Source organism: Rhizobium sp. YIM 134829, from assembly GCF_046546455.1.
Genome location: NZ_JBKHKI010000003.1, coordinates 111,407 through 167,140 on the forward strand (window position 1 = coordinate 111,407; position 55,734 = coordinate 167,140).

The window sequence follows — 55,734 nt, forward strand, 5'->3', positions numbered from 1 at the left end:
GACTCTGCTGGCACCTCCTGGCTCGACACCGGCAAGCGGGCCTGGTCGGCCGATCTTTTGGCGGCGACGGGGCTCGAGGAGCGGCAGATGCCGCAGCTGGTGGAGGGCACGGCGCCGGCCGGTCAGCTCAAGGCATCGCTCGCCGCCGAATGGGGCATGGGCGAGGGGGTCATCGTGGCCGGCGGCGCCGGTGACAATGCGGCCTCGGCCTGTGGCATGGGCACGATTGGCGAGGGCCAGGCCTTCGTCTCCCTCGGCACTTCCGGCGTGCTCTTTGCCGCCAATGCCCGCTATCTGCCCAATCCGGAAAGCGCGGTCCATGCCTTCTGCCATGCGCTGCCCGACACCTGGCACCAGATGGGGGTCATCCTCTCCGCCACCGATGCGCTGAACTGGCATGCCGGGGTGACCGGCCGCAGCGCCGCGGAACTGACCTCCGAGCTTGGCGAGGCCCTGAAGGCGCCGAGCGGCGTCACCTTCCTTCCCTACCTCTCCGGCGAGCGCACGCCGCACAATGATGCGGCGATCCGCGGCGTCTTTGCGGGGCTCGGCCATGAGAGCAGCCGCGTGGTCCTGACCCAGGCTGTACTCGAAGGCGTCAGTTTCGCGATCCGCGACAGTCTCGAAGCGTTGAAGACAGCGGGAACCGAGCTCAGGCGCGTCACCGCCATCGGTGGCGGATCGCGCTCGCGCTATTGGCTCGCCTCCATCGCCACCGCGCTCGATATTCCCGTCGATCTTCCGGCCGATGGCGACTTCGGCGCGGCGTTCGGCGCAGCACGGCTCGGCCTCGTCGCGGCGACAGGGGCGGACCCGCTCTCAGTCTTCACCGCGCCGCGCACCGCCGCCACCATCGAGCCCGATCGCGCGCTGACCAGCGCCTATGAAGACGCCTACCAACGCTACCGCCGCCTCTACCCCGCCGTCCGCACGGCGATGGCCGGCTGACCCCATTATCCAACGACAACAGCATCACAATGAGGACACACCCATGAGCACCGGCTTTTTCGGCGACATCCAGAAGATCGGCTTTGAAGGGCCGGACAGCACCAATCCGCTCGCCTTCCGTCACTACAATCCCGACGAGATCGTGCTCGGCAAGCGGATGGAAGACCATCTGCGTTTCGCCGTCGCCTATTGGCACACCTTCGTCTGGCCGGGCGGTGATCCCTTCGGCGGCCAGACCTTTGAGCGTCCCTGGTTCAAGGACACGATGGATGCCGCCAAGCTGAAGGCCGACGTCGCCTTCGAATTCTTCTCGCTGCTCGGCGTTCCCTATTACTGCTTCCACGATGCCGACGTGCGGCCGGAGGGTGCTGGCTTCAAGGAAAACACCCGGAACCTGAACGAGATTGTCGACCACTTCGCCGGCAAGCAGGCGGAGACCGGCGTGAAGCTGCTCTGGGGCACGGCAAACCTCTTCTCGCATCGCCGCTATATGTCCGGCGCGGCCACCAATCCCGATCCGGACGTCTTTGCCTTTGCCGCGGCGACCGTGAAGACCTGCATGGACGCGACCGTCAAGCTCGGCGGCGAGAACTACGTGCTCTGGGGCGGCCGTGAAGGCTACGAGACGCTGCTCAACACCAATCTGAAGCAGGAGCTCGACCAGCTCGGCCGCTTCGTCAACATGGTGGTCGAGTACAAGCACAAGATCGGCTTCAAGGGCGCGATCCTGATCGAGCCGAAGCCGCAGGAGCCGACCAAGCACCAGTACGACTACGACGTCGCCACCGTCTACGGCTTCCTCAAGTCCTACGGGCTCGAAAACGAGGTGAAGGTCAATATCGAGCAGGGTCACGCGATCCTAGCCGGTCATTCCTTCGAGCATGAGCTGGCGCTTGCCAATGCGCTCGGCATCTTCGGCTCGATCGACATGAACCGCAACGATTACCAGTCGGGCTGGGATACCGACCAGTTCCCCAACAATGTTCCGGAAATGGCGCTCGCCTATTACCATGTCCTGGCCGGCGGTGGCTTTACGACAGGCGGCACCAACTTCGACGCCAAGCTGCGCCGCCAGTCGCTCGATCCGCAGGATCTGCTGATCGGTCATATCGGCGGCATGGATTGCTGCGCCCGCGGCCTGAAGGCAGCGGCCCGCATGATCGAGGACAAGGCGCTCTCCGGCCCGCTCGACGAGCGCTATGCTGGCTGGAAGTCGGCCGAAGGTCAGAAGCGCCTGACCTCGCTGTCGCTCGAAGAGCTGGCGGCCCATGTCGAGGCGACCGACCTCAATCCGCAGCCGAAATCCGGCCGACAGGAACTGCTCGAGAACATCGTCAATCGCTACGTTTGATCGACTGGCTTCGTCAGGTGGCGGCTCCTGCTGCCGCCTGACGCTGGTTTGTCGGCTCGGGGTCTTCCCGAGGCGGCTTGGGCATCCCTAGATTTACTAGTTGCATTCCTCAGAAAGCATTCAGTTACGTGCGTAGATGCTTTCTTTCAACTTTAATTAAGTCGGATGTGTCATTTCTTGGTCGAGACGGCGCCGGACCGGCATGGGGGCATGCACGGCGGTTGATAGCCTCTCGGTCAGGAGTCCGTAATGACCTCATCTATCGCCACAACTGCATCGCAGAGTCTGTCGGAACGTCTGGATTTCATCGGCATCGGCCAAGTTGATCGGGATGCGCTGCGCGAGGCGCGTCCGGTGATCGCTGCCTCGCTCGACGAGGCCCTGAATGCCTTCTATGCCAAGGCGACGCGCAATCCGCAGACCGCACGCTTCTTCTCCAGCAAGACCCATGCCGACGGCGCCAAGGCCCGCCAGGTCAAGCATTGGGAACGGCTTGCCGAAGGCAAGTTCGACCAGGACTATGTCTCGGCCGTCACGGCTATCGGCATGACGCATGCGCGTCTCGGCCTGGAGCCGCGCTGGTATATTGGCGGTTACGCGCTGATCCTCGAAGGCATCATCCATGCCGTCGTCGACAAGCATCTCTCCGGCCGGTTCCAGAGCAAGAAGCGGCGGCAGCTCGGCACGGAACTCAGCGCCGTCGCCAAGGCCGCCTTGCTCGACATGGACTTTGCCATCAGCGTCTATCTGAGCGTCCTGCAGGAGGAGCGCAAGCTCGCCGAGGACCAGCGCGCGGCGCTCGCCGCCGAACAGGTGGCAGCACTCGACGCTCTGGAGCGGGCCCTGAAACTCCTGTCCGCCGGCGATCTCACCGCCTCGGTCGCAGCCGATCTTTCCGCGCAGTTCGCGCCGATGCGCGATCATTTCAACTCGGCCGTCTCGACGCTCGATGGGACGATTGCGGCGATCGTCGGCGCAGCCGAACAGACGGCGGGCAATGCGGCCGAGCTCTCCAAGGCCACCGACGACGCAGCGCGGCGAACGGAGAAGCAGGCGGCCGCACTCGAGGAGACCGCCGCCGCACTCGAGGAACTGTCGACGACTGCGAAGACATCCGCCGCCCGGACGGAGGAGGCGCGTCGCATCGTCGCCACCGCCACCACCGAAGCGCAGCGTTCGGGCGAAGTGGTGCGTGAGGCGATCAACGCGATGAGTGCGATCGAGGACTCCTCGCGGAAGATTACGCAAATCATCAGCGTGATCGACCAGATCTCCTTCCAGACCAACCTCCTGGCGCTCAATGCCGGGGTGGAGGCGGCGCGGGCCGGGGAAGCTGGCAAGGGCTTTGCCGTCGTGGCGCAGGAGGTCCGGGACCTCGCACAAAAGTCGGCCGAAGCGGCGCGCGAGATCAAGGCGCTGATCGACAAGTCCTTCGCCGACGTGCTGACCGGCGTCTCGCTCGTCAACCGCACCGGCGAGGCGCTGAAGGTCATCGGCGATCAGGTCGTTTCGATCAATAGCCAGATCGACGCCATTGCCGGCTCGGCCAAGGAGCAGGCCACCGGCCTGGCCGAGATCAACAGCGCCGTCAACAATATGGATCAGATTACCCAGCAGACGGCCGCGATGGTGGAGGAGACCAATGCCGCGACGCAGGAGCTGCTGCGCATCAGTGAGACGATGCGTCAACTGACCGGAGGCTTCGTCGTCTCGGCGCGGCACGGCCAGCAAAATCGTCATAGGTCTCGGGCTGCTTAAATAATTGATCCCTCAGGAAAGACGACGTCTAACGTCATCGTGAAGGCCGCGTTTCTGCTTTACGTACCTCATCGTTTCGGCTAGCTTCCCTTCCGGAGGAGACCACAGCTTGACGAAACCATCAGCCCGAACGGCTGAGGCGCTGACCCATGTCGGCGCCTTCGGCTATGCCCGCTCGCCCGCCCGCGCCAGCTTTGCCGGCCGGTCTGCGGGAGCCTGGCAATGAGCGTCAACGCAGCTTCCGCTGGCGCGCCACTGCTGCGCGCCCAGGGCCTGTCCAAGAGCTTCGGCATGGTCGAGGTGCTGAAGGGTATCGACCTGACCGTCGAGGCGGGTGAGGTCCATGCGATCATCGGGGAAAACGGCGCCGGTAAGTCGACGCTGATGAAGATCCTTGCCGGCAACCATCAGCCGACCCGCGGCACGATCGAGATCGATGGCACGCCCGTCACCTTCTCCGGTCCTGTCGATGCCGAGCAGAAGGGCATCGTCCTCGTTCACCAGGAAATCCTGCTCGCCCCCGATCTGACCGTGGCGCAGAATGTTTATCTCGGCCGGGAGATCGGCCGCGGCCTCACTTTGGACGATCGGGCCATGAATGAGGGTGCCCGCGCTGCCATCCGCGCGCTCGGCGCCCATCTGGATCCGAAGGCGATCGTCGGCCGGCTCTCGATCGCCCAGCGCCAGCTGGTGCAGATCGCCCGTGTTCTGCTTGTGCCGCATCGCCTCGTCATCTTCGACGAGCCGACGGCGTCCTTGACTCCGCATGAGACGGCGGCGCTCCTGCAACTCATCCGCGATATCCGCGCCCGTGGCGTTGCCGTCCTCTATATTTCCCACCGCCTGCCGGAGGTGAAGGAGATCGCCGATCGGGTGACGGTGCTGCGCGATGGCCGGCTCGTTGCCTCCCATCCCGGCGAGACGCTGGAGCCGGCCGACATGGCGCGGCTGATGGTCGGGCGGGATGTGGCCAAGCTCTATCCGGATCGTCATGAAACCGCATCGCGCGAGACCGTGCTGGAGGTTTCCGACCTGACCGTTCCCGGCTATGCGCGCCATGCCTCCTTCGCGCTCCGCAAGGGCGAGATCCTGGGTTTTGCCGGGCTGATCGGCGCCGGGCGCACGGAGTTGATGGAGGGCATGGTCGGTCTTCGGCCGGCCAAGGGCACGATCCTGATGGGCGGGCGGCCGGTGCGATTTGCCGATGTTAAGGCCAGTCTCAGGGCCGGCATCGTTTACCTGAGCGAGGACCGCAAGGGCAAGGGACTGCTGCTCACCAAGGACCTGCGGGTCAATCTGACACTGGCCGCGCTCGGCCGCTTCTCCCGCGGTGGGCAGGTGGACCGCAAGCGCGAGGACGAGGCGCTCGATACCGCCATCCGCGATTTCGACATCCGCACCCGGCGCAAGGATCTGCTGGCCGGGCAGCTTTCGGGCGGCAACCAGCAGAAGCTGCTGCTCGCCAAGATGATGATGCTCGAGCCGCAGATCGTCATCATCGACGAGCCGACGCGTGGCATCGACATCGGCACCAAGGAACAGATCTACGCCTTCATTGCGAAACTGGCCGCGGAAGGGCGCTCGATCATCGTCGTCTCCTCTGAAATGCCCGAGCTCATCGGCATTTGCGATCGGATCCTGGTCATGCGCAACGGCGAAATCGCCGGCGAACTGACCGGTGCCGCCATGACGGAGAACGAGATCGTCGTGCTCGCCACCGGCGTTTCGGAACAGGCCGCTTTGAGGACCGCATCATGACCAATCTCGCCGCCGAGGGGCCGAAGCCGACACGCTCGCTGAAAGACCTCGATCTCGCCGCCGTTGCGCCCTTCATCGCGCTGGCGCTGCTTCTGGTACTCGGCGCCTTCGCGCATCCGAATTTCCTGAGCATCGACAACATGACGAACGTCATCACGCGCTCGGCCTTCATCGCCGTCATCGCGGTCGGTGCCACCTTCGTCATCACCTCGGGCGGGCTCGATCTGTCCGTCGGTGCCATGGTCGCCTTCGTGGCGAGCATCATGATCCTGTTCCTCAACTCGGGCCTTGGCGGCAGTCCGGCGCTCACGCTGACCATTGGCGTGCTGCTGGCGATCCTCGTCGGTGCCGGGTGCGGGCTGGCGAACGGCCTTGTCACGACGCTCGGGCGGATCGAGCCCTTCATCGCCACGCTCGGCGCCATGGGCATCTATCGCGGCCTGACGACCTGGCTGTCCCAGGGCGGCGCCATCACGCTGCGCGACCCGGCAGTCCAGTCACTCTATCGCCCCGCCTATTTTGGCAACATTTTCGGCGTGCCCGTTCCGATCCTCGTCATCCTCGTCACCGCCGCCATCGGCGCCTTCCTGCTCTACCGCACGCGTTATGGCCGCCATGTGGTCGCCGTCGGGTCGAACGAGGATGTGGCGCGCTATTCGGGCATCCATGTCAACCGGGTGCGGACACTCGCCTATGTCATCCAGGGTTTGTGCGTGGCGATCGCCGTGCTGATCTATGTGCCGCGCCTCGGCTCCACCTCGGCCACGACCGGCATCCTGTGGGAGCTGCAGGCGATCACCGCCGTCGTCGTCGGCGGCACCGCGCTGCGGGGCGGGGTCGGACGCATCTGGGGCACGATCTGCGGCGCCTTCATCCTGGAGATCGTCGGCAACATCATGCTGCTCTCGAACTTCGTCAGCGAATATCTGCTGAGCGCCATCCAGGGCGCCATCATCATCATCGCCATGCTCGTCCAGCGTTCGCTGATGCGGAAGGGCTAGGGAACACGAATAAGGGTTGGCAGGGCACCCCGGCAAAAGGCCGAGAGACCCTTCATGATAATGGGAGGAGAAACCATGAAGACGACCATCTTGGGACTGGCGCTCGCGGCGCTGATGTCCGCCACCGCTTTTGCACAGGAGACGAAGACGATCGGCGTCTCGATTCCGGCAGCCGACCATGGCTGGACCTCCGGCGTGGTCTTCCATGCCGAGCGTGTCGCCAAGCTGCTGATGGCCGAACATCCGGGCTTGAACGTCATCGTCAAGACCTCGCCGGATGCCGCAAGCCAGGCCAATGCCGTGCAGGACCTTTCGGTGCAGGGCATCGACGCCCTCGTCATCCTGCCGTCCGACCCGGATCCGCTGGTCAACGCCATCAAGGAAGTCAAGGACAAGAACAAGTTCGTGACGATCGTCGACCGCGCGCCGAGCGTGAACGACAATTCGATCCGCGATCTCTATGTCGCCGGCAACAATCCGGCACTTGGCGAAGTCGCCGGCAAGTACATCGCCGAGAAGACGCCGAACGCCGAAGTCGTCGTCATCCGCGGCCTGCCGATCCCGATCGACCAGCAGCGCCAGGACGGCTTTGACAAGGGCATCGCCGGCTCGGGCGTCAAGGTTCTGGACCGCCAATACGGCAACTGGAACCGCGACGACGCCTTCAAGGTCATGCAGGACTACCTGACCAAGTACCAGAAGATCGACGTAGTCTGGTGCCAGGACGACGACATGGCTGTCGGCGTGCTGCAGGCGATCGAACAGGCCGGCCGCAAGGACATTCAGTATGTCGTGGCCGGCGCCGGCTCGAAGGACATGATCAAGCGTGTCATGGATGGCGACAAGATGATCCCGGTCGACGTGCTCTATCCGCCGGCCATGGTTGGCACGGCGATGGAACTGACCGCCTCGGCGCTCTACGACCAGGTTCCCGTCAGTGGCACCTACACGCTCGATGCGACCCTGGTGACCCCGGACAACGCCAAGAACTTCTACTTCCCCGACTCGCCGTTCTGAACCTCAAGTCTATCAGGGCCGCCCGCGAACAATCGTGGGCGGCTTTTCAATGTGCAGATCCGACCCGCACGAACGGTTGCGCCTTTGTAAGCGGGCGTCTAGTGTCCGGGCGCAGCTGCAACGTTACAGAACGATCTTCAACCGCTTGATTGCGGCTTGGGTCGAATACGCCGGGAACCCAAGTCGTGGACCGGCATCGAACGGAGGAGACGACAGATGAAGACCATCAAGGGCCCGGGCCTGTTTCTCGCGCAATTCGCCGGCGATGCCGCCCCCTTCAACTCGTGGGACTCAATCACCAAATGGGCCGCCGATTGCGGCTATGTCGGCGTACAAGTGCCCACCTGGGACTCGCGGCTGATCGACCTCAAACAGGCGGCGACGTCGAAGACCTATTGTGATGAACTCGCGGGCAAGGCCCGCGACAATGGCGTCGTCATCACCGAGCTTTCCACGCATCTGCAGGGCCAGCTGGTCGCGGTCCATCCGGCCTATAATGAGGGCTTCGATGGCTTTGCCGCACCGCAGGTGCGCGGCAATCCGCAAGCGCGGCAGGAATGGGCGGTCGAGCAGGTCAAGTTGGCGTTGACGGCGTCGAAGAATCTCGGCCTCAACGCCATGGCGAGCTTCTCCGGCGCGCTCGCCTGGCCCTTCCTCTATCCCTGGCCGCAGCGGCCTGCCGGCCTGGTGGAAACCGCCTTCGACGAACTTGCCCGCCGCTGGCGGCCGATCCTCGACCATGCGGAGGAAAATGGCGTCGATGTCTGCTACGAGATCCATCCCGGCGAGGATCTCCATGACGGGATCACCTACGAGATGTTTCTGGAGCGCACCGGCAACCATGCCCGCGCCTGCATGCTTTATGACCCCTCGCATTACATCCTGCAGTGCCTCGACTATCTGGAGAATCTCGACATCTACAAGGACCGGATCCGCATGTTCCACGTCAAGGATGCGGAGTTCAACCCGACTGGCCGCCAGGGCGTCTATGGCGGCTTCCAGAGCTGGGTGAACCGGGCGGGGCGCTTCCGGTCGCCGGGCGACGGGCAGGTGGATTTCGGCGCGGTCTTCTCCAAGCTGACCGCCAATGATTTCGACGGCTGGGCGGTGGTGGAATGGGAGTGCGCGCTCAAGCATCCGGAAGATGGTGCGGTCGAGGGCGCGGACTTCGTCAAGCATCACATCATCCGCGTCACCGAGAAGGCCTTCGACGATTTCGCCGGCGGCGGCACCGACGAGGCGGCCAATCGGCGGATGCTGGGGATTTCCTGAGCAGCATGAACGATGACTGGGCTGCACCCTTGCCGAACGGGGGCGCAAGCCGCTAGGCCGGCAGCAGGGGCTGCGGCCGGGTGAAGATTGGAACAAGGGAGAGCAGGATGGCAATCGAAGGCAAGGCGGACGGAATCAAGCTGGGGCGCATCCGGCTCGGCATGGTGGGCGGCGGCGCTGGCGCCTTCATCGGTGCTGTCCACCGCATGGCGGCGCGGCTTGACGATCGCTTCACGCTGGTGGCCGGCGCTTTGTCCTCGACGCCGGAAAAGGCGCAGGCCTCGGGCCGCGATCTCGGCCTCGACCCCGCGCGGATCTATTCCGACTATCGCCAGATGGCGATCCGCGAGGCCAAGCTGAAGGACGGGATCGAGGCGGTGGCGATCGTCACCCCGAATCACGTGCATTTCGAAGCGGCGCGCGAATTCCTGAAGCGCGGCATCCATGTGATCTGCGACAAGCCGCTGACCTCGACCTTGAGCGACGCCCGCAAGCTGCAAGCGCTGGCGGCAGAAAGCGATGCGCTCTTCATCCTCACCCACAACTATACCGGCTATCCGATGGTGCGCCAGGCCCGCGCCATGGTCGAACGCGGCGACATCGGCACGGTGCGTCTGGTGCAGATCGAATATCCGCAGGACTGGCTGACCGATGCGGTCGAAAAGTCGGGCTCCAAGCAGGCGGAATGGCGCACCGATCCGGCCCGCTCGGGTGCCGGCGGCTCCACCGGCGACATCGGCACGCATGGCTATAATCTCGGCGCCTTCGTGTCCGGCCTCGAACTGGACGAACTCGCCGCCGATCTCGACAGTTTCGTCGAGGGCCGGGCGCTGGACGACAATGCCCATGTCCTGCTGCGCTTCAAGGAGAAGGACGGCGTGCGTGCCAAGGGTATGCTCTGGTGCAGCCAGGTGGCGCCGGGCCATGAAAACGGCCTGCAGGTGCGCGTCTATGGCACCAAGGGCGGGTTGGAGTGGACCCAGAAGGATCCAAACTATCTCTGGTTTACCCGCCATGGCGAGCCCAAGCAGCTGATCACGCGCATGGGCGCCGGAGCGCTGGCCGAAGCCAATCGCGTCTCGCGCATCCCGCCTGGGCACCCGGAAGGCTATCTCGAAGGCTTCGCCAATATTTATACCGAGGCGGCCGAGGCCATTCGGGCCAAGCAGTCCGGTGCGGCGCTCGACCCGGCCGTGATCTATCCAACCGTCGACGATGGCATGAAGGGGATGATCTTCGTCGATGCCTGCGTTCGCTCTTCGAAGAAGAATGGCGCTTGGGTGAAGGTTTAAACTGCGGAAGCAACTTGACCGATAAACCGAATCACCTAAAGTAGTAATGCCTGAAGGTGTTCGGGTTAATGGTTCATGACGAGCCGGTCTGCGTCTGGGGGCAACCAGACGCAGATCCCGCCTCGTCCAGTGGCACCTTGCCTTGACCCCATCGATCCGCGCGCTTATCCTGATTTAGCGCTTGACGATGTGATGCTCCGTCAACCCGTCGCTGCCGGCGGATCGTGAGGCCAGAGCAAGGTGGCCCGATGCATCCTCATCCACTTTTAGCCGACCTTTCCCGCCGCATCGACCATGCCGCGATGTCGGGGGATGGCTGGGGCAGCGTCTGTGCGGCGATCGCGGAGTTCTTCCCCGGAGCGGGCGCCATGCTCTTCCATGAGGATCCTGTGGCCGACAGGGTCAGCGGGGTCGTGACGGCAGGTCTCGATCCAGCTGCGGTGCAGCAGTTTCAGAGGGATTTCGCGCACCGCAACCCCTGGGGCGCGGTCTGGCAGGCGACGCCGGAGGCGTGCAGTTCGATTTCGGAACGGGACTTTCCTGTGCGCCTTCTCAAGCGCTCGGCTTTTTACGCCGATTTCCTCCGCCGCTATCCCGAGCTGCATGCCGCCGCGGGGATCAAGATCAGCGGCAGCGTCGACAGCCGGGTACGCCTCGCCATCCATTATCCGCTGCGTCAGGCCGAAGCCTATGATCCGCAATTGCACATGCTCCTGACGCGTCTCATCCGCCCCTTTGCCACTGCGCTGTTCGAGCTTCACACGCGCCAGCAGCGGCTCGATCATCAGGCTGCCGGGCTGGTGCTGACCGGCCAGGCGGCGGAGATCGCGCTGACCGTGGACGACCGGATGACGGTCCTCGACTGCACGGCACCTGCCGAGCGCGCGCTCTCTGGCGGGCTTCTGTTCGGGTCCCGCCGCGGTCATCTGGTTTTCAACGATTCGCGCGCGCAGGCGCGGATCGAGCGGGCAATCCACGCGCTCTCACAGGCATCGAGCCTCGCCTCCGAAACGCTGTTCGTCGATGGCGAGGGTGAACGCTGGCGCATCGCGCTTGCGCGCCTGCCGGCTTTGCAGATCTCCGGCCTGTGGCCGGCGCGCCCGCAGGTGCTCGTCCAATGTCGGCCGCTCCATACTGTAGCGGCTGAGGGCCTTGATCCTGCGGTGCTGAAAGAGCTCTTCCGCTTGACTCCGGCCGAACAGCGCCTCTGCCGGCAACTCGCCCAGGGCGGTTCGGTGCAGGATGCGGCCGTCACGCTCGGCCTGGCGACCGAGACCGCGCGGCACCGGCTGAAGACGATCTTTCGCAAGACGGGGACCCATCGCCAGGCCGAACTTCTCCTTCTCCTGCGCAGCCTATAGCCTTGCACGGCCCCGCCCTTCCTGCCCTCGACCATTACCAATTTCGCATTGACTTTTCCCTCTCTCCCTTTACTGCAACGTTACAGTTCCCTCGAACAAGGACCCGCCGCCATGACAGACCGCATGCCCGATTCCGCGCTTCTCGCAGCCCGTTTCCCCGGAGACTTCCTGTTCGGCGTCGCCACAGCCGCCTTCCAGATCGAGGGTGCGTCAAAGGCGGATGGACGTAAGCCGTCGATCTGGGATGCCTTTGCGAACATGCCGGGTCGTGTCTTCGGCCGGCACAATGGTGATGTCGCCTGTGATCACTACAATCGGCTGGATCAGGATCTCGATCTCATCGCCTCGCTGGGCGTCCAGGCCTACCGCTTCTCCATCGCCTGGCCGCGCATCTACCCGGATGGAACCGGGCCGATCAATGAGAAGGGGCTCGACTTCTACGACCGGCTGGTGGACGGGCTGAAAGCCCGCGGCATCAAGGCCTTCGCCACCCTCTACCACTGGGACCTGCCGCTGACGCTGGCCGGCGACGGTGGCTGGACCGCACGCTCGACCGCCTTCGCGTTCGAGCGCTATGCGCGCACGGCGATCGCGCGGCTCGGCGACCGGCTCGATTCGGTGGCGACCTTCAACGAGCCCTGGTGCTCCGTCTGGCTCAGCCATCTCTACGGCATTCATGCGCCGGGCGAACGCAGCATGGATGCGGCTCTCCACGCGCTGCACACCACCATGCTCGCCCATGGGCTCGGCGTCGCCGCCATCCGCGAGGAGCGGCCGCAATTGCCGGTCGGGATCGTCATCAATCCCACCCACATTTACCCGGGCAGCGACAGCGAGGCCGATCGGGCCGCGGGCGAACGCGCCTTCGATTTCCACAACGGCGTCTTCTTCGGGCCGATCTTCAAAGGCGCCTATCCCGAGTCCTTCCTGTCCGCGCTCGGCAACCGGATGCCGCCGATCGAGGATGGGGATCTCGCGCTCATCAGCCAGAAGCTCGACTGGTGGGGCCTCAATTACTACACGCCCTTGCGCGTCGCCGACGATCCGACCCCAGGCGCCGAGTTCCCGGCGACGAAGCCTGCACCCTTCGTCAACCCGGAGACCACCGATATCGGCTGGGAAATCTATCCCCAGGCGCTCGGCGATCTGATCCGCACCTTGAACGCCCGTTACGCACTGCCGGACTGCTACATCACCGAGAACGGTGCCGCCTACAATATGGGCGTGGAGAATGGCGTAGTGGATGACCAGCCGCGGCTCGACTATATCGCCGAGCACCTGTCGGTCACCGCCGATCTCATCGCCGAAGGTTATCCGATGCGCGGCTATTTTGCCTGGAGCCTGATGGACAATTTCGAATGGGCGGAGGGCTATCGGATGCGCTTCGGCATCGTCCATGTCGACTATGAGACGCAGGAGCGAACCATCAAGAAGAGCGGGCATTGGTACAAGGCGCTGGCCAGCCAGTTTCCGAAAGGCAATCACCAGCCCGAATGAGGCTGGCGCCGCAAGGTCTTTCGCGTTAGCATCCGCTCATTCAGCACGGGTCTTCTGGCGGGCAGGGGTGGCGCATGGCACGATTCCGCATTCCGGTTGACATGCGAGCGCCGCTTTCGGGCGACGTCTCGCAGACGATCAATCCGTGGACCTGGATCTTCTCGCCGCACAATTCGAGCTTCAGCCTCTTCTCGATCGATATCGGGCCCTCCGGGGACCCGGAGGTCGAGGCGGAGGTGCTCGACAGCGTGGCGAGCTATGGCCGCCAGATCGGCCGGTTGCAGGATGTGGTGGCGGTGCTTCTCGCCCGTCTCGAAGCCGGGGAAGAGCTGAAGGGCAAGGACCTTGCCGCTGCGGAAGATTTCAAGGCACTGCTGCGCGACATCGATAAGGTCAAGATCCGGCGCCGACGCGGCTGAAAGGAGCACTGCTCTGCCTGTCTCGTGGCGCTTTCGAGCGCGCGGCCGATCATGCCTGTGCGGAAGGCGGTCGCCGCCGCTGCCGCGTCACCCGCCGAGCACACGCTGCCGGGGCTTTTAGAAAGCGCGCGGTCGGACCGGCTTCCACATGCGGGACAGGCTCTAGCAATGTCATTCTCGTCGTATTAGAATGCTCTTATGAGCATTTCCGGCGTCCTGGGGGCACTGCAGATGGGAGACCATGTCATGCGAATCCGTCCTGCCGGGTCCTGGCGCCCACCCATCCTTCGCACGCGCCTCTTCGGCTTCATGCTTCTCGCCTATGGCATATCCTGGTCGCTCTGGTTGCTCCAGGATATGCTGGAGACAAGCTTTTCCGACAATCCCTGGCTCGGCATGCTGCATCTCCTGGGCAGTCTCGGCCCTGCGGCGGCCGGGCTTTGCGCGGCCTGTTCATCCAGCGGTCCGCGAGCCTTACGCCGGCTTTTGGCGCGCAGCCTCGACTGGCGTGCAGGGGGAGGTCTGCGGGCGCTGCTCTGGCATGGCGCGGCTTGGCTCGGGCCGTTTCTACTCCTCTTCCTGGCGCAGGTGCTCGCGCAGCAAGCCGGCGCAAACGTTCTGCCCGGGACGCTGGCGGTAAGTCCGGAATTCCCGGGCCTGCCGCCTTGGATCTACGGTCTGGCCGTGCTGGTTTTCTATGGTTTCGGAGAGGAGATCGGCTGGCGTGGCTTCGCCCTGCCGCTTCTGCAGAGCCGCTTGCACCCTGTTTCCGCCACGCTCATCCTGTCGGTGATCTGGGCGGTCTGGCACTGGCCGCTCTTCCTGTTCTCGCCAGGGCTGACGGCGCTCGATGCAGTCGGCATTGCCGGCTGGTTTGCGAGCCTCGTCACCGGCGCCTTCCTCTTGACCCTTCTGTTCAACGGCACCGGCGGCAGCGTCTTTCTCGCTGCCGTCTTTCATGCGGCCATGGATATCGCCTTCGTCGGTCCGCCGGAGGTGGCGATGCGGGTGGGGTTTCTCACGGTCCTGGCGGGTGTGATCGCGCTGGCGATCCTGATCGTGAACGGCCGCCGCTGGGCGGTCCAGGATCCGGTCGAGGACTGACGGTGCACCAGCGTTGGCCATGCACCCGGCGTTTGATTGGTTCCAGCCATGCCGAAGCGAACGACCGTGCGCGACCTAGCGCCCGCCTATGAAACTGCCTCTGGGGCGCGGGTGGGGCGGCGGAAGATGGTGACGCCGTTGACCTCGTGCTCCACCGCCGTCCATCCCCGCGCTTCGTAGAAGGGCGCGACGTCCGCCGTCGCATGCAGATGCAGCGCCGGGGCATAAGCCGCGGCGCGGGTCAGCGATTCGTGGATCAGCCGGGCGCCGATGCCGCGGGCGCGCGCGTCCGGCTCCACCCAGAGCGAGGCGAGCCATGGCCAGATGGCGGGGCGGACGGGCAGGTCGTCATCGATGACCGAGACGGTCCCCAGGAAGGCGTCGCCGTCATGCGCCACCAGCGTGAAGGGGATGCCCGGACCGTTCAGATTGCAGGCGAGGTCGCGCTTGAGCTCCTCGAAGGTAAAGCCTTCCGACTCGGACCAGGCGGCCCAGATGCGGTGCGTCACGACGGCGCCGAATTCCGGCACCGCGCCGAGCGGGGAAATCACGATCGACCCCATGCCCGTTCAGCTTCCGAGATGCCGGGTTCCGCGGGCGCGGGCGAGTTGCATCTGGTGCTGTCTCTGGCGATAGCGCCGGCGGTCTTCCTCGCTGCGACTGTCATGGCAATGGACGCAGGCAACGCCCTCCTCATGCAGCGGCGAAGCGCGATCCTCGGCCGTCAGCGGCTGCCGGCAGGCATGGCAGAGACTGTGCTCGCCCTCGGCCAGGCCATGGGTTACCGACACGCGATCGTCGAAGACGAAGCAGGCGCCGTCCCAGAGGCTCTCCTCGGCCGGGGTCTCCTCCAGATATTTGAGAATGCCGCCCTTGAGGTGGTAGACCTCGTCGAAGCCCTGGCTCTTCATGAAGGCGGTGGCCTTCTCGCAGCGGATGCCGCCGGTGCAGTACATGGCGATCTTCGGCTTGTTGTGCAGGCCGGGATGGGCCTTTACCCAATCGGGAAACTCGCGAAACGTCTTGGTCTTCGGATCCACCGCGCCGCGGAAGGTACCGATCGCCGTCTCGTAGTCGTTGCGCGTGTCGATGACGATCGTATCGGGATCGGAGATCAGCGCATTCCAGTCCTTCGGCTCGACATAGGTGCCGACCGAGCGGGTGGGGTCGATGTCCTCGACCCCCATGGTGACGATCTCCTTCTTCAGCCGCACCTTCATGCGCAGGAAGGGCATGACGGAGGCCCGGCTTTCCTTATGCGTCAGATCCCCGAATTCCGGCTGCGACCGCAACAGGGCGAGCACGGCGCGGATCCCCGCATCGGACCCGGCGATCGTGCCGTTGATGCCTTCATGGGCGAGCAGCAGCGTGCCCTTCACGCCTTCGGCCTCGCAGGCCTCCTGCAGAGGCTGCCGGAATTCGGCAGCCCGCGCGAAGGGCGTGAAGTGGTAAAGGGCTGCCACCAGAAACGGCGCGGTTTCCGGAGCCAAGGTCGTGGCGCTGTCTGTCATGCCCGTCAAATACAGGCTTCGCCGCCGCCATGCAACGCCCTCGCGGCAGGGGTGGCCCACCGCTTGGCGCCCGGTCAGTCCGCGCCTCGTCAGCCAGCGTTCGGCACGAAGGCGCGCAGCCGGTGGCCGTCCGGGTCGGCGCCGCAGAGCGTATAGCCGAAATCCGCCTGCTCCGGCGCCTGCAGGATCGGGATCCCCTTTTCCTGCCAGTCGGCATGGCAGGCATCGACCGCCGCACGATCCGGCAGAACGAAGGTCAGCTCCGCGATGCCCGGTGCGCCGGTCGCCGCCGGCTTGATGGTCTGCGACGACCACAGCCCCAGCTTGGTAGCCTCGTTGAGGGCAAAGAGCGAGAAGGTTGAGGCGCGGTCGATCGCCGCCCGGCCGAGCAGGCGCTCGTAGAAGTCGGCGCTTGCGAGCGGGTCGCGGACGGTGAGGATGATGAATTGAGCGTTCATGGCTGGTCTCCTGTGTTGGCCGGAGACGATCTAGCCGACCATGCTGCCAGATTGTGTCAGCATGATCAGGTGCGGCTCAGACCCTGGTCCCGCTTCCACTCGGCAAGCAGCAGGTCGGGGCCGCGCGGGCTGCGTTCTTCGGTCAGCGCGAGGGTGGCGATGCGATCGACGCGGAAGTGACGATGGCCCTTGCGCAGTTCGCACCAGGCGATCAGCACCCGCACATCCTCGAAATAGCCGAGCGCGAAGGGCCAGACCCGGCGTTCGGTCGTGGCGCCGGCCTGGTCGCGATAGGTGAGATCGACCTTCAGCCCGGCGCGGATCGCCGCGCGCAGCGGCGTCAGGTCCGGCAAGCTCTGCTGGCCGGGCAGGGGGCGGGGCACCAGGAGCGCTGTCCGCTCGAGCTCGCGCCGCGTTTCCTCCGGCAGGACGGCGGCGATCTTGGCAAGTGCATGGCCGGCCGCTTCTTCGAGCGCCGGATCGGTGCGCGAGGCCACCCAGCGCATGCCAAGCACCAGCGCCTCGATCTCCCGCTCCTGCAGCATGATGGGCGGCAGCAGGAAGCCGGGCTTCAGCCGATAGCCGATGCCGGGTGCGCCTTCGATATCGGCGCCCTGGGCTTGCAGAGTGGCGATGTCGCGGTAGAGCGTGCGCAGGCTGACCGACAGCGCCTCCGCAAGGTTCCGCCCGGAAACAGGGCGGCGATGGGTGCGGAGAAGCTGGAGCAGATCGAGAAGGCGGGCCGAGCGGGACATGATCGGCAGCATAGGACCTTGTCGCGGAAAGAAAACCGGCTCGCGAGATCGATCAGGCGGCCGCCGCGCGAAGACGTCCGGCCGCCGTCGAGGCTCAGTAGGCCAGTTTCCACAGGCGCTCGATCCGCAGTGCTTCGCGCTTGGGGTCGAGCGCGTAGAGCGCCTCCGCCTTGATCAGCGCGCGGCGGCCCTCGGCGCCGATCTCCACCTCCAGCGCATGGCGCAGGATCACCTGATCGTCGGGCGAGAGGAGGGCCGGCTCGGCGATCAGCGTTTGCAGCAGCACCGCGAAGTCATGGAGCAGGCCGAGGCGGTCGATCAGCGCCTTGATCTGCTGCTCGCGCGCCTTGAGGGCGGCCGGCCAGAGCCGCATCAGGAGAAGATGGTGGAAGCGATCGTCCTGGCAGCGTTTGCGCAGCGTGTGGAAGGCATCGGGCGTGCGATCCTCGCGGGCGGCTTCGAGCGCCGCCTTGACCCGGGTCAGGCTGCGCCGCCAGGCGGCACTTGCCAGCTGGCGCGCAGCCTTTGGCCGATTGTCGAAGTCGAGTTCGCCAGCCGCGGCGCGGGCGGCCTTCAGCGCGTCGGTATAGTCGAAGAGACGCCGGTCAAGATCGGTCTCGGCCTCGATCATCCAGCCGCGGCGCGCGGTTAGCGCATCGACGGCGCGCTGCGCGGCGTCTTCCTCCTCGTCGGCCAGCCGGTCACGGAGGATCTGCGCGGTCTCGACCAGCGCCTGGGCATCGCGCAGCCGCGCCACCGCGCGGGAGGCGTCGCGCAGCCGCCGGTTTTCCGTCTTGCGGGCCTCAGGCGCTGCCGTGGCGACGAAACGATAGAGGCCGCGCACCTTCTTGACCGCCTTGCGCGCCGCATGGATCGCCTCGAAGGGGCCTTCCGGCCGCCGTTCCAGCTGGTTGATCGCCTGATCAAGCTGGCCGCTGGCAAGCCGATGGAACTCCCGGGTGAAGGGGCGGGTGGTCGACAGTTTGAAGGCCATGTCTTCGCTCGCTGCTTACGCCTCGCCGGGGATCTGCGCATGGGTGGCGAGGGAAAAATTGGAGTAGCGCCCGTCCGAGGTTACCTCCGCCCCCAGCCAGTCCGGCAGGGTGGGATCGTCGTCCTCGCTGCGCATCTCGACCTCGGCGACGATCAGGCCGGCATGGACGCCGGCATAGACATCGACCTCCCAGACATGCGCGCCGCCGGGCACGCGATAACGCGTCTTCTCGATCACCGTTCCAAGCGCGGCCGAGAGCATGTCTTCCGCTTCCGAGAGCGGCACGTCGAACTCGAATTCATCGCGCACCAGCAGGCCGGTGCCGACCTTGATCGTCAGCTTCGCGCTCTTTGCATCAAGGATCCGCAGCCTTACGCTGCGGTCCGACATAGCGGCGATGTAGAATTGGCGCATGGCGACGCCCGGCCCGGCCGTCGCCCGCCAGCCATCGCCGGCCACCAGAAACTTGCGCTCGATTTCCTTGGCCATGCGGTCCCCTCTTGCCGGCGTATAGTTAAGTCTTGTCGGTTGGAAGTCCAGAAGAACTCGACATCGGGCCGTTCAAGCGATATTCCGGAGCCGACCATTTCAATCGATTGAGGAACAAGGCCGATGAGCGAGAAGACCGCGAGATTGCTGACCACTCTCAAGCTGCAGCCGGTAGTTCCGGTCCTCATCATCGAGGATGCGACCCATGCCGTGCCGCTTGCCCGCGCGCTGGTCGCCGGCGGGCTGAAGGCGATCGAAATCACGCTGCGTACCCCCGCTGCCCTCGCGGCCATCGAGGCGGTCGCCAAGGAGGTCGAAGGGGCGGTGCCCGGCGCCGGTACCATCCTCACCCCGGCGCAGTATGAGCAGGCGGTCAAAGCCGGGTCGCAGTTCATCGTCAGCCCCGGCACGACGACGGCGCTGATCGAGGCGGAGAAGGATTACGACGCCTCCTTCCTGCCGGGTGCCGCGACGGCGACGGAAGCCATGACCCTGCTCGACGCCGGCTATGACGTCATGAAATTCTTCCCGGCCGAACAGGCGGGCGGCGCCTCCTATCTCAAGTCGCTGTCCTCGCCGCTGGCTGGCATCACCTTCTGCCCGACCGGCGGCATCTCGCTCAAGAACGCTCGCGATTATCTGAGCCTGCCGAACGTCGTCTGCGTCGGCGGGTCCTGGGTCGCGCCGGCCCATCTGGTGACCGCCGGCGATTGGGCCGGCATCACCGCGCTCGCCAGCGAGGCGGCCGCCCTGAAGGGCTGATCGTCTCATTCCGTCACGCGCAAACCGGTCACGTTCGCGTCAGCCGGTTTGCCTTTGCGCGCCCTCTTCCTATCTCCGGTGCTCAACGCCACGGACAGGAAGAGGTCGCCGATGTTGGACGCGAAGAAATTGCTGGATCAGTTGCTGGGCTCGCAGGGGTTCTCCGGCAATCGGGATCGCGATATCACGCGGGACGGACGGCCATCGTCGGACGGCTTCGCGTCCGGCGGCGGTCTCGGCGGCGCTCTCGGCCCGAGCGGTCTGGGCGGACTTGTCGGCAGCGTGCTCGGCGGCGGGTCTCTTTCGGACAAGGCCGGGCAGCTCGGCTCGATCGCCCGCAACAATCCTTTGAAGACGGGGGCCCTGGCCGCCATCCTGCTCGGCTCCGGCAAGGGCCGCGACATCGCCGGCACGGCCCTGAAACTCGGTGGCCTCGCGGCGATCGCCGGTCTTGGCTATCAGGCCTATAAGAACTACCAGGCTGGCCAGAAGCCGGGCGCCGGCTTTGCCGCTGCGCCGGGTGCTACACCCGAGGTCACCGTGCCGCCGGAGGATTCCGGCTTCAGCATCGCGCCCGGCGTCATCCGCAATGATTTCGTCCTCGTGCTCATCCGCGCGATGATCGCCGCCGCGCGTGCCGACGGCCATATCGACGAGGCCGAGCGCGCCCATATCATGGAGCGGGTCGGCGAAAGCGGGCTCGACGAGGAGGCGGAAGCCTTCCTGCGCCAGGAACTGGCAAGCCCAATCGATCTCGACGGGATCATCGCCGCCGCGCGCACCGAGGAGGAGAAGGTGGAGCTCTACACCGCCTCGCGTCTGACGATCGAGCCCGATACCCGCACGGAGCGTGGCTATCTCGACCTGCTCGCCGGCCGGCTGGGCCTAGCTGATGCGCTGGTCGAGCATATCGAAGCAACGGTCGCCGCCGCCAAGGTGCCAGCCGGCAGCCAGCAGGCGCCCTCCGCCTCGGTGATCTAAGCGCGACACTGCCGTCTGCCTTAGGACGCCGGCCCTCTCATCGGGGCCGGTGATGGCCCGATCACCAGATTCGATTTGTGGTCGAGCGGAACTTCGCCTAAGCCGGGCTTCAAGGGGTGTAGGGTCCCTGGCCAGCGGCGAAGGAGAGAGGGCATGCGCGATCTGACCAACTGGGCCGGCTGCCCGGCACCGAAGCCGGTCAGGCTCGAAGGCGCGCGGCTCGTGCTGGAACCCTACGTGCGCGCGGCGCATCTGCAGCCGCTCTGGGACGCCTTCGGCGGCCTCGCCGTCAATGATCGCCTCCGATATTTCCCGCAGCCAGCCTTTGCCGATGTCGCGGGCTTCGGCGCCTGGCTTGATGGCGCGCAAGCCAGCCTGATCACGCTCGTCGCGCGCGAGAAGGCGGGCGGCGCCGTGGTCGGCATGGCAAGCTATATGCGGCCCGATCCCGCCAATGGCGTCATCGAGGTCGGTTCGGTCGCGCATGGCGCGGCCATGGCGCGCTCGCCGCTGTCGACCGAGCTTCACTATCTGATGGCACGCCATGTCTTCGAGGATCTTGGCTACCGCCGCTACGAGTGGAAGTGCCACAATGCGAACGAGCCGAGCAAGGTGGCGGCGGAGCGGCTGGGCTTCACCTTCGAAGGCGTCTTCCGCCAGCACATGGTCGCCAAGGGGGCCAATCGCGACACGGCCTGGTTCTCGATGATCGATGGGGAATGGCCGCTTCTCAAGGCCGCCTTCGAAGCCTGGCTCGCGCCCGACAATTTCGATGGCGAGGGGCGTCAGCGCCGTCGTCTGGAAGAGATCCGCTCGTCGCTGACCGGGGCAGGGGAGGCGAAGCCGTGACGCGCAAGGACCGCAATGCGGCGATCGCCGCCGGCCTGATCATGATCCTCTTCGCCGCCGGCTTCTTCTTCCTGCCGACGGTGGTGCTGTTCCTCGGCCAGACCTCGCCGCTGCTCGCCGTCCTCGTCGGCGGCCTCTTCATCCTGGGCTTCTTCGTGGTCTTCTGGCTGAGGGCGCGCTACCAGCGCCGGCATCCGGACTGATCAGCCCTGCAGCGAGGCGCCGAGCAGGGCAAGGCCGAGGACAAGGACCAGCAGCGCACCGGCAATCTCGATACCATGGGTCACGCGCAGGGCCGTTCCCGTCGAGGAAGCGTAGCGGACCGCGAGATCCTTGGCCGTCACCGCCAGCGTCGCCAGCACCGAGACGGTGATCGCCGTGCCGATGGCCATGGCGAAGACCGACAGCACGCCGCCGAGATAGAGCCCGTTCAACAGCGCGAAGCTGAGCACGATCAGCGCGCCCGAGCAGGGCCGCAGCCCCACCGCCAGGATCGCCGACCAGGCCTCGCGCCAGTCGAACTGCTCGGCCCGCAGCAGGGCCGGGTCTGGCGCATGCGCATGGCCACAGGTGGCGCAGACCTCACCGGCGGCATGGTCATGGCCGTGATGCGCGGCATGATGATGCGCGTGGTGATGGTGATGATGATCATGGTCATGGTGGGCATGGTCGTGCGGCTCGAAGGCAGGCCCGGCCGCCAGCGCCAGCCCCTCTGCATGTGCCGGCCTCGTCAGCGCCAGGGCCTTCACCTTGCGCACCAGCAGATAGGCGCCGAAGGCGGCCACCAGCGCGAAGCTGACACGCTCGAGAAAGGTCGTCGCCTGCGTCATCGATATCGAGGAGCCACGCAGCACCAGATAGGCGGCGCCGACCAGCAGGATGGCGACGATGCCCTGCAGCAGCGAGGAGAGGAAGGAGAGCATCACCCCGCGCTTCAGCTCCGTCTCATTGGCGATCATATAGGAGGAAATGACCGCCTTGCCGTGGCCGGGGCCGGCGGCGTGGAAGACGCCGTAGGAGAAGGAAAGGCCGATCAGCGACCAGAGATGCCAGGGATTGTCGCGCATGCCCTTCAGCGCGCCGGTGAGCGTCCGGTAGAAGCCCTGCTGCTCCATGTTGATCCAGGCAAACAAGGGACCGAGCGGTCCGCCGATCCGGAAGCCCGGTTCGGCCGTGCCGATGCCGAGCGGCGACTGGGCATGGGCGGCGAGCGCCGTGCCAAAAAGGACGAGCGCGGCCAGGGCAGCCGGAGCCTTCAGGCGGCTCAGCATGTGAACTCGATCCGGGTGGCGAAGAGCTTCGACATGTCAGTTCCCGTTGGGTCGTTGAAGAAGGCGTCGGTCAGGCTCGACTGGTTCTGCGCGATCACCTCGTCCGGATCCGGCCGGACGACCTTGTGGGTGCAGCTGCCAAGCCGGTTGCCGATCACGGCGAGATCGCCATCGGTCGGAAAATCAATCGCGGTGTAAAGCGTCGGATCGTAAACGCCGAAGGACAGCCGGCCCTTGAGCGGCAGCGTCTCGGCCGGCTTGGCGGCGAACATCAGCAGCAGCTGGTTGTCCTTGAAATCGGCGGTGATCTCCGAGGGTTTCGCAACCTTCACCGCTTTGCCGTTGTCGAGGATCGTCGTGTAGTAATTATACTCGGCCAGCGACTCCAGAACGGTTTGGCCAACCTCCGCCAGTTCGTCCGGGTCGAGCGTGCCGTTCGAATTCTTGTCGAAGTCCAGGAGCACGCTGGCGGAAAACAGATCATCGAAGCGCCAGACATTGCGCAGTTCGGTGACCGTCGCATTGTCGCTCGAGACGATCTCCAGCCTGGCTTCGGCGAAGATGTGCGGATGGGCAAGGGCCGGAAGCGGCAGCAGCGACAGGGCCGCCGCCAGGGTGTAGGACGATGCGGGCATGGAAGGAATCCTTGGTCGGGCCGCAAGGCGACAAACGCGCTTGTCGAGCGGAATTGAGACGGAATTGGGACCGGCTTTCGAGCCCGGTCAGGGTTCGGTCCTCTTGCGAAACCAGCCATGCAGGAAGTCGACGAAGGTGCGGACCTTGGCCGGCAGATAGCGACGGTGCGGATAGATCGCGTAGATGCCGCGGTCATGCGGGGTAAAGTCGGCAAAGAGCGGCACCAGGATCCCGGCCTCGATCTTCGGCCGGGCGATGAAATCCGGCAGGCTGGTGACGCCGAGCCCGGCTTCGGCCGCCCGAAGCGCCGCCAGCGGACTGTTCACCTCGATAGGCCCGCTGACGGGAACCGAAAAGCTCTGGCCCTCCCCATCGAGAAAGCGCCAATTGCTGTAGGAGCGGCCATTGGTGTCGAGGATACAGGGCACGCGGGAGAGATCGGACGGGTGGGCGAAGGGGCCGTAGCGGGCGAGATAGGCCGGCGTGGCGCAGAAGCAGATCTCGAAATCGTCGAGCTTGCGGGCAATCAGCGTCGAATCCTCGAGCTTGGTGATGCGGATCGCCACGTCATAACCCTCCTCGACCAGGTCGACGAAGCGGTCGTCGGAGATGATTTCGAGCGACAGGTCGGGATGGGCGAGGTTGAAATCGATCAGCGACCGGCCGATCTCGGCATCGACGAAGGTGCGCGGCACGGAGATGCGCAGCCGGCCTTTGAGATCCGCATTGCCCGCCCGCACGAGGTCGGCGAGATTGTCGATCTCCTTCAGGATGTCCGAGGCCGTACGGTAATAGAGATGGCCGGCTTCCGTCAGCGAGAATTGCCGCGTCGTGCGGTTGAGCAGCAAAGCGCCCAGCTCGTCCTCCAGCTCGCGCACATATTTGGACAGAAGCGCCTTGGAACGCCCGACCCGCCGCCCGGCCGCCGAGAACCCCTCCGCATCCACCACATCGATGAAGGCCCTGATGCGGGTCAACGTATCCATTCTCGTGCCTCCTCGCGTCTCGATGGCCCCCGCTCGATTCGGAACCTTCGCTGCACCCACGACATTCACAACAGCATGTGCAGAGGCTTCGCAAGACATGGGCGCGGTGGCGGCGATAATCGGGATGGTCTGCAATCCGGAGCGATCATAAAAATTGCTGAGCTTCACAAAAAACCGCTTGATTACGACAGCGAATTTTCTTATCTCACCCCTGCCCAAAGTCGCACGTGCCTGTGGGTGTCCGCCGATCCCTCGTTTGGTGAGGAAATCGGTAAGGTACCTGGACCTAACCGCTCCAGTCGCTCTTCCGGCCAACCGGAACTGCGAGGACATCTTGAAGCAACGACGGTGCGGGCCTTTTTGTTCTCTGCCGGCTTTCCATCAGCCGGGGTTACTGAAGAGGCACACCTTCATTGCCGGACGTGCGGTCGGGTCACCCCTCCAATCCATGGCAGACAAAGCCGGATGAAAGCCTTGGCAGGCTTCGTCCAACGATTGCGCTGTACGAGCGCATGTGAGGATTCCGGGGTCTCCACCGGCTGGTCTCCTGCATGGTCTTGTACGCCCTTTGTCCTCCACCGTTTCGGTGGAGTCTTTCGTATCTCCGTCGCTTGCCGCGGCGGGATCTTGTGGCCCTCTGCCTTGCGGCGGAGCCTAAAGGATTGGGGATTGACCATGACGACTGCCCGCATCACCGAATTCCTGAACACCCGCCGTCCGGAAGGTCCCTGCCTCGTCGTGGACCTCGATGTCGTGCGCGACAATTTCAAGGCTTTCCGCCACGCTTTGCCGGACAGCGCGATCTACTACGCCGTCAAGGCCAATCCGGCGCCGGAAGTGCTGCGCCTGCTCGCTGGTCTCGGCTCCAACTTCGATTGCGCGTCGGTCGCTGAAATCGAAATGGCACTCGATGCCGGTGCCACTGCTCGCCGCATCTCCTTCGGCAATACGATCAAGAAGGAGCGCGATGTTGCGCGCGCCCATGCGCTCGGCGTCAATCTCTTTGCCGTCGACAGCCATGAGGAAGTCGAGAAGATCGCCCGTGCCGCTCCCGGCGCGCGTGTCTTCTGCCGCGTGCTGACCGATGGCGAGGGTGCCGAATGGCCGCTGTCGCGCAAGTTCGGCTGCGTGCCGCAGATGGCCGTCGACGTGCTGGTCTATGCGCATCAGCTGGGCCTCGTCTCCTATGGCGTGTCCTTCCATGTCGGCTCGCAGATGACGAAGGTCGATGCCTGGGATTCGGCGCTTGCCGATGCCAAGCGCGTCTTCGTGCAGCTCGCCAAGCAGGGCATCGAGCTCAAGATGGTCAATATGGGCGGGGGCTTCCCGACCAAGTACCTGCGCGACGTTCCCTCGGCCGAAGCCTATGGCAAGGCCATCTTCGGGAGCCTGCGCAAGCACTTCGGCAACCAGCTGCCGGAAACCATCATCGAGCCCGGCCGCGGCATGGTCGGCAATGCCGGTGTGATCAAGGCGGAAGTCGTGCTGATTTCCAAGAAGTCGGACAATGACAACCACCGCTGGGTCTTCCTCGACATCGGCAAGTTCGGCGGTCTCGCCGAGACGATGGACGAGGCGATCCGCTACCCGATCCGCACCGCGCATGATGGCGATGCGGTGGAGCCCTGCGTGCTCGCCGGCCCGACCTGCGATTCGGCCGACGTGCTGTATGAGAAGAACATGTATCCGCTGCCGCTCTCGCTTTCGATCGGCGACGAGGTTCTGATCGAAGGCACCGGCGCCTATACGACGACCTACTCGGCCGTCGCCTTCAACGGCTTCGAGCCGCTCAAGGCCTACGTCATCTGACGATCTGCGGCTCCCTTCTCCGGGGAGCCGCTCCTTCCACCCCCTTTGTCCGTCGCCGTCTGAAACGGTTTTGAGATCGGGAGGCCTGTCATGGCCGCTGTTCTTGACTCTGTCCGCGCCTTCTTTGCGCAGAACACCTACACCATCGACGCCGAGAACCCCGGCGACGTCGTGGCACGCGAACGCTTGCTCGACCGCGCCATGGGCCCGAACCGTCGCCGCAAGTCTTCCGAGGCGCTGCGCCGCGGCCGCGTGCCGGCCGAAGGCCTGGCGCTCGTCGCCCGCGACGAAACCGGCCATCTGATCGGCACGGTGCGGCTCTGGAATGTCGATGCCGGCATCGATGCCGAGGGGCGCGCGATCCCCGCGCTTCTGCTGGGGCCGCTCGCCGTCGATCAGGCCCATGAGGGCCAGGGCATTGGCGGCCAGCTGATGCGCGCGGCCATCGGCGAAGCGACCCGGCGTGGCCATGGCGCCATTCTTCTCGTTGGCGATGCGCCTTATTACGAGCGATTCGGCTTCTTTGCCGAGAAGACCTGCCATCTCGTCATGCCGGGCCCCTTCGAACGGGCGCGCTTCCTGGCGCTTGAGCTGAAGGCCGGCTGGCTCGACGGTGCTGCGGGCATGTTGACGCCGTCGGGCGCCAAGCTTTCCCAGGCACCGATCCGCCGCGCGGCTTGAGAGGTCCTCAGCGAAGCCCGTCGGTGATCGGCGGGCTTCGGCAGCAGCGCGGCGATTGACGCCGGCCAAGCGCGGCGCTAGAGATCCACACAACGGGTGAAGAGCCCCTGCCGTCCGCACGCGTTCTCGCGTTGGTGAAGCCTCTTTTCGATCACGCTCGATCCTTCCCCTCGGCATGCGACCGATGGCAATGCGGACCCCACGGACCAAGACGGCATGCCAATGCTGGAACGATCCTCATGTCTGCACGACCTCTTCTCCCTTCTCTCCAGGCGCTGAAAGACCAGGCCAAGCGCCTTCGCGGCACGCTCAATGCCCGCGGCGGCGATCTCAGCCATGGCCAAGCGCTGGAGCTGATCGCCCGCCAATATGGCTATCGCGACTGGAACACGCTTCACGCGGCGCTCGGAAACCGGCGGGATTTCGACCCCTATGCGCTGGGCAGCCGGGTGCGCGGCGCCTATCTTGGACAGCCTTTCGAGGGGCGGGTGCTTGGCGTCCAGGCGATCCCGTCGCGGCCCGATCTCTACCGGCTGGTGCTCGACTTCGACCAGGCGGTCGATGTGGTTCGCTTCGAAAGCTTCTCCGCCTTCCGCAAGCGGGTCACCTGCACAATCGATGCCTCCGGCTGCAGCCCGGCCCGCACCTCCGATGGCCGGCCGCAGGTAGAACTCCTGTGGTAACGGAGGGGAGAGCGCGCGTCACGTTGGCGTGAGGCTGCCGGCCTCTGCCTTGCGGGTGCGGAACGCCCCGCCTATCTCGCGGCGATGACCCGATCGATCCGCATCCTCGCTCTGCCCCTGGCGCTTGCCGCTTCGCTTTCCCTGGCCGGCGCGGGCGCCGCTCAGACCGCGGCGCCCGCGCCGGTCGCGCGTGACAGCGCCGCGCTTTCGCGTGTCCTCGACGAGGCGTCACGGCTAAGCGCGCTCAAGACCGTCATCGTCTCCCGCAACGGGTCGGTGGTGGTCGAGCGCGGCTTCAACGGCCATAGTCCGGGCGAATCGGCCAATATCAAATCGGCCTCGAAGTCGATCATGTCGGCGCTGGTCGGCATCGCCATCGAGAAGAAGCTGCTGACCGGTGTCGACCAGCCGATCGCCCCCATCCTTGCGCGCGATCTCCCGGCCGATCCCGATCCACGGCTGAAGGCGATCACCATCGGCAATCTCTTGACCATGCAGGCCGGGCTCGACCGCATGTCGGGCGCCAATTACGGACGCTGGGTCTCTTCGCGCAACTGGGTGCGCACGGCGCTTGGCGCCGATGTCGTGGCCGAACCCGGCGGCCCCATGCTCTATTCCACCGCCTCCACCCATCTGCTCTCCGCCATTCTCACCAAGGTCTCCGGCAAGTCGACGCTGACGCTGGCGCGTGAATGGCTGGGTCCGGTGGAAGGATTCCGCATCGGCGCCTGGGAGCGGGACCCGCAGGGCATTTATCTCGGCGGTAATCAGATGGCGATGAGCGCCCGCTCGCTCCTGGCTTTCGGTGAGCTCTATCGCAATGGCGGGCGCACGAAGGACGGGCGGCAGATCGTCCCGGAGGCCTGGATCAGTCAGTCCTGGACACCGCGCACCAACTCCCGGTTCTCCGGCGATGGCTATGGCTACAGCTGGTTCATCCGCGAGATCGGTGGGCACAGGGTCAATTTCGCCTGGGGGTTCGGCGGGCAGATGCTCTATATCGTGCCCGATCTCGGCCTCACCGTCGTCATGACCTCGGACGAGAGCAGCCCCTCGGCCCGCACCGGCTATCGCGACGATCTTCATGCGCTTCTGGCGCGGATCATCGCGACGGCCGAGGCGTAGTCGCTCAGGCGGTCAGGTCGATGATGCCGGCTTCGCCACTTTCCGACCCGAAAGCGAGCTGTCGGCCGGAGCGAGACCATGCAAAGCCGCTGATCGCGCCCTTGCCGGGACGGCGCAGCAGCACTTCCTTGGAATCGGCGAAGCGCACCGCCAGCACCATACCGTCCGAATAGCCGATGGCGGCGATCTCGTCGGTCGGGTGGCAGGCGACCTGCGTCGCCATCACATCGCCGCGGGTGCCGAGCTCCAGCGGCGCCTTGCCCATCGGCCCATCCTTGCCCTGGAAGGGCCAGACGATGGCGGCGGGCGCACCGGAGGAGGCGAGCCATTTGCCCTTCACCGACCAGGACAGCGATTTCACCTTGGCGGGATAGCCGGTCATCCGCATATGGCGGGTTTCCGAGCCGGGCTTCACGTCCATCTTCCAGCCATGCAGGGCGTTTTCCTGCATCTGGGTGACGAGAAAGCGGCCGTCCGGCGAGAAGGTCACGCCGGTATGGGCGCCTTTCCAGTCGAGATCGACCGGCTGCCCCGCCATCGCCACCCAATGCAGCGAGACGCCGTTGTAGCGCGCGAGCGCGATCCGCAGACCCTTGGGCGCGAAGGCGAGGCCCTCGACAGTGCGCTGTTCGGTAAACTCCTTGGTGGTGCCGTCGGCGAGGCGAACGAAGGCATTGCGGCCGATCGCATAGCCGATTGCCCCTTGCGGGCCTGGCGCGACCTGGGAGATCCACTTGCGGGGATGATGAGCAAGCTCGGTCACGCCGCCGTCGCGGGCGATGCGCAACACCTTCCCGTCCTCGCCGCCCGTCAGCAGCGTGCCGCTGGCTTCGTCGAGAATGGCGGCGAGCAGGCCGTCATGCGCCTCGGTCACCTTGTGCCCCTCATCGAGACGATGAATGCGGCCGGTGGCATCGGCAAAAAACGGAACGTCGCCCAGATAGGCGACGGTCACGATATGGGCGTCGAGGTCGAGCGGCGCGATGGTGGGCATTAGTTCGGCTGCGCCTCGCAGGCCTTGAAGGTGCGCTCGAGTTTTTCCCGGTCGAGGTCGCGACCGATAAAGACGAGACGGCTTTCGCGCGGCTCGCCCTCCTTCCACGGGCGCTGGTGATCGCCCTCGATAATCATATGCACGCCCTGGACGACATAGCGTTCATCATCGCCGGCGAAGGCGATGATGCCCTTGAGCCGCAGAATGTTCGGCCCGTCGGTCTGGGTGATCTTCTGGATCCAGGGGAAGAACCGGTCCGGATTCATCAGCCCGCCGCGCAGCGAGACCGACTGGACGGTCACGTCATGGATGGGAGAGGGTGCGTCGTGGTCATGGTGATCATGATCATGATCATGATGGTGGTGATGATCGTGGCCGTGGTGATGATGGCCATGGTCACAGTCTGGGCCACAGACATGGTCGTGATCATGATGATCGTGATCGAGGAAATGCGGCTCGTTCTCGAGCGCCCGTTCGAGGTTGAAGGCACCCTGGTCGAGCACCTTGGAAAGGTCGATCTCGGAGCGCTGGGTGCGGTGGATGCGGGCGGACGGATTGATGACGCGAATCGTCGCTTCGACGCGGGCAAGCTCCTCCGGCGTCACCAGATCGGTCTTGTTGAGCAGGACCACATCGGCAAAGGCAATCTGGTCCTCGGCCTCGCGGCTGTCCTTCAGACGCAGCGGCAGATGCTTGGCATCGACGAGGGCGATGACCGCATCGAGTTCGGTCTTGGCGCGCACGTCGTCATCCATGAAGAAGGTCTGGGCGACCGGAACAGGGTCGGCAAGGCCGGTGGTCTCGACGATGATGGCGTCGAAGCGACCGGGCCGGCGCATCAGGCCCTCCACGACGCGGATCAGGTCGCCGCGCACCGTGCAGCAGACGCAGCCATTGTTCATCTCGTAGATCTCTTCATCCGACTCGACGATCAGGTCGTTGTCGATGCCGATCTCGCCGAATTCATTGACGATGACAGCATATTTCCGCCCGTGATTTTCGGACAGGATCCGGTTGAGAAGCGTCGTCTTGCCCGCGCCGAGATAGCCGGTGAGCACGGTGACGGGAATTGGCTTTTGAGCTTCGGATGCGGTCATGGTGGCCTCGCAGGGACGTGAAGGGCCGCCGCGTCAAGGGCGGCGGGCGTCGCCTCCATATAAGACCAGTTGCTTCGAGTTCAAAGGCGCGAAGAGGGAAGGCCACCGATCAATGCGGAGGCAGCGCCGGCGCCAGATCCGTGCGGGCGAAATCGGCGCCGATGAACAGGAGCGGACAGCCGAACTCCTCCGCCGTAGCATAGGCGAAGCAGTCGCCGAAATTGAGCCCGGCCGAATGGAAGCCCTTGCCGAACCGCCGATAAGCCGCCGCCGCCCGCTCTGCGCGCTCGGCGGTGAGGGGCAAGACCTCTCTGATCGTGGTGGCGATCAGCGCCGCCATGTCTTCGTGAAGTCCGCGACGGGAGGCGACGATCATGGCCTCCGTCAAGTTCCCCGCCGCCAGCAACGTCTGCTGCTCCTTTGCGAGAACTCGCGACAGACGCTCTGATCCTGGCTCATCCTGGAGTATGGCCAGGAGAGCGGACGTATCGACCACGATCATGCCGGCAAACCGTTGTCGTCGTAGAGAAAATCCTGGCTGCGTGCCGCATCTTCACCGCGCAACGCGTTCTTTTCCTGCACCATCTGCTGGATAAGCTTAATCCGTGCGAGGCGCTCCTCTGGATGAGAAACGAAACTCCAGCTCGGCGTCAGCCGCACCACATCCCCGCCCTCTAGGGTCAGCACCACCTCTTCGCCCTGCTGGACGCGGCGGACCAGTTCGGGGAGGCGTTCGGCGGCCTGGTCGATGGAGATACGCATCAGCGGCTCCTGTCTGGCATGGAGTTCTAATATACGGCGAAGCGTGGTGGCCTGCAAGGGGTGGTCAGTCGAAGCTGCGCGGGTCGAAGGCGTGGATGTCGTGAAGCAGCGCCAGCACGCCTTGAACGGCATGGGCAATCAGGGCCTCGCCCCGATCGGCGCTCGCCGCCCGCGCATTGCCGGTGGCGCCTTGCGGGTTCAGGTCGCGCATCATCCAGCCGAAGGCGTGCGGGCCATAGGCGCGCAGATGCGTGAACCGCCGGGCGAACTCCGCCTGTCGCGAGGGAAAGTCGCGCGCCTTGCTGAGATCGACCCGGTTCGGGTGGAGCGCCAGCATGACTGAGGTCTCGATCTCGCCGCCATGGATGTCGATCGCCTTGGCCTCCGGCGCCATCCAGCCCTCCGGCTGGCCGAAGCGGGCCCAGCTGGTGGCGACGACCAACATGGCGAAGCGAACACGGGCCTCGGTCGCGACGATCGTCATCAGCGGGGAATTGCCGCCATGGGCATTGAGCAACATCAGCTTGCGGATGCCGAGACCCTTCAGCCTTTCCGCAATGCCGATCCAGCGGCTGATCGCTTCGTCGTAATTCAGCGTGCGCGTGCCCGCCACATCGCTGTGCTCGATCGAATAGCCGACCGGCTCCACCGGCAAGACGGTGACCGGCAGGTCTGCCGGCAAGGCCTCCACCAGTCGACGGACGATACCTTCGACAATCAGCGTGTCGGTCTCGAAGGGGAGGTGCGGTCCGTGCTGCTCATGGGCGCCGAGCGGTAGGACGGCGATCCAGTCGCTGCGTGTCTCCGGAGGGTCGAGGAGATCATTGTCCGCCCATCGGTGTTTCGGAATGACCATGCGACGTCCGTTCCTCTGGTACTGCTTGCCGCTTCCCGGTCACTCAAGCCGGCTTGCGGATCCTTCGCCGGCTCTTGCAGCCGGATTGTCACATGAGTCATACGAATATGCGATGATGAAGAAAAGGCGATGGGAGGGGCATTTGGGTAAGAAGGACAAGCTGGAGAAGAAGTCGAAGGCACGCAAGGAGCGCGAGGTCCACGGCGAGGAGGGGGTGGTGCAGGAACGGCCCGAGGCCGAGGTGGCGCTGCTGCTCGTGCAGACGGCGCGGGCGATGCGCACGCTCTCGTCGCGCAACCTTGCGGAAAGCGGGCTTTATGCCGGCCAGGACGGCGTCATGCTGGCCCTGCAGGATTCGGACGGCCTGACCGCCGGCAGCCTTGCCGCCCGGCTCGGCGTCAAGGCGCCGACCATGACGCGGACGATCGGCCGGATGGAGGCGCAGGGCTTTCTGGAGCGGCGGCCCGATGTCGATGATGCGCGGCTGACAAAGGTCTATCTGACAGAGACGGGCCGCGCCCAGCTTGACGCGATCGCGGAAGCTGGAAGGTTGAGCGAGTCCCTGGCGCTCAAGGGGTTCAGCGACAAGCAGGTGCGCACGCTTGCCAAGCTGCTGCGCGCCCTCGACGGCAATCTGCACGGCGAACCGTCCGATTGATCGTCCGCCGGCCACAACCGAGATGCGGCTTCGCCACAATTGGGTTGCATCTGCCTCTTAAAGTGTTTAAATGGAATTTAAACCTGGTGGGGGCCGGGCGCGACGAGATGACGAACCGGAGGAGACGTGGCCCAGAAGATCAAGCTGTCGACGATCGCCGAAACGCTGGGCGTTTCCACGGCCACCGTGTCGCTCGCATTGCGCGACAGCCCGCTGGTGGCCAATGCCACACGCGACAAGATCAAGGATCAGGCCCGGGCGCTCGGCTATATCTACAACCGCCGTGCCGCCAGCCTCAGGACCTCCCGCTCGGGCATCGTCGGCGTCGTCGTTCACGATATCATGAACCCCTTTTATGGCGAGATCCTGAAGGCGATCGAGGCCGAGCTCGACCGCGACCGGCAGACCTTCATTCTCTCCAATCATTATGACTCCGTCGAGAAGCAGCGCGCCTTCATCGAGACGCTGCTGCAACTCGGTGGTGACGGCGTCATCATGTCGCCTGCCATCGGGACGCCGCCGAGTGATATCCAGCTTGCCGAAGACAATGGCATGCCGGCCATCCTCGTCGCCCGCTCGATCGAGGGCCTCGACGTGCCGATCTTCCGCGGCGACGACGCCTATGGCATCTCGCTCGCCACCAATCACCTGATCGGGCTCGGTCATCGCTGCATCGCCATGGTCGGCGGCACCGACCAGACCTCGACCGGTCGTGATCGCTATCAGGGTTATGTGCAGGCGCTGCGCAAGGCGGAGATCGAGGTCGATCCCAATCTGCGCATTCCGGGGCCGCGCTCCATGCAGGGCGGCTTCGAGGCGGCCGTGCATCTGCTCTCCCTGCCGCAGCGCCCGACGGCGGTCGTCTGCTGGAACGATCTCGTCGCGATCGGCATGATGAACGGCATTGCTCGCGCCGGCCTGGTCGTCGGCAAGGATATTTCCGTCACCGGTTATGACGATCTCGAGGAAGCCTCGCTCTCCACACCGGCGCTGACGACCGTCTGGAACGGCCAGTCGGATGTCGGCCGCAGTGCCGCCCGCGCGCTGCTCGACAAGCTGAACGGCAGCCACGAGCCGGACGGCATCCACCTCATCAAGCCGGAAATGCGTATTCGCCAGTCCACCGGCCCGCTGCGCCCCCCGCCAGGCGATTGAAACGACGGAGACAGCCATGTCCGACCCCCGCCCCGCCATTCTCATTCCGGGGAAGATGAACCAGCGCGTGCTGGACAGGCTGGGAGACCGCTTCGAGATCCTGCGCCTCGACGGCGCCGATCCGGCTCTGGTCACCCCCGAGATCGCCACCCGGACCCGCGCCATCGCCACCTTCAACAAGGTGTCGAGCGGGCTGATGGACGCCGTCGATCATCTGGAGATCGTCGCCAATTTCGGTGTCGGCTATGACGGCGTCGATGCCGCCCATGCCGCGACCAAGGGCATCGTCGTCACCAACACGCCGAACGTGCTCGATGACGAGGTGGCGGATACGACGATCGGCCTGCTTCTCAACACGCTGCGCCGGTTTCCTGCCGCAGAGGCCTATCTGCGGGCCGGCAAATGGGCGAGCGATGGCCCCTTTCCCTTGAGCCCGCTGACGCTGCGGGGCCGCACGGTCGGGCTCTACGGCCTTGGCCGCATCGGCCTTGCAATCGCCCGGCGTCTGGAGGCCTTCGGTGTCACGCTCGCCTACTACACCCGCAACCCCCGCCCGGATGTCCCCTACCGCCATTACCCGACGCTGAAAGGCCTGGCCGAGGCGGTGGATACGTTGATCGTCATCGTGCCAGGCACCGACAGCACCCGCCACACCGTGAATGCCGAGATCTTCTCGGCGCTTGGTGAAAAGGGCGTGGTGATCAGCATCGGGCGCGGGATCACCGTCGACGAGAGGGCACTGATCGAGGCGCTTCAGGCGGGTACGATCGCCGCCGCCGGGCTGGATGTTTTTGAGAACGAGCCGCATGTGCCGCAGGCTTTGATCGACCTGCCGACCGTTGCTCTGCTCCCCCATGTCGGCTCCGCTTCGGTGGCGACGCGCGATGCCATGTCGGATCTGGTGGCTGACAACCTGATCGCCTGGTTCGAGAAAGGCGAGGCCGTGACGCCGGTTTCCGAAACGCCGTTCACGCGGCGGGGGCGCTGATCCCGCTGAGGCCGCGGTCGCGATAGGCGCGAACCGCTTCGCCGAAGGCGGCGAAGAGGTCGTTCGACGGCTTGTCGCGACCGACCCAATATTCCGGATGCCACTGCACGCCGACGGCAAAGGCCTTTGCGCCGATCACCGAAACCGCCTCCACCGTGCCATCATCGGCCACAGCCTCGACGGCGAGATTGGGAGCGAGATCGGAAATTGCCTGACGGTGAAGCGAGTTGACGTCGACGACGCCGGCACCCAGCACGCCGGCCAGGCAGCTGCCGGCCTCGATCATCACGGTCTGGCGGATGCCATAGGCGACATCGAGCGTCGAGCCTTCCGGCTTGCGGTGGTCCTTGCGGCCGGGAAGCGTCTGGATTTCGGAAGCCAGCGTACCACCGAGTGCGACATTGAGCTCCTGGATACCGCGGCAGATGGCGAGCACCGGGATCGCGCGGTCGAGCGCCCGGCGGATCAAGGCGAGGCTGGTCGCGTCGCGGCCGGGATCGAACGGCCCGTCCGCCTCGCTTGCCTCGCGGCCGTAGAGCGAGGGATGCACGTTGGAGCGCGAGCCGGACACCAGCAGCCCATCGACCCGGTTGAGGATTTCTTCCGCTTCATTGCCGGTTTCGAGCGCCGGCACCAGCAGAGACATGACGCCGGCACCCTCCAGCGCCGCGCGCACATATTGGTGCGGGGTTGCGTGCCAGACATTGCCGTCGAGCTCGCGGAAATCGGCGGGAATGGCGACGATCGGCTTCGGCATGCGGGGCTCCGGATTCTGGCTGTAGAAAAAGCTGAAATAGCCGTTATCCAGTCTCTGCGTCAATCTGCGGGCAAGCTTCCGCTGCCTGCCTCTTGACCGGCGAAAAGGCTGAAGGCATGTGTGATGAGGCCGTGTTGCACGGTCGATGGAAGGGGAGAGAGACGATGGCGGAACATCACACCGGCCCGGCCGAAACGGGCGCCGAGATGGACTACAAGGAACATGAGAAGACCTATTCGATGTTCCTGGAGGGCGCAAAGTTCCTGACGGTCTTCTGCGTCGTGCTGCTGATCGCCATGGCGGCCCTGTTCTTCACCAATGCCGGCGCGTTCGTCAGCCTGATTCTCTTCGTCGTCCTTCTCGTTGCCGGCATCACTCTCACGCGGTGAACGGCGACGGTGCGCGCGAAGGCCGAGCCTGCGCGCGCCGCACGATGATGGCAGGACATGCGGGATGGGCGAAGGCGGGGAAGAACCAATGCGCAGATCGATGTCCGAGCCAGACCCGATGGCGCTGGGCGCCACGCTGGGCGCTTCGCATACCGATTTTGCCGTACGGTCGGAGACGGCCGAACGGATTGAACTCTGTCTCTACGATAGGGCAGGGGAGCGCGAGACCGGTCGGGTGTCACTTGCGCGCGGCGGTGACCACGTCTTTCGCACCCGTCTTGCCGATGCGCCGCCCGGTACCCGCTACGGCCTGCGTGCCTACGGCACTTATGATCCGGACAGAGGCCTATGGTTCGATCCCGCGAAACTGCTGGTCGATCCCTATGCGCTTACCCTCGACCGTCCCTTCCATCACGATGCCCGCCTGATCGCCCACGGTGTCGAAACCGCCGATCTCGTGCCGAAGGCGGTCGTGACCGCGCTGCCGGAGGCAGCCTCCGCCGCGCCGCTCTTTTCGCGTCAGGGGCTGATCTACGAGGTTGCGGTCCGCCCCTTCACCAAGCTTCACCCGCACGTGCCGGAAGCCGCGCGCGGGACGGTTGGCGCTCTGGCTCATCCAGCCGTGATCGATCATCTGACGAGCCTTGGCGTTGCCGCGGTGGAGCTGATGCCAATCACTGCCTGGATCGATGAGCGCCACCTGCCGCCGCTCGGCCTCGTGAATGGCTGGGGCTATAATCCGATCGCCTTCCAGGCGCTCGATCCGCGGCTGGTGCCGGGTGGCTGGGTGGAGCTGCGGGATACGGTGGCGGCGTTGCATGCGGCCGGTATCGGCGTCATCCTCGATCTTGTCTTCAACCATTCCGGCGAGAGCGACCGGTTTGGGACGACGCTCTCGATGCGCGGGCTCGACAAGCGGGTCTATTATCGCCACACCGACGATGGCGCCCTGGTCAATGATACGGGCTGCGGCAACACGATCGCCTGCGACCACCCGGCCGTGCGCCGCCTCATCCTCGAGACCCTGCGCAATTTCGTCCGCGCGGCGGGCATCGATGGCTTCCGCTTCGACCTCGGCTCGATCCTCGGGCGCGACGCGCATGGCTTCCACCGCGATGCCGCGCTCTTTACCGAGATGCTCGCCGACCCGCTGCTCAAGGACCGGATCCTGATCGCCGAGCCCTGGGATATCGGCCCCGGCGGCTATCAGCTCGGTCAGTTTCCCGACGCGTTCCTCGAGTGGAACGACCGGGCCCGCGACGATCTGCGCCGCTTCTGGCGGGGCGATGGCTGGACGGTGGGCGCGCTCGCCACGGCGCTTGCCGGTTCGGCGCCAGTCTTTGCCCGCGACGGCGCCACGCGCAGCCGCGGCGTGACCTTCATCGCCGCCCATGACGGCTTCACCCTGGCTGATTTGACCGCCCATCGCCACAAGCACAACGAGGCGAATGGCGAGGACAATCGCGACGGGCATGGCGAGAACCATTCCTGGAACAATGGCGTGGAAGGGGCAACGCAGGATGCCGCGATCCTCGCCGCCCGCCAGCGCGACATCAAGGCGCTGCTTTCGACCCTGTTTGCCAGCCGGGGGTCAATCATGCTGACGGCTGGGGACGAGGCGGGGCGCAGCCAGGGCGGCAACAACAATGCCTATTGCCAGGACAATGCAATCACCTGGGTCGATTGGGCGGCGCTCTCGCCCGAGCTTCTGGAGCATAGCCAAGCGCTCGCCGCGCTGCGGCGACGCTTCTCGGTCTTCGCCGAGGATCGGTTCTTCACGGGCGAGGGCGATGTCGACTGGCTGACCTTTGCCGGAAAGCCGATGCAGGCTCACGACTGGGACGGCGAGCGCACCGACCACCTGCTGATGGTGCTCGCGACCGAGGATGTCGAGGGCGCGGGGCCGGCGCGGCTCGCCATCGCCATCAACCGCGCCCAAAGCGATGCGCCCTTCGTGTTGCCCTTCAGCGCCAAAGGCTGGCAGCCGGTGGATCCGACGCCGGCGCTGCGCCAGGGCCGTCTGCCGGGCCGCAGCGTCAGCTTTTTCGTCTCGCCGGTTTAGCGAATCTTTCGCTCTCGGCCGGCCTTGGGCGCATATTGCCGCGCTGCGGCATCCATGCCTATATGTTGGCTATGCCGGGATCCGCCGGCATCGGTCATGCCTCCTGACGCGCCCTTCGAGCTGGAGCTTGTCTCATCGCTCAATGGTGGCATTCGGGGCCTGGCCGCATCGAAGGCGCATGAGCTGACAGCATGAGCGAAACGTCTGCAAGCCGCGATCCAGTGATACCGGACACCGCTACCGCGGACCCCGTTGCCGGGCCCGCGCCGCAGCGGGAAATCTCGCTGAGCGAGGTCTCGAGCCTCGTCGGTCAGGAACTCGGCGTTTCCGAATGGATCACCGTATCCCAGGATACGATCGACGGCTTTGCCGATGCGACCGACGACCACCAGTTCATTCACACCGACCCGGAACGCGCCGCCGCGGAAACGCCCTTCGGCGGCACGATCGCCCATGGGTTCCTGTCGCTCTCGCTGCTCTCGGCCATGAATTACAGCGGCCTGCCCAAGGTGCGCGAGCAGACGATGGGCATCAATTACGGCTTCGACAAGGTCCGCTTCCTCGCCCCGGTCAAGGCCGGCGCCCGGGTCCGCGGCCGCTTCGTGCTTGAGGAGGCCCGCTTCCGCGGCGGCGGCATGCTGATGGTCACCTATGACGTCTCGGTCGAGATCGAGAACGAGCGAAAGCCGGCCCTGACTGCCAAATGGCTGACGATCATCCAGTTCGATCCGAAGGATCGGCCAGATGATGTCTGAGGGCCTCAGGGGCGAAGCGGAGGTCCGCGCGGCGTTCCGGTCGCAGGCCGGGCATTGTCGAGGGCTCGGCTCTCCCTTCGTCGCGACCCTCTGCGATCTGGCGGCAGAGCGTTTGACGAGCGACAATCCCGTTGGCCGGTTCATTCTGGCCTGGGACGGCGATCCGGCGCCCTCGGCCGATTCCGTTCCTTTGCGCTTTGCCGGCGCCCTTCATGCGCTGGTGCTGGCCGGCAGGGACCCTCGCCTCGAACGGGTCTATCCGCCGCATGTCACGCAGGCCCAGGATCTTTGGCAGGCGGTCGAGGCGACCTGTCGTGACCATGCCGAGATCCTGATCGCCGGGCTGGCCTCGCCGCCGCAGACCAACGAGGTTCGCCGGTCGGCGGCGCTGCTTCCGGGCTTCCTTACGATCGCCGAACGCTTCGGCCTGCCGCTCTGCCTGTCGGAGGTCGGGGCGAGCGCCGGTCTGAACCTGATCTGGGACCACTATGCCTATGAGCTGGGCAGCAGCAGATGGGGCAACACGCAGGCCTCCGTCCGGCTCGCGCCGGACTGGTCGGGCCATCCGCCACCGCAGGCAAACTCGATCGTTCTTGAGCGGGCCGGCTGCGATCTTCGCCCAGTCAACGCGGGGGATCCCGAGGACGCGCTGCGGCTTCTATCCTATCTCTGGGCGGACCAGACCGACCGGATCGAGAGGACGCGTGCTGCTTTAGGTCTGGCGGTTGAGGCGGGCGTCGTCATCGAGAAGGCGGATGCCCTGTCCTGGCTGGAGCGGCGCCTGGCCGAGCGCCGGCCTGGATGCGTTCATGTGATCTATCACACGATTGTCTGGCAATATCTGCCGAAAGCGGCGCGGGAAGCGGGCGAGGCGCTGATCGAAGCTGCCGGTCGGTCGGCGAGCGACGATTCGCCGCTTGCGCATCTGTCTCTCGAAAGCGATGGCCTCGACCCCGGCGCAGCCCTCGTCCTTCAGCTCTGGCCAACCGGCGAGCGCCGTCAGCTCGGCCGCGCCTGCTTTCACGGTCGGTGGGTCAACTGGCAGGGCTGGGACGCCGGGTCAACTTTCTGAGCGCAAGCCGCCGCTCAGGCCCCCGCATCCTCCGCCCCTTCGGCCAGCAGGCCGAAGACATAGGGCGAGAAGGAGCGCCAGCATTCGACGCGGAAGGCGTCTTCGGCCGTGCGGTAGAGGACAACCTCCGACTTGCCGAAAACGGTGCGCGAGCAGGCGCCGATTGGAAAGGCCCGGAGCGAGAGGTCCTGCGGGCAGCCGCTGTTCAGCGCGGTCGCGGCGCCTGGGCCCTCGAGAAGGATCGCCGTATTGCGGTGGGAAATGTCGGTGGCGCTGAAGAGGCCGCTGACGCCGGAGAGCGAAGCCATGAGATCTGCTCCGGCCTCGTCGATCACCAGCCATTCGTCCGGACCGAGCCAGAGAGCGTGGCGCCGGTTCGCAGAAGCCGAGCCCTTGGGCGTCGTCGGAAGGGCGAGGCCGAGGGCGCTGCCCAGTGCTTCGACTGTTTCCGGCTTGGCCCGCAGCGACAGCCGCGTCGCGGGTGCTGCGGCGGTGAGCCGGGCGACACCCGAGCCGCCATGCAGCCCAGCGAGCGGCGGCGTACGGCGGGCGCTCGCCCGTTCGGGGATTGAAAGGTCAGCGGTCACAGAATCAGCCATGGATGCGGCCTCCGTCCTTGTCGAAAAACACCATTTCGCTCACCTCGACCGGAATCGTCCGGTCGGCCATCGGCACATAGAGTGTCTGGCCGAGCCGGGCCTTGCCGCCGGCGACCAGCGCCATGGCGATCGAACGGCCGCAATTCTGCGACCAATAGGCGGAGGTGACATGGCCGAGCATGGTCATCGGCTTCGGCTGGTTCGGGTCGGCGACGATCTGCGCGCCTTCCTCCAGCACGACTGCCGGATCCTTGGTCAGAAGGCCCACCAGCTGCTTGCGGCCCTCGCGCACGAGGTCCGGCCGCTTGAGGCCACGAATGCCGACGAAGTCCGGCTTCTTCTTGCCCACCGCCCAGCCGAGCGACGCATCGTCCGGCGTGACCGTGCCGTCGGTATCCTGGCCGACGATGATATAGCCCTTCTCGGCGCGCAGGATATGCATGGCCTCGGTGCCATAGGCGCAGCCGCCGAGCGCTTCGGCCCGTTCGCGCACCGCCTGCCAGACATCCGGCCCGAAATCGGCGGGCACGTTGAGCTCATAGCCGAGCTCGCCGGTGAAGGAGACGCGGAAGAGACGGCCCTTGACGCCGCAGATCTCGGCTTCCGCAACGCTCATATGCGGGAAGGCCTCGTTCGAAAGATCGACGCCCTCGATCAGCGGCGCGATCACCTCGCGTGCCTTCGGCCCCTGGACGGCGATGACCGCCCATTGCTCGGTGGCCGAGGTCAGCCAGACGTTGAGGTGCGGGAACTCGGTCTGGAGATAATCCTCCATGTGATGCATGACGCGGGCGGCACCGCCGGTGGTGGTGGTGACGTGGAAGCGGTCCTCGGCAATGCGGCCGACGACGCCGTCGTCGTAAACGAAGCCATCCTCGCGCAACATGATGCCATAGCGGCAGCGGCCGGGCTTCAGGCTGTCCCAGCTGTTCGTATAGATCAGGTTGAGGAAGGCGGCGGCATCGGGGCCGACGACCTCGATCTTGCCGAGCGTCGAGGCATCGAAGAGGCCCACGCTTTCGCGCACCGTCCGGCATTCGCGGTTGACCGCCCGGTGCATGTCCTCGCCGGGGCGGGGATAGTACCAGGCCCGCTTCCACTGGCCGACATCCTCGAAGGCCGCGCCCATTGCCTCTTCCACGGCATGGATCGGCGTCTTGCGGGTCGGGTCGAAGAGCTCGCCGCGCGAATGGCCAATCAGCGTGCCGAAGGTTACCGGCGTGTAGGGCGCGCGGAAGGTGGTCAGCCCCACTTCGGGAATGCCGCGGCCGAGCGTTTCGGCGGCGATCGCCAAGCCATGGATGTTGGAAAGCTTGCCCTGGTCGGTCGCCATGCCATTGGTGGTGAAGCGCTTGATATGCTCGATCGAATGCATGCCCTCGCGCACGGCGAGGCGGATATCCTTGGCGCAGACATCGTTCTGGAAATCGACGAAGGCCTTCACGTCGTCGTCCGGCCCAGCGCCATAGGCGGCCCCCGCCATGCCGCCACTCCAGGCAAAGGCCTCTGCGCCGCTGATCGACAGTGTCTCGCCGCCGGCATGGCCGGTTGCCGCAGCCGCAACCCGGCCGGCAGACAGTGCTTCGTCGATCGTCGCCTGCACATCGTCCGTGCCGTTGCAGGCGCCGACGCTGACGCAGTCCTGCGCATAGATGCCCGGCAGGAATCGCTGGCTTTCCGCATCGAAAGCGACCTTGCCGCGCGATTGCGAGAAGAGATGGACGGAGGGCGTCCAGCCCGAGGAGGTGATAAGCGCATCGATGACGATCTGCCGCTTCGCCCCGCCATTGACCGGCGCGACGAGCATGGAGGCGACGCGCAGCTTGCCCTTGGTGCCGAGAACGGCATGGCCGGCCAGCACCTCGATGCCGAGCCGGCGGGCCTCTTCCAGCACCGCCGCGCCGGGCGCAGCACGGCTGTCGACGATTGCCGGAATGGCGATGCCGGCGCGATGGAGGTCGAAGGCGGCCTCATAGGCCGAGTCGCTTGCCGTATAGACGCCGACCTTGCGGCCGACGGCGACGCCGTAATGGTTGAGATAGGCGCGGGCCGCGGAGGCGAGCAGGATGCCGGGACGGTCATTGTCGGCAAACACCATGTGGCGCTCGATGGCGCCGGTGGCGAGCACGACCCGCTTGGCGCGCACCTGCCAGAGCCGCTCGCGCGGCAGGCCGGGGGCAGGGCGGTCGAGATGGTCGGTGACCCGTTCGGCGAGCGCCAGGAAGTTCTGGGCATAGTAGCCGAAAGCCGTGGTACGGGTGAGCACCGTGACATTGTCCATTGCAGCCAGACGCTTGGCTGCGTCCTGGGCCCAGGCGAACCCGTCCTGGCCGTCGATGGTGACGCCGGTATCGTGATGCAGCGCGCCGCCCATTTCGGGTTGCTCGTCGCAGAGGATCACGCGTGCGCCGCTCTCCGCCGCCGCAAGTGCCGCGGAGAGGCCAGCGACGCCGCCACCCACCACCAGCACGTCACAATGTGCGTAGCGGCTGGCATAATGGTCGGGGTCCTCCTCGGTCGGGGACACGCCGAGGCCGGCCGCTGCGCGAATGCGCGGCTCGTAGAGGCTCTTCCAGGCCTGACGCGGCCACATGAAGGTCTTGTAGTAGAAGCCGGCGGCGAAGAAGGGCGCCAGGTACTGGTTGATGCCGCCCATGTCGAAGGAGAGCGAGGGCCAGCGGTTCTGCGAGATGGTCTTCATCCCGTCGAAGACCTCCTGCACGGTCGCGCGAACGTTCGGCTGTTCGCGCGCCGTGTCGCGGCTGACGCCGATCAGCGCATTTGGCTCCTCCGGACCAGCGGAGATGATGCCGCGCGGCCGGTGATATTTGAAGGAGCGGCCGACCAGATGGACGCCATGGGCGATCAGCGCCGAGGCGACCGTATCGCCGCGCAGCGCCGTATAGCTGCGGCCGTCAAAGGTGAACCGCGCGGTTCTAGCGGGCGTCAGACGGCCCTTGCCGGGGATCCTGTTGGCGCCGCTCATTCCGCGCGTCCTTCCGTGGCTTCATAGGTTTCGACGACGGTTTCGTCCGGCGTGGCGGCAATCGGCAGGGCCGGCTTCGGCTCGCCGGCCTTGTAGGTCAGGATGAACCTGTCGCTCACCGTATCGCGCGCGGCATTGAAGAAGCGGCCGCAGCCGGCCACATGCCGCCAGCGCTCGAAGATCACGCCCTTCGGATTGTCGCGCAGGAAGAAATAGGCCTCGAAGGCCTCGTCCGAAATGGCGGCGATCGGGTCGGGACGGGCGATATGGGCGTCGCCGGCGGCGCGGAATTCGAGCTCGGAGCGCTCTTCGCCGCAATAGGGGCAGTGGATCAGCAGCATGGGCGACATCCCGACAGCATGGTGGCGCACGGGGCGCCCGAAAGGATCACGATCTCTTGGCGCATGGCGGCCTCAATGCGCAACGGCAGCAGCGGCTGCCTCGTCGATCAGCCGTCCGGTGCGGAAGCGGTCGAGCGTCAGGCCTGCGGCCAGGCGGTGCGGCTCGCCCTTGGCGATCAGATGCGCGAAGAGATGAGCCGAACCGGGCGTCGCCTTGAAGCCGCCCGTGCCCCAGCCGCAATTGACGAACAGGTTCTTGACCGGCGTGACGCCCTGGATCGCCGAACGATCCGGCGTGTTGTCGGTGATCCCGCCCCATTGACGCAGCATCTTGACGCGGCGGAAGATCGGGAAGAGCTCGCAGATCGCATCCAGCGTGTGGGTGATGATCTGCAGGCCGCCGGTTTGGGAATAGGAATTATACTGGTCGGTGCCGGCGCCGATGACGAGCTCGCCCTTGTCCGACTGCGAAATATAGGCATGCACCGTGTTGGACATGACCACGCAGGGGAAGATCGGCTTCATCGGCTCGGAGACCAGGGCCTGAAGCGGCACGGAGTGAAGCGGCAGCCGCACATCGGCCATGCCGAGGATCACCGAATTGTGGCCGGAGGCCGACACGCCGATCTTCTTGGCGCCGATGAAGCCGCGCGTCGTCTCGACACCGGTCACGGCCCCGTCCGGTCCGCGGCGGATGCCCTTGACCTCGCAATTCTGGATGATGTGCACGCCGCGATCGGAGGCGGCACGCGCATAGCCCCAGGCGACCGCATCATGGCGCGCCGTGCCGCCGCGCCGCTGCAGCGCTGCGCCGTTGATCGGGAAGCGGGCGGCCGCGGAGATATCGAGCGGCGGGCAATAGGCCTTGGCCTCTTCCGGGCTCAGCCATTCATTGTCGATGCCATAGAGCCGGTTGGCGTGGATGTGACGCTTGAACACCTGCTGGTCGTGGATGTTGTGCGAAAGCATCATGACGCCGCGCGGCGAATACATCACATTGTAATTGAGCTCCTGCGACAGCGTCTCCCAGAGCTTGAGAGAGTGCTCGTAGATGTCCATGCTCTCGTCATAGAGATAGTTGGAACGGATGATCGTCGTGTTGCGGCCGGTATTGCCGCCGCCGATCCAGCCCTTCTCCAGCACCGCCACATTCGTGATGCCGTGCTCCTTGGCGAGATAATAGGCCGCACCCAGCCCGTGGCCGCCGCCGCCAATGATGATGGCGTCATAGCTTGCGCGCGGCTCGGGCGAGGCCCATTGCGCCTCCCAGCCCTTGTGCGCGCGCATTGCCTCGCGGGCCACGGCAAAGACCGAATATTTGCGCATCCGCCCCGTCTCCTTGAATGAGTGTCGGGCGTTCACCCCGGAAGGGACGCCCGGCGGCCATGCCCCGGCCGCGTTCGTGTCGCTACACATCGCAAATCAATCTGCGACGCAACGGTTCTTTTGCGACGCGAGTGCGGCCTTGTTTCGACACGGCGGTGACGGGTTGTCGCAGGTCTCCTCTGCCGGCCTATCGAACCGGACCCCGCCACCGGGTCCGCTTCGTGCAACCATTCTGACATCCAGCCCGTCTCGCTCACGCAGAACTGGATACGGCCCGCAGGTGCGGGGCTCTGACGTGGACAGCGATTTTCTTCCCTCGTGGAGACGGGCCCTGGTTCATCGAGAATCTGCCTCTGGGTCCGGGGTACGGCTGGACTTGCCGGGTGCGATCTGCTATCTCGCTTCACCAATCGCAAGGCCCAGGCCGAGCGAACGTTATTTCTTTGCTGTGCCACTGCCGGCAATGAAGCAAACAACGGCCCTCCTGACCGGGCCCAAACCAAAGGCCCGCCCGATCGGGCACAAACCGAAGGAACGTGATTCTCGTGCAGGTACTCGTCCGCGATAACAATGTCGACCAGGCTCTCCGCGCTCTCAAGAAGAAGATGCAGCGCGAAGGCATTTTCCGCGAAATGAAGATGCGCGACTTCTATGAAAAGCCGTCGCAGAAGCGTGCGCGCGAAAAGGCTGAAGCTGTTCGCCGTGTTCGCAAGCTGGCGCGCAAGCGCGCCCAGCGCGAAGGCCTGATCAGTGGCGGCCGCACCCCGGCAGCACGCTGATCCCGCGTTCGGCTGAGTGACGACATGACCGGCGGTGGCGACAGGTGCGCCGCCGCCTTTTTCATTGACCGGACGGCGGCAGGTGCCGCCAGGGTCAGCGCCGGCTGATGCGGGCCGATGTTCGGCCGACAGACCGACCGGACGCCGGATGCCGGAAAGGCATCGCGAGAGGCCGCGCGAGGAAGACGCGGCCGTGCGGAACGAAATCGCCGGGCGGATCTTAATCCTCCCATCCGGCCTTTGCGCGTCCGCCCGACGTTTGAGCTTGCGGATGAGCACGAGCAGATGGCCGCATGCGCAACTGCGATCTTTGACCAGAGGGACCGAGCTTGACATCGACCGACAGCATTGCCGCTTCCGCCGGCCGTATCTTCCCCGCCGCGCGGACAGGCTTCGCCTCCCATGGCCTTTCGGCCTGGGTGCTGGCCGGCACCCTGCTTCTGGCCGGCTGCCAGACGGATCCGACCAATGAGACGTTCCGCGTCGATCGTGCGCAAGGGTCGGAGCAGAACATCGCTTCGCTTTCGAGCGTGATCGCGGCCAATCCGAACGATCCCGAAGGCTACAATGTGCGTGGCTCCGCCTATGGCCGCGCTGGCGAATTCCGCCGCGCATTGTCCGATTTCAACATGGCGATCCAGCTCAATCCGCGCTTCTACCAGGCCTATGCCAACCGGGCGCTGGTTCAGCGCAATATGGGCGACCAGGCGCAGGCGCTGCAGGATTACAATGCGGCGCTGCAGCTCAACCCGCGCTATGATGTCGCCTTCATCGGTCGCGGCAATCTTTACCGCCAGGCGGGCCAGCTCGACCGCGCCTTTGCCGATTTCAACCAGGCGATCGAGAACGACACGACCGATCCGCGCGCCTATCACAATCGCGGGCTGATCTACCAGTCGCGCAACCAGCATGCCCAGGCGATCGAGGATTTCTCGACGGCGATCTCGCTCTCCTCGACCTCACCCGAGCCCTATAATGGTCGTGGCATTTCCTATCTGGCGATGGGCGACGACGACAACGCCTTCTCCGACTTCAACACGGCGATCAACCTCAACGGCAATCTTGCCGAGAGCTGGGCGAATCAGGCTCTGGTCTATGAACGCCGCAAGGAGTTCCAGAAGGCGATCCGCTCCTACTCGCATGCGCTGAAGCTGGATCCGAAATACGAGCCGGCGCGTGCCGGTCTCGCCCGGGTCAAGGCGGCCTCCTGAGCCGCCCTTGCCCGGCCCCCTCAAGAGGGCCGGGCCGCTCTGCGTCACATCGTCAGCCCGTGGCGGACGAGCATATAGAGCGCCATCGCGATCATCATCAGGTTCTCTGTCAGCGACAGGAAGCCGAGCGGCACGTTGCTCGAGCCGCCGACGCAGGCGCATTTCAGCTCCCGCTTGTCGAGATAGACGGCCTTGAAGACCGAGACCGCGCCGATCGTGCCGATGAACAGTGCGACGGGGATCGAGATCCAGTTCAACACACCCGCGATCATCAGAATGCCGGCTCCGGCCTCTGCAAAGGGATAGATGCGGCCATAGGGCACGAAGCGGCGGGCAAGCAGGTCGTAGTTCAGGAACATGGTCGAGAAGGTTTCGATGTTCTGCAGCTTCAGGAGCGCCAGAACGGCCATGGAGAAGGCGATGAACCACTCCGCCGCCCGTAGCGTGAACGGCGTGCCGAAGGCCGCATGGCTGGAAGCCAGCGCCATCAGCGCCGTGATCGCAAAGACGGCAAGGACGGGCCGGTAGGACGTCGCCTTCGGGTCCGGCACGGTCTTGCCGAAGAAGCGGCGCGTGTCGTCATAGCCGCCGATCCGCTGGCCGTCGATGAAGACCTGCGGGGTGGTCTTGACGTCATGTGCGGCTTTGAAGGCGTCCACATCCTCGCGCGTCCTCAGCCAGTTGTCTTCGACCTGATAGCCCTCGCGCTGCAGGAGATGTCTCGCCTTCAGCCCATAGGGGCAGATGTGCTTGTCCATGACCATTCTGTAGAGAACGGCCTTCTTCTCGGGTCTCGCGAGCATGGGAGCGCTCCTTTCCGGTCTTGCGCCTTTCGTCACGGGCGTTCCCACCCCATATAGGGTGCGGACCATGGTACGGAGTCAAGCCGATGGCGAAAGAGGATCAGACCATTGCCGGGCTGGCTGCAGCCGGCGGTGTCGGGGTGGAAACAGTGCGATACTACCAACGCCGCGGGCTGCTGGCGGTCCCGCTCGCGCCGGTCCGAGGTGGGCGCGAGCAGGTGCGTCGCTACGGGCCTGAGGCGCTGCGCCAGCTGCGCTTCATCCGCACGGCGCAAGCGGCCGGCTTTACGCTCGCGCAGATCCGTGAGTTGAAGGCGCTCGATGCGAGCGAGGATCGGCCGCGGGCCCGCGCGCTCGCCAGAGAACAGATCGCTGTGCTCGACCGCAAGATCGCCGAGCTTTCGGCGGCGCGCGCAGCCCTTGATCGTCTGGCACAGGCCTGCGGCTCCGGCAGCAGCGGCCCTTGTCCGATCCTCGATGCCTTCGAGCATGGTGGGGAGTGTGGACATAAGGTCCAGCGCTGAGGTGTGGTGAAAGACCCCCTCTAGGCTGCCGCCCATCTCCCCCACAAGGGGGGGAGAGACCCAGCCGCACGCGCTCGGCCCTCTTGATGAGGGCTTTTTAGATCACGGCTTCTGCCCGTGGGCGGCAGACACCTCTCAGCACTCTGCCGCCGAAATAGAACGAGGAGCCCGCTTCACGGCCTCTCCCCACTTGTGGGGGAGATGGCCGGCAGGCCAGAGGGGGTCTCTGCCCTCTGGCCAGTAGTCGTTCTCTGCGGATCAAGCGTTAGTGCTGTCCAACCTGAGCAGCCTTACCTCAGGTAATGACGCTCGGCTCGGTGCGGCCGGTGCGGTCCTTGATGCCGGCGATGGCGTCGGCGGCCTCGATCAGGTCCGCCAAAGCCGTCTGTGTTTCCACATCATGCTTGGCGGCGTCCGGTTCGAAGCGCTCGATATAAACACGCAGCGTCGCGCCCGAGGTGCCGGTGCCCGAAAGACGGTAGACGACGCGCGATCCGCCTTCGAACAGCACGCGGATGCCCTGATTGCTGCTGACCGACTGGTCGACCGGATCGTGATAGGAGAAGTCATCGGCCTTCTCGACGGTCAGATCACCGAAGGTCTTGCCGGGCAGGGTGGCGAGCTGGTCGCGCAGCGCCTGCATCAACCCGTTGGCAGCGGCCGAATCGACCTCTTCATAGTCGTGGCGCGAGTAATAGTTGCGGCCATAGGTCGTCCAGTGCTGGCGCGCAATGTCGAGCACGCTTTCCTGGCGCACGGCGAGGATGTTGAGCCAGAGCAGCACGGCCCAGAGACCGTCCTTCTCACGCACGTGGTTGGAGCCCGTGCCGGCACTTTCTTCGCCGCAGATGGTGGCAAGGCCGGCATCGAGCAGGTTGCCGAAGAACTTCCAGCCGGTCGGCGTCTCGTAGATGCCGATGCCGAGCTTCTCCGCGACGCGGTCGGCGGCGCCGGAGGTCGGCATGGAGCGGGCGATGCCGGCAAGGCCCTTTTCATAGCCGGGTGCGAGCTGCGCATTGGCGGCCAGCATGGCAAGGCTGTCGGACGGGGTGATGAAGATGCCCTTGCCGATGATGAGGTTGCGGTCGCCATCGCCATCGGACGCCGCGCCGAAATCCGGCGCATTCTCGCCCATCATCTCCTCATAGAGCGCGCGGGCATGGACGAGGTTCGGGTCCGGATGGTGACCGCCGAAATCCGGCAGTGGCACGAAGTTCAGCACCGAGCCCTTGGCGGCGCCGAGTCGGTTTTCGAGGATCTCCTTGGCATAGGGGCCGGTCACGGCGCTCATCGCGTCGAAGACGATCCGGAAGCCGCCCTGCAGCAGGGCGCGGATCGCCTTGAAGTCGAACAGGCTTTCCATCAGCTCGGCGTAGTCGGTCACCGGGTTGATGACCTGGACGGTCAGGCCGGCCACGTCCTGCTCGCCCTCGACATCGAGATTGATGTCGGGAACATCGGCGATCTTGTATTCCGTGATGCTTTTTGTGCGGGCGAAGATGGCGTCCGTCACCTTTTCCGGCGCCGGGCCACCATTGCCGATATTGTACTTGATGCCGAAATCCTCGGTCGGTCCGCCGGGATTGTGGCTGGCGGAGAGAACGATGCCGCCGAAGGCCTCATATTTGCGGATAACATGCGAGGCGGCGGGCGTGGAGAGAATGCCGCCGCGGCCGACGAGCACCCGGCCGAAACCATTGGCGGCGGCCATCTTGATCGCGATCTGGATGACCTCGCGATTGTAGAAGCGACCATCGCCGCCGATCACCAGCGTCTTGCCCTCGAAGCCCTCCAGGCTGTCGAAGATCGACTGGATGAAGTTCTCGGCATAGTTCTTCTGCTGGAACACCGGCACCTTCTTGCGCAAGCCGGAGGTGCCGGGTTTCTGGTCGGTGTAGGGTGTCGTCTGCACGGTTTTCGTCATGATTCAACCTTTGGTGAGAAGACGGGAATAGAGCGCCGCATAGGCCTTTGCGCTCCGATCCCAGGAGACGTCGGACGCCATGCCTTGCGCCTGGAGACTTGCCCAAAGCGATGGCTGGCGCCAGAGGGAAAACACGCGCCGCAAGGCAAGGCGCAAGCCTTCGGGGCTGACGGGTGAAAACTGGACGCCGGTGGCCGCACCAGCAGCGAGCGCCGCCTCATTGGCATCGATGACCGTATCGGCAAGACCGCCGGTGCGCGCCACCACCGGCACGCAGCCATAGCGCAGGCCATAGAGCTGGGTCAGGCCGCAGGGCTCGAAGCGTGAGGGGATGAGGATCGCGTCGGCGCCTGCCTGCATGAGATGCGACAAGGGCTCGTCATAACCGAGGACCAGACCGACCTGTCCGGGATATGCGGCGGCTGCGGTGCGGAAGGCGGCCTCGAGCGCGGCATCGCCAGAGCCGAGCACCGCAAGCTGACCGCCGCCGGAAACGAGCGTCTCGATCTCGTCGGCCAGCACATCCATGCCCTTCTGCAGGGTCAGGCGGCTCACGACGCAAAAGAGCGGGCCATCGCTCGGCGCAAGGCCAAACCGTTGGCGCAGCGCGGCCTTGTTCTCGGCCCGCTCGTCGAGCGCCTGTGCCGAATAGGATCGGGCGATGTGGCTGTCGCTCGCCGGATTCCAGACCGCGGTGTCGATGCCGTTGACGATGCCCGAGAGCGCCTCGACCCGGGCGGCAAGCACGCCTTCGAAGCCCATGCCGAATTCCGGCGTCAGGATCTCCTGCGCATAGGATGGGCTGACGGTGGTGATCGCCGTCGCGGCCGCGAGGCCGGCCTTCATGAAGGAGACATCGCCGTAGAACTCGACGCCATCGATGGCGAAGGCCTGTGGCGGCAGGGCAAGCTCCGGGAAGATCTGCGCGCCGTAGCGACCCTGGAAGGCGATGTTGTGGATGGTGAAGATGCTCGGCGTCTGCGGCGCCCGGTCATAGCGCATATAGAGCGGCGTCAGCGCCGCCTGCCAGTCATGCACATGGACGAGGTCCGGAACCCAATCGCCGAGACACCCTGCCGCGATCTCGGCGGCGGCGAGCGAGAGGCCGGCGAAGCGGCGAAAATTATCCGGATAATCGACGCCGTCCGTATCGAGATAGGGTCCGCCCGCCCGGTCGAAGAGGGCCGGCGCGTCGAGGATCAGGAGGTCGAGCCCCGCATGGCTCGTCTCCAGCACCGATGCCGGATGGCCGAAGAGCGAGTCGAACCCGCCCACCCGGCGGGTTTCGCCGAGCTTGGCCATGACGGCGGGATAGCCTGGCATCAGCGTGCGCATGCGGATGCCCAGGGGTGCGAGCGCGCCGGGAAGCGCGCCCGCGACATCGGCCAGGCCGCCAGTCTTGATCAGCGGGAAGACCTCGGAGGCGACCGATAGCACCTGCATGGGGTCAGAGATCCAGCTTGTCGAGCATGGCCTGGGTGATCAGGCAGATGCCGCCCTCGGAGCGGCGGAAGCGCCGCGCATCGGCTTCCGGATCCTCGCCGACGATCAGGCCTTCCGGGATGATGACCCGGCTGTCGATCACGACATTCTTGAGCTGCGCATGCCGCCCGACCTTCACATCCGGCAGGACGACGCAGTTTTCCAGGCGCGAATAGGAATTGATCCGGACGCCGGTGAAGAGCAGCGAGCGGTTGAGCGTCGCGCCTGAGATGATGCAATCGCCGGAGACGAGGGAGGAGATTGCCGAACCGCGGCGGTTCTCGTCGTCATGCACGAACTTCGCTGGCGGCTTGATCTCGGCAAAGGTCCAGATCGGCCAGGTGCTGTCATAGATGTCGAGTTCGGGCGTCACATGGGTCAGGTCGATATTGGCCTGCCAATAGGCATCGATCGTCCCGACATCGCGCCAATAGGCTTCGCGTTCGAAATCGGAGCGCACGCAGGATTCGGCGAAGCGGTGGGCGATCGCCTTTCCGTGCTCGACGATATAGGGGATGATGTCCTTGCCGAAATCGCGGCTCGACTTGTCGTCCGCCGCGTCGCGCCGCAGCAGTTCCATCAGGAACTTGGTGTGGAAGACATAGATGCCCATCGAGGCCAGCGCCATGTCGGGATTGGACGGGATGCCCGGCGGGTCGGCGGGCTTCTCGATGAAGGCGATGATCTGGTCCTTCTCGTCCACGTGCATCACGCCGAAGCCGGTCGCTTCCATGCGCGGCACTTCCAGGCAGCCGATGGTGACGTCCGCGCCCGAGTCCACGTGCTGCTGCAGCATGAGCTCGTAGTCCATCTTGTAGACATGGTCGCCGGCGAGGATGACCATGTATTCGACGCCGTAATCCTCGATGATGTCGATGTTCTGGTAGACCGCATCCGCCGTGCCTTCATACCACTGCGTTTCGGAAACGCGCTGGGAGGCGGGAAGGATGTCGAAGCTTTCATTGCGCTCAGGCCGGAAGAAGTTCCAGCCGCGCTGCAGGTGGCGGATCAGCGAATGCGCCTTGTACTGCGTGGCGACCCCGATGCGGCGAATGCCCGAGTTGAGCGCATTGGACAGCGCGAAGTCGATGATGCGCGCCTTGCCGCCGAAATGAACCGCCGGCTTGGCGCGCCGGTCGGTCAGTTCCTTGAGCCGGCTGCCGCGTCCGCCGGCCAGCACATAGGCCATGGCATCGCGAGCGAGCGGTTGGTGTCTTTTCTCCATTGGTACCTCCCTTAGCGGGCGCGATGCCCGGCCCGTTTCGGCCGGATCATGGCGCCTGTCCTCACTACATATGCCTCACCGGCGCTCAGTCGAACTCCAGCATCAAGGTTGCGAGCGGCGGCAGGGTGACAGTGGCGGTAATCGCGCCGGAGGCGGTTCGCACCGCCCGCACCACGCCGCCATTGCCCTTGCCGCTGCCGCCATAGATTTCCGCATCGGTGTTCAGGATTTCGCGCCAGCGCCCTTCGGCCGGCAGCGGCAGGCTGTAGCTCTCGCGATAGACCGGCGTGAAGTTGGAGACGACCGCCACCATCTTCTCGCCAGGCGCCTTGCGCAGCCAGGCGAAGACGGAGGTATCGCGCTCGTCGGCCAGCAGCCACTCGAAGCCTTCTCCCTCGCAGTCGCGGGCGTGCAGCGCCGGCTTGTTGCGATAGGTGCCGTTGAGGTCGCGCACCAGGCGGCGCATGCCCTCATGGATCGGATATTCGAGCAGGTTCCAGTCAAGCCCGCGCTCTTCCGACCATTCGCTCCACTGCGCGAATTCCTGGCCCATGAACAGGAGTTTCTTGCCCGGATAGCCCCACATGAAGCCGTAATAGGCGCGCAGATTGGCAAACTTCTGCCAGTCGTCGCCCGTCATCTTGGCAATCAGCGAGCCCTTGCCGTGCACGACTTCGTCGTGGGAAAGCGGCAGGACGAAATTTTCGCTGAAGGCATAGACCAGGCCGAAGGTCAGGTCGTGATGGTGGTATTTGCGGTAGACCGGCTCGCGCTCGAGATATTTGAGCGTGTCGTGCATGAAGCCCATGTTCCACTTGAAGCCGAAACCGAGTCCGCCGGCATGGACGGGAGCGGAAACCTTGGGCCAGGAGGTGCTCTCCTCTGCAATGGTCAGGATGCCGGGATGGGTGCCGTAGACCGCCTTGTTCATCTCCTGCAGGAAGCGCACGGCCTCCAGATTTTCATTGCCGCCATACTCGTTCGGCACCCATTCGCCGTGCTTGCGCGAATAGTCGAGATAGAGCATCGAGGCCACCGCATCGACGCGCAGGCCGTCGAGGTGGAACTTCTCCGCCCAGTAGAGCGCATTGTTCACCAGATAGGCCATGACCTCGGCGCGGCCGAAATTGTAGATCGCCGTGTTCCAGTCGGGATGGTAGCCCTGGCGCGGGTCGGCATGTTCGTAGAGCGCCGTGCCGTCGAACTGGCGCAGACCATGCGCGTCGGTCGGGAAATGCGCCGGCACCCAGTCGAGGATCACGCCGAGACCGACCTTGTGCGCACCGTTGACGAAGCGAGCGAAGCCTTCCGGCTCGCCGAAGCGGGCAGTCGGCGCGTAGAGGCCCGTGGTCTGGTAGCCCCAGGAAGGGTCATAGGGAAATTCGCTGATCGGCAGGAATTCGATGTGGGTGAAGCCCATGTCGACGCAATAGGGGATCAGCCGGGCGGCCAGCTCATCCCAGGAGAGGAAGCTGCCGTCCTCGCGCTTGGCCCAGGAGCCGGCATGCACCTCGTAGATGGAGATCGGCTGGCGGCGTGCATCGACGCTCGCCCAATGCGCCCGGTGCGCCTCGTCTTCCCAAACCTGGGCGATCTCCGGCGTCGTCACAGACGCATTCTTCGGCCGCAGTTCGGAGCGGCGGGCAAAGGGGTCGGCTTTGAGCGGCTGCAATTCGCCGCCAGGTCCGACGATCTCATATTTGTAGATCTGACCGGCACCGATGCCAGGCAGGAAAATTTCCCAAATGCCGGTGTCGCGGCGCAGCCGCATCGCATGGCGTCGACCGTCCCAGCCGTTGAAATCGCCGACCACGGAAACGCGCCGCGCGTTCGGCGCCCAGACCGCGAAGTGGAAACCCTCCTCGCCCTCATGGCTCAGCGAATGGGCCCCGAGCTTGTCGAAGAGCCGGAGATGCGAGCCCTCGCGGATGTAGTAGTCATCCATCGGCCCGAGCACCGGGCCGAAGGAATAGGGATCGACAACCACCCATTCGCCACCGCCATTGCGGGCGCGGTAGCGCACCGGCTGCGACTTCTTCAGCGCCACCGGCCCCTCGAAGAATCCCGCATCATGGCGGCGCTGCAGCGTGCCGATTTCCTTGCCAGCCAGCGTCTCGACGCTGACCGTTTCGGCACCGGGAATGAAGCAGCGCGCCACCAGTTCCTTCGCCGCCGCATGGACGCCCAGCACGGCGAAGGGATCGCCATGCGTGCCCGCCAC

At 65.3% G+C, this 55,734-nt stretch carries 54 protein-coding genes (2 of these 54 only partly in view); 30 read left to right on the top strand and 24 right to left on the bottom strand.

Translation table 11 applies throughout. From position 1 onward, the window contains the following. From xylB to ACLE20_RS07430, 12 genes are all read left to right on the top strand, one after another. Positions 1–948, top strand: partial view of a xylulokinase gene (gene xylB / locus ACLE20_RS07375; RefSeq protein ID WP_410939632.1) — the 3' portion only. It extends 510 nt beyond the left edge of the window; only the last 948 of its 1,458 coding nucleotides appear in the window; its start codon lies beyond the left edge, outside the window; the stop codon is at positions 946–948. A gap of 43 nt (positions 949–991) precedes the next feature. Beyond that, entirely contained in the window at positions 992–2,299 is a 1,308-nt protein-coding gene (gene xylA / locus ACLE20_RS07380; RefSeq protein ID WP_410939633.1) for a xylose isomerase, read from the top strand. 249 nt (positions 2,300–2,548) lie between these two features. After that, complete coding sequence (locus ACLE20_RS07385; RefSeq protein WP_410939634.1) at positions 2,549–4,057, top strand: globin-coupled sensor protein; 1,509 nt, start codon at positions 2,549–2,551, stop codon at positions 4,055–4,057. Positions 4,058–4,279: 222 nt separating this feature from the next. Next, positions 4,280–5,815: a sugar ABC transporter ATP-binding protein gene (locus ACLE20_RS07390; protein ID WP_410939635.1), complete on the top strand. Its 1,536-nt coding sequence runs from the start codon at positions 4,280–4,282 to the stop codon at positions 5,813–5,815. Beyond that, positions 5,812–6,816 (top strand): ABC transporter permease, encoded by a 1,005-nt coding sequence (locus ACLE20_RS07395; protein WP_410939636.1) that lies wholly within the window; start codon positions 5,812–5,814, stop codon positions 6,814–6,816. The genes ACLE20_RS07390 and ACLE20_RS07395 overlap by 4 nt, the downstream gene beginning before the upstream one ends. A 75-nt stretch (positions 6,817–6,891) precedes the next feature. After that, positions 6,892–7,833: a substrate-binding domain-containing protein gene (locus tag ACLE20_RS07400; RefSeq protein ID WP_410939637.1), complete on the top strand. Its 942-nt coding sequence runs from the start codon at positions 6,892–6,894 to the stop codon at positions 7,831–7,833. Positions 7,834–8,049: 216 nt separating this feature from the next. Beyond that, positions 8,050–9,105, top strand: coding sequence for a sugar phosphate isomerase/epimerase family protein (locus ACLE20_RS07405; RefSeq protein ID WP_410939638.1), 1,056 nt, complete (start codon positions 8,050–8,052; stop codon positions 9,103–9,105). 107 nt (positions 9,106–9,212) lie between these two features. After that, positions 9,213–10,397, top strand: coding sequence for a Gfo/Idh/MocA family protein (locus tag ACLE20_RS07410; RefSeq protein WP_410939639.1), 1,185 nt, complete (start codon positions 9,213–9,215; stop codon positions 10,395–10,397). 248 nt (positions 10,398–10,645) lie between these two features. Then, positions 10,646–11,758, top strand: coding sequence for a helix-turn-helix transcriptional regulator (locus tag ACLE20_RS07415; protein ID WP_410939640.1), 1,113 nt, complete (start codon positions 10,646–10,648; stop codon positions 11,756–11,758). A 111-nt stretch (positions 11,759–11,869) separates the two neighbouring features. Then, the gene (locus ACLE20_RS07420; protein WP_410939641.1) at positions 11,870–13,255 is read left to right on the top strand and encodes a GH1 family beta-glucosidase; all 1,386 of its coding nucleotides are present in this window, start codon (positions 11,870–11,872) and stop codon (positions 13,253–13,255) included. Positions 13,256–13,329: 74 nt separating this feature from the next. Beyond that, positions 13,330–13,674: a hypothetical protein gene (locus ACLE20_RS07425; protein ID WP_410939642.1), complete on the top strand. Its 345-nt coding sequence runs from the start codon at positions 13,330–13,332 to the stop codon at positions 13,672–13,674. Positions 13,675–13,920: 246 nt separating this feature from the next. Beyond that, positions 13,921–14,778: a CPBP family intramembrane glutamic endopeptidase gene (locus tag ACLE20_RS07430; RefSeq protein ID WP_410939643.1), complete on the top strand. Its 858-nt coding sequence runs from the start codon at positions 13,921–13,923 to the stop codon at positions 14,776–14,778. 86 nt (positions 14,779–14,864) lie between these two features. Here the strand turns inward: ACLE20_RS07430 and ACLE20_RS07435 are convergent, their stop codons facing one another. The 6 genes from ACLE20_RS07435 to ACLE20_RS07460 all read right to left on the bottom strand — a co-directional run bounded on the left by ACLE20_RS07435 (position 14,865) and on the right by ACLE20_RS07460 (position 18,985). Continuing rightward, the gene (locus tag ACLE20_RS07435) at positions 14,865–15,341 is read right to left on the bottom strand and encodes a GNAT family N-acetyltransferase (RefSeq protein WP_410939644.1); all 477 of its coding nucleotides are present in this window, start codon (positions 15,339–15,341) and stop codon (positions 14,865–14,867) included. Positions 15,342–15,347: 6 nt separating this feature from the next. Further along, positions 15,348–16,289 carry a rhodanese-related sulfurtransferase gene (locus tag ACLE20_RS07440; protein ID WP_410939645.1) on the bottom strand — a complete coding sequence of 314 codons (942 nt, stop codon included), beginning with the start codon at positions 16,287–16,289 and terminating at the stop codon, positions 15,348–15,350. A gap of 89 nt (positions 16,290–16,378) precedes the next feature. Further along, positions 16,379–16,747 carry a VOC family protein gene (locus ACLE20_RS07445; RefSeq protein ID WP_410939646.1) on the bottom strand — a complete coding sequence of 123 codons (369 nt, stop codon included), beginning with the start codon at positions 16,745–16,747 and terminating at the stop codon, positions 16,379–16,381. A gap of 65 nt (positions 16,748–16,812) precedes the next feature. Next, positions 16,813–17,502 (bottom strand): helix-turn-helix transcriptional regulator, encoded by a 690-nt coding sequence (locus ACLE20_RS07450; RefSeq protein ID WP_410939888.1) that lies wholly within the window; start codon positions 17,500–17,502, stop codon positions 16,813–16,815. A 94-nt stretch (positions 17,503–17,596) separates the two neighbouring features. Next, a complete protein-coding gene (locus tag ACLE20_RS07455) occupies positions 17,597–18,496 on the bottom strand; it encodes a CHAD domain-containing protein (protein WP_410939647.1) in 900 nt (299 codons plus the stop codon). Between the two features lie 15 nt (positions 18,497–18,511). Next, a complete protein-coding gene (locus tag ACLE20_RS07460) occupies positions 18,512–18,985 on the bottom strand; it encodes a CYTH domain-containing protein (protein WP_410939648.1) in 474 nt (157 codons plus the stop codon). 123 nt (positions 18,986–19,108) lie between these two features. On the opposite strand from ACLE20_RS07460, the gene ACLE20_RS07465 reads away from it, so the two are divergent. From ACLE20_RS07465 to ACLE20_RS07480, 4 genes are all read left to right on the top strand, one after another. Continuing rightward, the gene (locus tag ACLE20_RS07465) at positions 19,109–19,747 is read left to right on the top strand and encodes a 2-dehydro-3-deoxy-phosphogluconate aldolase (RefSeq protein ID WP_410939649.1); all 639 of its coding nucleotides are present in this window, start codon (positions 19,109–19,111) and stop codon (positions 19,745–19,747) included. Positions 19,748–19,858: 111 nt separating this feature from the next. Next, entirely contained in the window at positions 19,859–20,728 is an 870-nt protein-coding gene (locus ACLE20_RS07470; protein WP_410939650.1) for a tellurite resistance TerB family protein, read from the top strand. Between the two features lie 153 nt (positions 20,729–20,881). Beyond that, entirely contained in the window at positions 20,882–21,577 is a 696-nt protein-coding gene (locus tag ACLE20_RS07475) for a GNAT family N-acetyltransferase (RefSeq protein WP_410939651.1), read from the top strand. Further along, positions 21,574–21,780 (top strand): hypothetical protein, encoded by a 207-nt coding sequence (locus ACLE20_RS07480; RefSeq protein WP_410939913.1) that lies wholly within the window; start codon positions 21,574–21,576, stop codon positions 21,778–21,780. The genes ACLE20_RS07475 and ACLE20_RS07480 overlap by 4 nt, the downstream gene beginning before the upstream one ends. Here ACLE20_RS07480 and ACLE20_RS07485 read toward each other — a convergent pair whose 3' ends face one another. The 3 genes from ACLE20_RS07485 to ACLE20_RS07495 all read right to left on the bottom strand — a co-directional run bounded on the left by ACLE20_RS07485 (position 21,781) and on the right by ACLE20_RS07495 (position 24,470). Continuing rightward, entirely contained in the window at positions 21,781–22,848 is a 1,068-nt protein-coding gene (locus ACLE20_RS07485) for a nickel/cobalt transporter (protein ID WP_410939652.1), read from the bottom strand. It lies immediately after the preceding gene. Then, positions 22,842–23,483: a DUF1007 family protein gene (locus ACLE20_RS07490; RefSeq protein WP_410939653.1), complete on the bottom strand. Its 642-nt coding sequence runs from the start codon at positions 23,481–23,483 to the stop codon at positions 22,842–22,844. The genes ACLE20_RS07485 and ACLE20_RS07490 overlap by 7 nt, the downstream gene beginning before the upstream one ends. Before the next feature lie 87 nt (positions 23,484–23,570). Further along, the gene (locus tag ACLE20_RS07495) at positions 23,571–24,470 is read right to left on the bottom strand and encodes a LysR family transcriptional regulator (protein ID WP_410939654.1); all 900 of its coding nucleotides are present in this window, start codon (positions 24,468–24,470) and stop codon (positions 23,571–23,573) included. A gap of 675 nt (positions 24,471–25,145) precedes the next feature. On the opposite strand from ACLE20_RS07495, the gene odc2 reads away from it, so the two are divergent. The 4 genes from odc2 to ACLE20_RS07515 all read left to right on the top strand — a co-directional run bounded on the left by odc2 (position 25,146) and on the right by ACLE20_RS07515 (position 28,768). After that, positions 25,146–26,279 carry an ornithine/lysine decarboxylase gene (gene odc2, locus ACLE20_RS07500; RefSeq protein WP_410939889.1) on the top strand — a complete coding sequence of 378 codons (1,134 nt, stop codon included), beginning with the start codon at positions 25,146–25,148 and terminating at the stop codon, positions 26,277–26,279. A 90-nt stretch (positions 26,280–26,369) separates the two neighbouring features. After that, a complete protein-coding gene (locus tag ACLE20_RS07505) occupies positions 26,370–26,960 on the top strand; it encodes a GNAT family N-acetyltransferase (RefSeq protein ID WP_410939655.1) in 591 nt (196 codons plus the stop codon). A 239-nt stretch (positions 26,961–27,199) separates the two neighbouring features. After that, entirely contained in the window at positions 27,200–27,643 is a 444-nt protein-coding gene (locus ACLE20_RS07510; protein WP_410939656.1) for a glyoxalase superfamily protein, read from the top strand. Positions 27,644–27,727: 84 nt separating this feature from the next. Next, positions 27,728–28,768: a serine hydrolase domain-containing protein gene (locus tag ACLE20_RS07515; protein WP_410939657.1), complete on the top strand. Its 1,041-nt coding sequence runs from the start codon at positions 27,728–27,730 to the stop codon at positions 28,766–28,768. A gap of 4 nt (positions 28,769–28,772) precedes the next feature. Here ACLE20_RS07515 and ACLE20_RS07520 read toward each other — a convergent pair whose 3' ends face one another. From ACLE20_RS07520 to ACLE20_RS07540, 5 genes are all read right to left on the bottom strand, one after another. Then, positions 28,773–29,762, bottom strand: a complete 990-nt coding sequence (locus tag ACLE20_RS07520; RefSeq protein WP_410939658.1) for a WD40 repeat domain-containing protein — start codon at positions 29,760–29,762, stop codon at positions 28,773–28,775. Next, on the bottom strand, positions 29,762–30,859 hold the full coding sequence (locus ACLE20_RS07525; protein ID WP_410939659.1) for a CobW family GTP-binding protein: 1,098 nt from the start codon (positions 30,857–30,859) through the stop codon (positions 29,762–29,764). The genes ACLE20_RS07520 and ACLE20_RS07525 overlap by 1 nt, the downstream gene beginning before the upstream one ends. A gap of 109 nt (positions 30,860–30,968) precedes the next feature. Further along, a complete protein-coding gene (locus tag ACLE20_RS07530) occupies positions 30,969–31,361 on the bottom strand; it encodes a type II toxin-antitoxin system VapC family toxin (RefSeq protein ID WP_410939660.1) in 393 nt (130 codons plus the stop codon). Continuing rightward, positions 31,358–31,621 (bottom strand): type II toxin-antitoxin system Phd/YefM family antitoxin, encoded by a 264-nt coding sequence (locus ACLE20_RS07535; RefSeq protein WP_410939661.1) that lies wholly within the window; start codon positions 31,619–31,621, stop codon positions 31,358–31,360. Before ACLE20_RS07535 ends, ACLE20_RS07530 begins: the two co-directional genes overlap by 4 nt. A 64-nt stretch (positions 31,622–31,685) precedes the next feature. Further along, on the bottom strand, positions 31,686–32,477 hold the full coding sequence (locus ACLE20_RS07540) for a creatininase family protein (protein WP_410939662.1): 792 nt from the start codon (positions 32,475–32,477) through the stop codon (positions 31,686–31,688). A 214-nt stretch (positions 32,478–32,691) separates the two neighbouring features. On the opposite strand from ACLE20_RS07540, the gene ACLE20_RS07545 reads away from it, so the two are divergent. The 3 genes from ACLE20_RS07545 to ACLE20_RS07555 all read left to right on the top strand — a co-directional run bounded on the left by ACLE20_RS07545 (position 32,692) and on the right by ACLE20_RS07555 (position 35,278). Continuing rightward, positions 32,692–33,135: a MarR family winged helix-turn-helix transcriptional regulator gene (locus tag ACLE20_RS07545; protein WP_410939890.1), complete on the top strand. Its 444-nt coding sequence runs from the start codon at positions 32,692–32,694 to the stop codon at positions 33,133–33,135. A 126-nt stretch (positions 33,136–33,261) separates the two neighbouring features. Next, a complete protein-coding gene (locus ACLE20_RS07550) occupies positions 33,262–34,290 on the top strand; it encodes a LacI family DNA-binding transcriptional regulator (protein WP_410939663.1) in 1,029 nt (342 codons plus the stop codon). 16 nt (positions 34,291–34,306) lie between these two features. Then, on the top strand, positions 34,307–35,278 hold the full coding sequence (locus ACLE20_RS07555; RefSeq protein ID WP_410939664.1) for a 2-hydroxyacid dehydrogenase: 972 nt from the start codon (positions 34,307–34,309) through the stop codon (positions 35,276–35,278). Here ACLE20_RS07555 and ACLE20_RS07560 read toward each other — a convergent pair. Beyond that, complete coding sequence (locus ACLE20_RS07560) at positions 35,259–36,035, bottom strand: gamma-glutamyl-gamma-aminobutyrate hydrolase family protein (protein WP_410939665.1); 777 nt, start codon at positions 36,033–36,035, stop codon at positions 35,259–35,261. The genes ACLE20_RS07555 and ACLE20_RS07560 overlap by 20 nt on opposite strands. A gap of 164 nt (positions 36,036–36,199) precedes the next feature. On the opposite strand from ACLE20_RS07560, the gene ACLE20_RS07565 reads away from it, so the two are divergent. From ACLE20_RS07565 to ACLE20_RS07580, 4 genes are all read left to right on the top strand, one after another. Next, positions 36,200–36,424: an aa3-type cytochrome c oxidase subunit IV gene (locus ACLE20_RS07565; protein ID WP_323103549.1), complete on the top strand. Its 225-nt coding sequence runs from the start codon at positions 36,200–36,202 to the stop codon at positions 36,422–36,424. A gap of 100 nt (positions 36,425–36,524) precedes the next feature. Next, a complete protein-coding gene (gene glgX / locus ACLE20_RS07570; protein ID WP_410939891.1) occupies positions 36,525–38,486 on the top strand; it encodes a glycogen debranching protein GlgX in 1,962 nt (653 codons plus the stop codon). Positions 38,487–38,677: 191 nt separating this feature from the next. After that, complete coding sequence (locus tag ACLE20_RS07575) at positions 38,678–39,241, top strand: MaoC family dehydratase (RefSeq protein WP_410939666.1); 564 nt, start codon at positions 38,678–38,680, stop codon at positions 39,239–39,241. Next, positions 39,234–40,313, top strand: a complete 1,080-nt coding sequence (locus ACLE20_RS07580; RefSeq protein WP_410939892.1) for a DUF2332 domain-containing protein — start codon at positions 39,234–39,236, stop codon at positions 40,311–40,313. The genes ACLE20_RS07575 and ACLE20_RS07580 overlap by 8 nt, the downstream gene beginning before the upstream one ends. A gap of 14 nt (positions 40,314–40,327) precedes the next feature. Here ACLE20_RS07580 and ACLE20_RS07585 read toward each other — a convergent pair whose 3' ends face one another. The 4 genes from ACLE20_RS07585 to ACLE20_RS07600 form a co-directional block, all read right to left on the bottom strand. After that, the gene (locus tag ACLE20_RS07585; protein WP_410939667.1) at positions 40,328–40,912 is read right to left on the bottom strand and encodes a sarcosine oxidase subunit gamma; all 585 of its coding nucleotides are present in this window, start codon (positions 40,910–40,912) and stop codon (positions 40,328–40,330) included. After that, entirely contained in the window at positions 40,905–43,898 is a 2,994-nt protein-coding gene (locus ACLE20_RS07590) for a sarcosine oxidase subunit alpha (protein WP_410939668.1), read from the bottom strand. Before ACLE20_RS07590 ends, ACLE20_RS07585 begins: the two co-directional genes overlap by 8 nt. Beyond that, the gene (locus ACLE20_RS07595) at positions 43,895–44,239 is read right to left on the bottom strand and encodes a sarcosine oxidase subunit delta (protein WP_410939669.1); all 345 of its coding nucleotides are present in this window, start codon (positions 44,237–44,239) and stop codon (positions 43,895–43,897) included. Before ACLE20_RS07595 ends, ACLE20_RS07590 begins: the two co-directional genes overlap by 4 nt. A gap of 72 nt (positions 44,240–44,311) precedes the next feature. Next, positions 44,312–45,565: a sarcosine oxidase subunit beta family protein gene (locus ACLE20_RS07600; protein WP_410939670.1), complete on the bottom strand. Its 1,254-nt coding sequence runs from the start codon at positions 45,563–45,565 to the stop codon at positions 44,312–44,314. A gap of 536 nt (positions 45,566–46,101) precedes the next feature. Here ACLE20_RS07600 and rpsU point away from each other — a divergent pair. Together rpsU and ACLE20_RS07610 are read left to right on the top strand one after the other, a co-directional pair. Next, a complete protein-coding gene (gene rpsU / locus ACLE20_RS07605; protein ID WP_410939671.1) occupies positions 46,102–46,344 on the top strand; it encodes a 30S ribosomal protein S21 in 243 nt (80 codons plus the stop codon). 368 nt (positions 46,345–46,712) lie between these two features. Continuing rightward, positions 46,713–47,555, top strand: a complete 843-nt coding sequence (locus ACLE20_RS07610) for a tetratricopeptide repeat protein (RefSeq protein WP_410939893.1) — start codon at positions 46,713–46,715, stop codon at positions 47,553–47,555. 44 nt (positions 47,556–47,599) lie between these two features. Here ACLE20_RS07610 and ACLE20_RS07615 read toward each other — a convergent pair whose 3' ends face one another. Next, positions 47,600–48,358: a MauE/DoxX family redox-associated membrane protein gene (locus tag ACLE20_RS07615; protein WP_410939672.1), complete on the bottom strand. Its 759-nt coding sequence runs from the start codon at positions 48,356–48,358 to the stop codon at positions 47,600–47,602. 86 nt (positions 48,359–48,444) lie between these two features. Between ACLE20_RS07615 and ACLE20_RS07620 the strand changes: the two genes are divergently transcribed. Next, positions 48,445–48,882, top strand: coding sequence for a MerR family DNA-binding protein (locus ACLE20_RS07620; RefSeq protein ID WP_410939673.1), 438 nt, complete (start codon positions 48,445–48,447; stop codon positions 48,880–48,882). A 295-nt stretch (positions 48,883–49,177) separates the two neighbouring features. On the opposite strand, the gene ACLE20_RS07625 is transcribed toward ACLE20_RS07620, so the two are convergent. The 4 genes from ACLE20_RS07625 to glgB form a co-directional block, all read right to left on the bottom strand. Beyond that, on the bottom strand, positions 49,178–50,806 hold the full coding sequence (locus tag ACLE20_RS07625) for an alpha-D-glucose phosphate-specific phosphoglucomutase (protein WP_410939674.1): 1,629 nt from the start codon (positions 50,804–50,806) through the stop codon (positions 49,178–49,180). Between the two features lie 3 nt (positions 50,807–50,809). Next, on the bottom strand, positions 50,810–52,249 hold the full coding sequence (gene glgA, locus ACLE20_RS07630) for a glycogen synthase GlgA (protein ID WP_410939675.1): 1,440 nt from the start codon (positions 52,247–52,249) through the stop codon (positions 50,810–50,812). Positions 52,250–52,253: 4 nt separating this feature from the next. Continuing rightward, complete coding sequence (glgC, locus tag ACLE20_RS07635) at positions 52,254–53,513, bottom strand: glucose-1-phosphate adenylyltransferase (protein ID WP_410939676.1); 1,260 nt, start codon at positions 53,511–53,513, stop codon at positions 52,254–52,256. An 85-nt stretch (positions 53,514–53,598) separates the two neighbouring features. Next, on the bottom strand, positions 53,599–55,734 hold the 3' portion of the coding sequence (gene glgB, locus ACLE20_RS07640; RefSeq protein ID WP_410939677.1) for a 1,4-alpha-glucan branching protein GlgB. The gene runs 72 nt beyond the window's last position; 2,136 of the gene's 2,208 nt are visible here — the last part of the coding sequence; its start codon lies beyond the right edge, outside the window; the stop codon is at positions 53,599–53,601.

Coding starts and splice junctions, on each gene's coding strand:
- xylA (WP_410939633.1), top strand. CDS start 992: ATGAGCACCGGCTTTTTCGGCGACATCCAGAAGATCGGCTTTGAAGGG.
- ACLE20_RS07385 (WP_410939634.1), top strand. CDS start 2,549: ATGACCTCATCTATCGCCACAACTGCATCGCAGAGTCTGTCGGAACGT.
- ACLE20_RS07390 (WP_410939635.1), top strand. CDS start 4,280: ATGAGCGTCAACGCAGCTTCCGCTGGCGCGCCACTGCTGCGCGCCCAG.
- ACLE20_RS07395 (WP_410939636.1), top strand. CDS start 5,812: ATGACCAATCTCGCCGCCGAGGGGCCGAAGCCGACACGCTCGCTGAAA.
- ACLE20_RS07400 (WP_410939637.1), top strand. CDS start 6,892: ATGAAGACGACCATCTTGGGACTGGCGCTCGCGGCGCTGATGTCCGCC.
- ACLE20_RS07405 (WP_410939638.1), top strand. CDS start 8,050: ATGAAGACCATCAAGGGCCCGGGCCTGTTTCTCGCGCAATTCGCCGGC.
- ACLE20_RS07410 (WP_410939639.1), top strand. CDS start 9,213: ATGGCAATCGAAGGCAAGGCGGACGGAATCAAGCTGGGGCGCATCCGG.
- ACLE20_RS07415 (WP_410939640.1), top strand. CDS start 10,646: ATGCATCCTCATCCACTTTTAGCCGACCTTTCCCGCCGCATCGACCAT.
- ACLE20_RS07420 (WP_410939641.1), top strand. CDS start 11,870: ATGACAGACCGCATGCCCGATTCCGCGCTTCTCGCAGCCCGTTTCCCC.
- ACLE20_RS07425 (WP_410939642.1), top strand. CDS start 13,330: ATGGCACGATTCCGCATTCCGGTTGACATGCGAGCGCCGCTTTCGGGC.
- ACLE20_RS07430 (WP_410939643.1), top strand. CDS start 13,921: ATGCGAATCCGTCCTGCCGGGTCCTGGCGCCCACCCATCCTTCGCACG.
- ACLE20_RS07435 (WP_410939644.1), bottom strand. CDS start 15,341: ATGGGGTCGATCGTGATTTCCCCGCTCGGCGCGGTGCCGGAATTCGGC.
- ACLE20_RS07440 (WP_410939645.1), bottom strand. CDS start 16,289: ATGACAGACAGCGCCACGACCTTGGCTCCGGAAACCGCGCCGTTTCTG.
- ACLE20_RS07445 (WP_410939646.1), bottom strand. CDS start 16,747: ATGAACGCTCAATTCATCATCCTCACCGTCCGCGACCCGCTCGCAAGC.
- ACLE20_RS07450 (WP_410939888.1), bottom strand. CDS start 17,502: ATGTCCCGCTCGGCCCGCCTTCTCGATCTGCTCCAGCTTCTCCGCACC.
- ACLE20_RS07455 (WP_410939647.1), bottom strand. CDS start 18,496: ATGGCCTTCAAACTGTCGACCACCCGCCCCTTCACCCGGGAGTTCCAT.
- ACLE20_RS07460 (WP_410939648.1), bottom strand. CDS start 18,985: ATGGCCAAGGAAATCGAGCGCAAGTTTCTGGTGGCCGGCGATGGCTGG.
- ACLE20_RS07465 (WP_410939649.1), top strand. CDS start 19,109: ATGAGCGAGAAGACCGCGAGATTGCTGACCACTCTCAAGCTGCAGCCG.
- ACLE20_RS07470 (WP_410939650.1), top strand. CDS start 19,859: ATGTTGGACGCGAAGAAATTGCTGGATCAGTTGCTGGGCTCGCAGGGG.
- ACLE20_RS07475 (WP_410939651.1), top strand. CDS start 20,882: ATGCGCGATCTGACCAACTGGGCCGGCTGCCCGGCACCGAAGCCGGTC.
- ACLE20_RS07485 (WP_410939652.1), bottom strand. CDS start 22,848: ATGCTGAGCCGCCTGAAGGCTCCGGCTGCCCTGGCCGCGCTCGTCCTT.
- ACLE20_RS07490 (WP_410939653.1), bottom strand. CDS start 23,483: ATGCCCGCATCGTCCTACACCCTGGCGGCGGCCCTGTCGCTGCTGCCG.
- ACLE20_RS07495 (WP_410939654.1), bottom strand. CDS start 24,470: ATGGATACGTTGACCCGCATCAGGGCCTTCATCGATGTGGTGGATGCG.
- odc2 (WP_410939889.1), top strand. CDS start 25,146: ATGACGACTGCCCGCATCACCGAATTCCTGAACACCCGCCGTCCGGAA.
- ACLE20_RS07505 (WP_410939655.1), top strand. CDS start 26,370: ATGGCCGCTGTTCTTGACTCTGTCCGCGCCTTCTTTGCGCAGAACACC.
- ACLE20_RS07510 (WP_410939656.1), top strand. CDS start 27,200: ATGTCTGCACGACCTCTTCTCCCTTCTCTCCAGGCGCTGAAAGACCAG.
- ACLE20_RS07515 (WP_410939657.1), top strand. CDS start 27,728: ATGACCCGATCGATCCGCATCCTCGCTCTGCCCCTGGCGCTTGCCGCT.
- ACLE20_RS07520 (WP_410939658.1), bottom strand. CDS start 29,762: ATGCCCACCATCGCGCCGCTCGACCTCGACGCCCATATCGTGACCGTC.
- ACLE20_RS07525 (WP_410939659.1), bottom strand. CDS start 30,859: ATGACCGCATCCGAAGCTCAAAAGCCAATTCCCGTCACCGTGCTCACC.
- ACLE20_RS07530 (WP_410939660.1), bottom strand. CDS start 31,361: ATGATCGTGGTCGATACGTCCGCTCTCCTGGCCATACTCCAGGATGAG.
- ACLE20_RS07535 (WP_410939661.1), bottom strand. CDS start 31,621: ATGCGTATCTCCATCGACCAGGCCGCCGAACGCCTCCCCGAACTGGTC.
- ACLE20_RS07540 (WP_410939662.1), bottom strand. CDS start 32,477: ATGGTCATTCCGAAACACCGATGGGCGGACAATGATCTCCTCGACCCT.
- ACLE20_RS07555 (WP_410939664.1), top strand. CDS start 34,307: ATGTCCGACCCCCGCCCCGCCATTCTCATTCCGGGGAAGATGAACCAG.
- ACLE20_RS07560 (WP_410939665.1), bottom strand. CDS start 36,035: ATGCCGAAGCCGATCGTCGCCATTCCCGCCGATTTCCGCGAGCTCGAC.
- ACLE20_RS07565 (WP_323103549.1), top strand. CDS start 36,200: ATGGCGGAACATCACACCGGCCCGGCCGAAACGGGCGCCGAGATGGAC.
- glgX (WP_410939891.1), top strand. CDS start 36,525: ATGTCCGAGCCAGACCCGATGGCGCTGGGCGCCACGCTGGGCGCTTCG.
- ACLE20_RS07575 (WP_410939666.1), top strand. CDS start 38,678: ATGAGCGAAACGTCTGCAAGCCGCGATCCAGTGATACCGGACACCGCT.
- ACLE20_RS07580 (WP_410939892.1), top strand. CDS start 39,234: ATGTCTGAGGGCCTCAGGGGCGAAGCGGAGGTCCGCGCGGCGTTCCGG.
- ACLE20_RS07585 (WP_410939667.1), bottom strand. CDS start 40,912: ATGGCTGATTCTGTGACCGCTGACCTTTCAATCCCCGAACGGGCGAGC.
- ACLE20_RS07590 (WP_410939668.1), bottom strand. CDS start 43,898: ATGAGCGGCGCCAACAGGATCCCCGGCAAGGGCCGTCTGACGCCCGCT.
- ACLE20_RS07595 (WP_410939669.1), bottom strand. CDS start 44,239: ATGCTGCTGATCCACTGCCCCTATTGCGGCGAAGAGCGCTCCGAGCTC.
- ACLE20_RS07600 (WP_410939670.1), bottom strand. CDS start 45,565: ATGCGCAAATATTCGGTCTTTGCCGTGGCCCGCGAGGCAATGCGCGCG.
- ACLE20_RS07615 (WP_410939672.1), bottom strand. CDS start 48,358: ATGCTCGCGAGACCCGAGAAGAAGGCCGTTCTCTACAGAATGGTCATG.
- ACLE20_RS07620 (WP_410939673.1), top strand. CDS start 48,445: ATGGCGAAAGAGGATCAGACCATTGCCGGGCTGGCTGCAGCCGGCGGT.
- ACLE20_RS07625 (WP_410939674.1), bottom strand. CDS start 50,806: ATGACGAAAACCGTGCAGACGACACCCTACACCGACCAGAAACCCGGC.
- glgA (WP_410939675.1), bottom strand. CDS start 52,249: ATGCAGGTGCTATCGGTCGCCTCCGAGGTCTTCCCGCTGATCAAGACT.
- glgC (WP_410939676.1), bottom strand. CDS start 53,513: ATGGAGAAAAGACACCAACCGCTCGCTCGCGATGCCATGGCCTATGTG.